General features: G+C 68.9%; 49 protein-coding genes, 2 tRNA genes, 1 other RNA gene, 1 pseudogene and 1 riboswitch (2 of these 54 cut by a window edge). Of the genes and pseudogenes, 23 read left to right on the top strand and 30 right to left on the bottom strand.

The window, feature by feature from the left end; all coding sequences use genetic code 11:
- A protein-coding gene (locus JS278_RS13560; protein WP_114045653.1) for an ABC transporter permease crosses the window boundary here: on the top strand, positions 1–1127 show its 3' portion. It extends 490 nt beyond the left edge of the window; only the last 1127 of its 1617 coding nucleotides appear in the window; its start codon lies off the left edge, out of view; its stop codon occupies positions 1125–1127.
- Here the strand turns inward: JS278_RS13560 and JS278_RS13555 are convergent.
- The 4 genes from JS278_RS13555 to JS278_RS13540 form a co-directional block, all read right to left on the bottom strand.
- Positions 1099–2481, bottom strand: coding sequence for an APC family permease (locus tag JS278_RS13555; protein WP_114045652.1), 1383 nt, complete (start codon positions 2479–2481; stop codon positions 1099–1101). The two genes, JS278_RS13560 and JS278_RS13555, sit on opposite strands and share 29 nt — an antisense overlap.
- 38 nt (positions 2482–2519) lie before the next feature.
- Positions 2520–3272, bottom strand: a complete 753-nt coding sequence (locus JS278_RS13550) for an endonuclease III domain-containing protein (RefSeq protein WP_114045651.1) — start codon at positions 3270–3272, stop codon at positions 2520–2522.
- A 170-nt stretch (positions 3273–3442) separates the two neighbouring features.
- Positions 3443–3530 (bottom strand) — tRNA-Ser (locus JS278_RS13545).
- 38 nt (positions 3531–3568) lie between these two features.
- Positions 3569–3931, bottom strand: coding sequence for an RNA-binding S4 domain-containing protein (locus JS278_RS13540; RefSeq protein ID WP_114045650.1), 363 nt, complete (start codon positions 3929–3931; stop codon positions 3569–3571).
- 111 nt (positions 3932–4042) lie between these two features.
- Between JS278_RS13540 and ffs the strand changes: the two genes are divergently transcribed.
- From ffs to JS278_RS13510, 6 genes are all read left to right on the top strand, one after another.
- Positions 4043–4139: signal recognition particle sRNA small type (gene ffs, locus JS278_RS13535), an RNA gene on the top strand.
- A 94-nt stretch (positions 4140–4233) separates the two neighbouring features.
- Positions 4234–4590, top strand: a complete 357-nt coding sequence (locus JS278_RS13530) for a hypothetical protein (RefSeq protein WP_114045649.1) — start codon at positions 4234–4236, stop codon at positions 4588–4590.
- Between the two features lie 243 nt (positions 4591–4833).
- A complete protein-coding gene (locus tag JS278_RS13525; RefSeq protein WP_425451513.1) occupies positions 4834–7668 on the top strand; it encodes a DNA polymerase III subunit gamma and tau in 2835 nt (944 codons plus the stop codon).
- A 113-nt stretch (positions 7669–7781) separates the two neighbouring features.
- Positions 7782–8111, top strand: coding sequence for a YbaB/EbfC family nucleoid-associated protein (locus JS278_RS13520; protein ID WP_114045648.1), 330 nt, complete (start codon positions 7782–7784; stop codon positions 8109–8111).
- A gap of 293 nt (positions 8112–8404) precedes the next feature.
- Entirely contained in the window at positions 8405–9025 is a 621-nt protein-coding gene (recR, locus tag JS278_RS13515) for a recombination mediator RecR (protein WP_114045647.1), read from the top strand.
- Between the two features lie 242 nt (positions 9026–9267).
- Positions 9268–9582, top strand: coding sequence for a thiamine-binding protein (locus JS278_RS13510; protein WP_114045646.1), 315 nt, complete (start codon positions 9268–9270; stop codon positions 9580–9582).
- 451 nt (positions 9583–10033) lie between these two features.
- Here the strand turns inward: JS278_RS13510 and JS278_RS13505 are convergent, their stop codons facing one another.
- From JS278_RS13505 to JS278_RS13495, 4 genes are all read right to left on the bottom strand, one after another.
- A complete protein-coding gene (locus tag JS278_RS13505) occupies positions 10034–11263 on the bottom strand; it encodes an MFS transporter (protein WP_114045645.1) in 1230 nt (409 codons plus the stop codon).
- A gap of 145 nt (positions 11264–11408) precedes the next feature.
- Positions 11409–11819, bottom strand: coding sequence for a hypothetical protein (locus JS278_RS16215; protein WP_220149979.1), 411 nt, complete (start codon positions 11817–11819; stop codon positions 11409–11411).
- Positions 11816–13273, bottom strand: a complete 1458-nt coding sequence (locus tag JS278_RS13500; RefSeq protein ID WP_220149978.1) for a glycoside hydrolase family 35 protein — start codon at positions 13271–13273, stop codon at positions 11816–11818. The genes JS278_RS16215 and JS278_RS13500 overlap by 4 nt, the downstream gene beginning before the upstream one ends.
- Positions 13274–13332: 59 nt before the next feature.
- Positions 13333–14937 (bottom strand): threonine/serine exporter family protein, encoded by a 1605-nt coding sequence (locus JS278_RS13495; RefSeq protein ID WP_147243220.1) that lies wholly within the window; start codon positions 14935–14937, stop codon positions 13333–13335.
- A gap of 153 nt (positions 14938–15090) precedes the next feature.
- Here JS278_RS13495 and JS278_RS13490 point away from each other — a divergent pair, with 153 nt between their 5' ends.
- Complete coding sequence (locus JS278_RS13490) at positions 15091–15894, top strand: HAD-IIB family hydrolase (protein ID WP_114045643.1); 804 nt, start codon at positions 15091–15093, stop codon at positions 15892–15894.
- Positions 15894–16712 (top strand): HAD family hydrolase, encoded by an 819-nt coding sequence (locus JS278_RS13485; RefSeq protein WP_114045642.1) that lies wholly within the window; start codon positions 15894–15896, stop codon positions 16710–16712. Before JS278_RS13490 ends, JS278_RS13485 begins: the two co-directional genes overlap by 1 nt.
- A gap of 121 nt (positions 16713–16833) precedes the next feature.
- On the opposite strand, the gene JS278_RS13480 is transcribed toward JS278_RS13485, so the two are convergent.
- Complete coding sequence (locus tag JS278_RS13480) at positions 16834–17223, bottom strand: type II toxin-antitoxin system VapC family toxin (protein WP_114045641.1); 390 nt, start codon at positions 17221–17223, stop codon at positions 16834–16836.
- The gene (locus JS278_RS13475) at positions 17220–17468 is read right to left on the bottom strand and encodes a type II toxin-antitoxin system Phd/YefM family antitoxin (RefSeq protein WP_114045640.1); all 249 of its coding nucleotides are present in this window, start codon (positions 17466–17468) and stop codon (positions 17220–17222) included. Before JS278_RS13475 ends, JS278_RS13480 begins: the two co-directional genes overlap by 4 nt.
- 468 nt (positions 17469–17936) lie before the next feature.
- On the opposite strand from JS278_RS13475, the gene ileS reads away from it, so the two are divergent.
- Entirely contained in the window at positions 17937–21281 is a 3345-nt protein-coding gene (gene ileS / locus JS278_RS13470) for an isoleucine--tRNA ligase (protein WP_114046342.1), read from the top strand.
- A gap of 873 nt (positions 21282–22154) precedes the next feature.
- On the opposite strand, the gene JS278_RS13465 is transcribed toward ileS, so the two are convergent.
- The 5 genes from JS278_RS13465 to JS278_RS13450 form a co-directional block, all read right to left on the bottom strand.
- Entirely contained in the window at positions 22155–22460 is a 306-nt protein-coding gene (locus JS278_RS13465) for a transcriptional regulator (protein ID WP_114045639.1), read from the bottom strand.
- Entirely contained in the window at positions 22453–22929 is a 477-nt protein-coding gene (locus JS278_RS15890) for a hypothetical protein (RefSeq protein WP_147243219.1), read from the bottom strand. Before JS278_RS15890 ends, JS278_RS13465 begins: the two co-directional genes overlap by 8 nt.
- A 297-nt stretch (positions 22930–23226) precedes the next feature.
- Entirely contained in the window at positions 23227–23544 is a 318-nt protein-coding gene (locus JS278_RS13460) for a GNAT family N-acetyltransferase (RefSeq protein WP_181833740.1), read from the bottom strand.
- Entirely contained in the window at positions 23537–24556 is a 1020-nt protein-coding gene (locus tag JS278_RS13455; RefSeq protein WP_114045637.1) for a Gfo/Idh/MocA family protein, read from the bottom strand. The genes JS278_RS13460 and JS278_RS13455 overlap by 8 nt, the downstream gene beginning before the upstream one ends.
- Positions 24557–24656: 100 nt before the next feature.
- The gene (locus tag JS278_RS13450; protein ID WP_114045636.1) at positions 24657–25148 is read right to left on the bottom strand and encodes a DUF1707 SHOCT-like domain-containing protein; all 492 of its coding nucleotides are present in this window, start codon (positions 25146–25148) and stop codon (positions 24657–24659) included.
- A 254-nt stretch (positions 25149–25402) separates the two neighbouring features.
- Here JS278_RS13450 and JS278_RS13445 point away from each other — a divergent pair, with 254 nt between their 5' ends.
- Both JS278_RS13445 and murJ read left to right on the top strand, forming a co-directional pair.
- Entirely contained in the window at positions 25403–26677 is a 1275-nt protein-coding gene (locus JS278_RS13445; protein WP_114045635.1) for an aspartate kinase, read from the top strand.
- A gap of 113 nt (positions 26678–26790) precedes the next feature.
- Entirely contained in the window at positions 26791–28695 is a 1905-nt protein-coding gene (gene murJ, locus JS278_RS13440) for a murein biosynthesis integral membrane protein MurJ (protein ID WP_425451512.1), read from the top strand.
- A gap of 211 nt (positions 28696–28906) precedes the next feature.
- Here the strand turns inward: murJ and JS278_RS13435 are convergent, their stop codons facing one another.
- The 3 genes from JS278_RS13435 to JS278_RS13425 all read right to left on the bottom strand — a co-directional run bounded on the left by JS278_RS13435 (position 28907) and on the right by JS278_RS13425 (position 33226).
- Positions 28907–30520 carry a polysaccharide deacetylase family protein gene (locus JS278_RS13435; protein WP_181833739.1) on the bottom strand — a complete coding sequence of 538 codons (1614 nt, stop codon included), beginning with the start codon at positions 30518–30520 and terminating at the stop codon, positions 28907–28909.
- 130 nt (positions 30521–30650) lie between these two features.
- On the bottom strand, positions 30651–31700 hold the full coding sequence (locus JS278_RS13430; protein WP_114045633.1) for a TerC family protein: 1050 nt from the start codon (positions 31698–31700) through the stop codon (positions 30651–30653).
- 254 nt (positions 31701–31954) lie between these two features.
- Complete coding sequence (locus JS278_RS13425; RefSeq protein WP_245935118.1) at positions 31955–33226, bottom strand: MFS transporter; 1272 nt, start codon at positions 33224–33226, stop codon at positions 31955–31957.
- A gap of 85 nt (positions 33227–33311) precedes the next feature.
- On the opposite strand from JS278_RS13425, the gene JS278_RS13420 reads away from it, so the two are divergent.
- Entirely contained in the window at positions 33312–34196 is an 885-nt protein-coding gene (locus JS278_RS13420) for a LysR family transcriptional regulator (RefSeq protein WP_147243218.1), read from the top strand.
- 45 nt (positions 34197–34241) lie between these two features.
- On the opposite strand, the gene JS278_RS13415 is transcribed toward JS278_RS13420, so the two are convergent.
- The 3 genes and pseudogenes from JS278_RS13415 to eno form a co-directional block, all read right to left on the bottom strand.
- Complete coding sequence (locus tag JS278_RS13415) at positions 34242–34751, bottom strand: universal stress protein (protein WP_114045631.1); 510 nt, start codon at positions 34749–34751, stop codon at positions 34242–34244.
- Between the two features lie 110 nt (positions 34752–34861).
- A pseudogene (locus JS278_RS13410) lies at positions 34862–36055 on the bottom strand (SLC13 family permease); the annotation flags it as partial.
- Between the two features lie 118 nt (positions 36056–36173).
- A complete protein-coding gene (eno, locus tag JS278_RS13405) occupies positions 36174–37442 on the bottom strand; it encodes a phosphopyruvate hydratase (RefSeq protein WP_114045629.1) in 1269 nt (422 codons plus the stop codon).
- Between the two features lie 45 nt (positions 37443–37487).
- Positions 37488–37569, bottom strand: a riboswitch (Fluoride riboswitch).
- 282 nt (positions 37570–37851) lie between these two features.
- Between eno and JS278_RS13400 the strand changes: the two genes are divergently transcribed.
- The 3 genes from JS278_RS13400 to JS278_RS13390 all read left to right on the top strand — a co-directional run bounded on the left by JS278_RS13400 (position 37852) and on the right by JS278_RS13390 (position 39256).
- A complete protein-coding gene (locus tag JS278_RS13400) occupies positions 37852–38409 on the top strand; it encodes a universal stress protein (protein WP_114045628.1) in 558 nt (185 codons plus the stop codon).
- A gap of 74 nt (positions 38410–38483) precedes the next feature.
- Positions 38484–38900 carry a fluoride efflux transporter FluC gene (locus JS278_RS13395; RefSeq protein WP_114045627.1) on the top strand — a complete coding sequence of 139 codons (417 nt, stop codon included), beginning with the start codon at positions 38484–38486 and terminating at the stop codon, positions 38898–38900.
- Positions 38897–39256: a fluoride efflux transporter FluC gene (locus JS278_RS13390; RefSeq protein ID WP_114045626.1), complete on the top strand. Its 360-nt coding sequence runs from the start codon at positions 38897–38899 to the stop codon at positions 39254–39256. The genes JS278_RS13395 and JS278_RS13390 overlap by 4 nt, the downstream gene beginning before the upstream one ends.
- Before the next feature lie 253 nt (positions 39257–39509).
- Here JS278_RS13390 and JS278_RS16620 read toward each other — a convergent pair whose 3' ends face one another.
- From JS278_RS16620 to JS278_RS13375, 3 genes are all read right to left on the bottom strand, one after another.
- Entirely contained in the window at positions 39510–41132 is a 1623-nt protein-coding gene (locus JS278_RS16620; protein WP_147243217.1) for a CHAP domain-containing protein, read from the bottom strand.
- 332 nt (positions 41133–41464) lie between these two features.
- Entirely contained in the window at positions 41465–42325 is an 861-nt protein-coding gene (locus tag JS278_RS13380) for an aldo/keto reductase (RefSeq protein ID WP_114045624.1), read from the bottom strand.
- A 123-nt stretch (positions 42326–42448) separates the two neighbouring features.
- Positions 42449–42531, bottom strand: a tRNA-Leu gene (locus tag JS278_RS13375).
- A 209-nt stretch (positions 42532–42740) separates the two neighbouring features.
- Here JS278_RS13375 and JS278_RS13370 point away from each other — a divergent pair.
- Positions 42741–43430: a hypothetical protein gene (locus tag JS278_RS13370; protein WP_114046340.1), complete on the top strand. Its 690-nt coding sequence runs from the start codon at positions 42741–42743 to the stop codon at positions 43428–43430.
- Between the two features lie 9 nt (positions 43431–43439).
- Here the strand turns inward: JS278_RS13370 and JS278_RS13365 are convergent, their stop codons facing one another.
- The 4 genes from JS278_RS13365 to JS278_RS13350 form a co-directional block, all read right to left on the bottom strand.
- On the bottom strand, positions 43440–44504 hold the full coding sequence (locus JS278_RS13365) for a cutinase family protein (protein WP_181833911.1): 1065 nt from the start codon (positions 44502–44504) through the stop codon (positions 43440–43442).
- A gap of 161 nt (positions 44505–44665) precedes the next feature.
- Positions 44666–45127, bottom strand: a complete 462-nt coding sequence (locus JS278_RS13360) for a YbhB/YbcL family Raf kinase inhibitor-like protein (protein ID WP_114045622.1) — start codon at positions 45125–45127, stop codon at positions 44666–44668.
- 41 nt (positions 45128–45168) lie between these two features.
- Positions 45169–45693 carry a 2'-5' RNA ligase family protein gene (locus tag JS278_RS13355; protein WP_114045621.1) on the bottom strand — a complete coding sequence of 175 codons (525 nt, stop codon included), beginning with the start codon at positions 45691–45693 and terminating at the stop codon, positions 45169–45171.
- A gap of 1 nt (position 45694) precedes the next feature.
- The gene (locus JS278_RS13350) at positions 45695–48289 is read right to left on the bottom strand and encodes a DEAD/DEAH box helicase (protein ID WP_114045620.1); all 2595 of its coding nucleotides are present in this window, start codon (positions 48287–48289) and stop codon (positions 45695–45697) included.
- An 86-nt stretch (positions 48290–48375) separates the two neighbouring features.
- On the opposite strand from JS278_RS13350, the gene JS278_RS13345 reads away from it, so the two are divergent.
- The 5 genes from JS278_RS13345 to JS278_RS13325 all read left to right on the top strand — a co-directional run bounded on the left by JS278_RS13345 (position 48376) and on the right by JS278_RS13325 (position 54367).
- On the top strand, positions 48376–49032 hold the full coding sequence (locus tag JS278_RS13345) for a bifunctional 4-hydroxy-2-oxoglutarate aldolase/2-dehydro-3-deoxy-phosphogluconate aldolase (RefSeq protein ID WP_114045619.1): 657 nt from the start codon (positions 48376–48378) through the stop codon (positions 49030–49032).
- Positions 49033–49120: 88 nt separating this feature from the next.
- A complete protein-coding gene (gene pgi, locus JS278_RS13340) occupies positions 49121–50803 on the top strand; it encodes a glucose-6-phosphate isomerase (protein ID WP_114045618.1) in 1683 nt (560 codons plus the stop codon).
- 32 nt (positions 50804–50835) lie between these two features.
- Entirely contained in the window at positions 50836–51507 is a 672-nt protein-coding gene (locus JS278_RS13335; protein WP_114045617.1) for a SanA/YdcF family protein, read from the top strand.
- A gap of 136 nt (positions 51508–51643) precedes the next feature.
- Positions 51644–52612 (top strand): glycine betaine ABC transporter substrate-binding protein, encoded by a 969-nt coding sequence (locus tag JS278_RS13330; RefSeq protein WP_114045616.1) that lies wholly within the window; start codon positions 51644–51646, stop codon positions 52610–52612.
- A 414-nt stretch (positions 52613–53026) separates the two neighbouring features.
- Entirely contained in the window at positions 53027–54367 is a 1341-nt protein-coding gene (locus JS278_RS13325; RefSeq protein ID WP_114045615.1) for an MFS transporter, read from the top strand.
- Between the two features lie 122 nt (positions 54368–54489).
- Here the strand turns inward: JS278_RS13325 and JS278_RS13320 are convergent, their stop codons facing one another.
- The gene (locus JS278_RS13320; protein ID WP_114045614.1) at positions 54490–55302 is read right to left on the bottom strand and encodes an aldo/keto reductase; all 813 of its coding nucleotides are present in this window, start codon (positions 55300–55302) and stop codon (positions 54490–54492) included.
- Between the two features lie 75 nt (positions 55303–55377).
- On the opposite strand from JS278_RS13320, the gene argS reads away from it, so the two are divergent.
- Positions 55378–57048 carry an arginine--tRNA ligase gene (argS, locus tag JS278_RS13315; RefSeq protein ID WP_114045613.1) on the top strand — a complete coding sequence of 557 codons (1671 nt, stop codon included), beginning with the start codon at positions 55378–55380 and terminating at the stop codon, positions 57046–57048.
- Positions 57049–57055: 7 nt separating this feature from the next.
- On the opposite strand, the gene ppgK is transcribed toward argS, so the two are convergent.
- Positions 57056–57318, bottom strand: the final stretch of a protein-coding gene (gene ppgK / locus JS278_RS13310) for a polyphosphate--glucose phosphotransferase (protein ID WP_114045612.1). 583 nt of this gene lie beyond the right edge of the window; only the last 263 of its 846 coding nucleotides appear in the window; its start codon lies off the right edge, out of view; it ends in the stop codon at positions 57056–57058.

Raw genomic sequence — 57318 nt, 5'->3', positions numbered from 1 at the left:
TCGGATCGGCGGCCTTCGGGGCGTCCTGCCTGGTCACCGGGCTGGCCTTCGGGGCGCTGGCGCTGTGCGCGGCCCAGCTGACCGGGCACTCGCGGTCGGCGAGCGGGATCGGAATGGCCGTGCTGGGGGCGCTCTTCCTGGCGCGGGCGGTCGGCGACGTCGACGACCCGTCGGGCGGCTCGTGGCTGTCCTGGCTCTCACCGATCGCCTGGGCCCAGCAGATCCGCGTCTTCGACGACCTGCGGCTGTGGCCCCTGGGGCTGGGGGCGGGGCTGGCCGTCGTCGCGCTGGTCGTGGCGGCGGTGTTGGCAGGTCGACGCGACCTGGGGGAGGGGCTGCTGCCTGGACGTCGTGGACGGGCGGCGGCGCCGGGGCGTCTGCGCTCCCCGGCGGGCATGGCGATGCGGCTGCTGTGGCCGTCGGCGGTGGCGTGGACCGTCTCCCTCCTGGTACTCGGTGCGGTGTTCGGCGGTCTGGCCGGCGCGATCGAGGATCTGGTCGCCGAGTCGCCGGACATCGCCCGCTGGCTCGGCGGGTCCAAGACACTGCTGGAGTCCTACGCGGGGCTGGTCGCCGCCTATCTCGCAGCAGCCGTGACGGCGCTGGCGGTTCAGATGGTGCTGAGACTGCGCGACGAGGAGATGACCGGTCGCATCGAGCACCAGATTGCGATGGGGGCGAGTCGCACTGGCGTGATGGGCGGCTGGCTGGGGGTGACGTCGGTCGGGCTGGTGCTGGCGCTGCTGGGCTCTGCGGTCGGGCTGGGCGCGGGAATGACCGCCGCGATGGAGGACCGGGCCTGGTTGTGGCGCCTCATCGGCGCGACCCTCGGATATCTGCCCGCGGTGCTCGCCGTCATGGCGCTGGCCGCCGCGCTGGTGGGGCTGGTGCCCCGAGCCTCGAGGGCCGGCTGGGCGATGGTCGGATGGACGGCGGTCGTCGTCTTCTTCGGGGAGCTCTTGGATATTCCTGACGCCGCGGCCGACATCTCGCCGGTGGCGCTGACGCGGATGGTTCCGGCCGAGGCGTCGTCCGTGGCTGTTCTGGGAGGGCTGTCAGCCTCCGCCGTGGTGCTGTCGGCTGTCGGGCTGTGGGGATTCAGACGGAGGAATCTGACGGGCGCCTGACCATCCGGAAGGTCAGGACCCCCAGGCCGACGACCAGCCAGATCGCGGCCACGGCGACGGCCGGGTGCGCCGCCAATGACAGCACGGCCAGGATGATGAGGGCCCCGATCACCGGGATCACGATGTGGGGGATCGGGTGAGAGGTGCGGCGACCGCGAACGAAGTAGCCGATCACCGCGGCGTGCAGGAACAGGAATCCGACCAGCGCCCCGACGGTGACCAGCGAGGAGAGCAACTCGAGACCGTCGGGGCGGACCGCCGCGGTGACGGAGATGACCAGCGTGAGAACGGCCGTCACCAGGACGGCGTTGCGCGGGGTCCGGGTGCGCGGATCGATCCTTGCCAGAGCGCTCGGAAGGGTACTGTCCCGGGCCATCCCGTAGATCAGCCGACTGGCCGCCGCCTGGGCCACCATGGCGGAGAAGACCGGCCCTATCGCCTTGACGACGGTGACCGTGGTGCCCAGCCAGGTGCCGATCTGGGAGCCGAGCAGTTGGTAGAAATCCGTGCCCTGATCTCCCGGGTGGGCGGCGAGATATGCCGGAGTCCTCGGCGACAGCAGGGCGGCGAGGTACGTCTGGGCCGCGAACAGCCCCCCGGCGAGCACGAGACAGACCACCAGGGCTCGGGAGACCTGCCTGCCCGATCCGGTGGTCTCCTCGGCGAAGCCGGCGATGCCGTCGAAACCGAGGAAGGACAGCACCGCGATCGAGACCGCTCCGATCACGCCGGCGAGGTCGAAGCCGCCCGAGCCGACCAGCGGGGACAGCCAGGGGCGCTGAGGTCCGTGATCCGCCAGCACGACGATCGCGGCGACGATGAAGACGGCCAGCATCGCGATCTCGATCCCGAGGACGATGAAGCTGATCGTGGTCGTCGTCCTGATCCCGGCGAGGTTCAGACCCGTCATGAGCAGGATGCTCGCCGCGGTGAACATCCAGGCCGGTACCGCGGGAATGAGGTGATGGGCGGCGATCCCGAGGATCAGCGACATCATCGACGGCATGAACAGATAGTCCAGGCCGAGCATCCACCCGGCGATGAACCCGGGCCGGCGTCCGAGGCCGGCCGAGGCGTAGGCGAAGACCGATCCGGCGAGCGGGACGGCCCGGGACATCCGGGCGTACGACCACGCTGTGAAGGCCACGGCCACGGTGGCGATGATGAAGACCAGGCTGATCGCCCCGTGACTGCGAGCATCCAGGACGCCGAAGGTGCCCATCGGCGAGGTGGGGCCGATGAACAGCAGTCCGTAGACGATGAGGGTGGGCAGGGTCAGGCTGCGTCGTAGTCCGGAGTCGGCCACCGGGCTCGCGCCGGCCCGCGACGGTGCTGCGAGCTGTTCACTGCTCATTCGATGCATTTTCCTCCGGGATCCGGGACGACTGCCCGTCATGCGCGGTCGGGCGCGTGGTGCTCCACCGGTCCCGAGGCGGACGGCTCCTTCAGCAGCAACCGGCGCCCGGCCAGCGGGCCGGCCGCCCATGCGGCATCGCTGGTGCAGTGGCGCTTCCCGTAGTCATCGACCAGCCCGTGGAACTCCTGCCATCCCGCCAGATCCAGATCCACGTGGCGGCTCACCAGGGACGAGAGCGCGTCGTAGCTGCGGGGAACCGGGGCGCCCAGCCGGGCCAGCAGCCGTCGTGAGTAGGTGTCGGCGACGAAGACTCCCCGGCCCAGTAGATACAGCATGATGACGTCGGCGGTCTCCGGGCCGATCCCCCGAAGAGCCCGCAGCTCCGTCCGAAGATCGCCGGTCGGGACGCCGGGCAGCACCGGGGCGGCGGCCAGCAGGGCCGAGGCCGCGACCGGGGCGCCGAGCCGCGGGCCCGTCTGGCCCAGGTGGGTGGTCCACCACCCGCACAGGCCGCGCAGGGCACGCTCCTTGGCGGTCTGGAATCCCGAGCTTCGGATGAGCGCGATGAGTTCCTCGGGGGTGGTGGCCAGCAGCTCGTCGGGGGAGAAGATGCCCGCGTCGCGCAGCGAGGCCAGTGAGCCCTCGACATTGCGCCAGTTCGTGTTCTGCACCAGGACGCAGCCGACCAGGATCTCGAAGGGGGAACTCACCGTCCACCAGGTGGTGCGGGGGCCCAGGTGATCGCGCAGGGCAGCGGGGAGGTCGCGCAGCTGGAGGGTCGAGGGCATCGTCCCGATGCTACGCGTGGGGTCCGCCCGCAGATGCTGGTGGCCGGGTGCGCATATCACTAGCTGGAGCGCGGGGATCCGCACATACCTTTCGGATCGAGGCCTCCAGCTAGTGATATGCGCACGGTATGACCATGAAGAAGCCCCTCGCCGTGATGACGAGGGGCTGGTGGCGGAGGATACGAGATTCGAACTCGTGAGGGCGTGAACCCAACCCGCTTTCCAAGCGAGCGCCATAGGCCTCTAGGCGAATCCTCCGCCGAAGAGAGTACCGGTTCGTCGCTGGAGACGCCAAATCAGCGGTTCTCGCGGCCGCGCAGCTGTTCGATGTCGCGGCGATCCTTCTTGGTCGGCCGGCCGGCTCCGCGGTCGCGACGGGCCATCGGTGCCGAGAGCCATTCGGGACGGGGCGCCGAGATGTCCTCGTAGGCGTCGACGGCGATCCTGGCGCCGACCCGCTTGCTGATCGGGTTCACCACTTTGAGCACCCGGTCCCAACCGGGAGTCTTGATGGTCACGAGGTCGCCCGGTCTGACCTCCTTGGCGGGCTTCACCGGGTCGTCGTTGAGGCGGATGTGACCGCCCTTGACGGCATTGGTGGCCAGCGATCGGGTCTTGAAGGCTCGTACCGACCACAGCCAGACATCGATCCTGGTCATCGGTCCTCCTTCGGGCGTCCACAACGGTGGGCCCGATTCTGCCACCGCCCCGCTCCGGGTGACGGCGGGTGTCGGCAGGAGCGGAGGGGTCGTCAGTTGATATATACTGCAGGTGGTTCCCCGTGCGGCGGCATCCGTCCGAACCCCCCCAGGACCGAGAGGTAGCAAGGGTAGGTCGGCTCTACCGGGTGCGCGGGGAGCCCTTTTTGCGTTCACGGCCTGCGCACCCGACTCCGCACGGTGCCCTCGGTGATGGGTTTGCGCGGACGCATAGCGTGGGCGTGACGTCTTCAGGAGATCCAATGACCGAAAGCCGCATCATCACCAGCAATCGGGCCGGGGTGATCTGGAGCGGGATCACGTGGGCCTGCGTCCTGCTCTTCCTTCCCGCGGGGCTTGCCTCGATGGCCATGCAGACCCTGCTCCCTGCGAACCTGGGGTATCCGCAGCTTGATGCGCCGGCGGGGATCCCGGTCTGGCTCAATCGGCTCGTGCTGGTCCTGGACATTCTCGTGTTCGCGATCCCGGCGGTGGTCGTGACCCTCAGCAACAAGAAGGCCAAGCGTCTCGGTCATCGGGTCAAAGGCGTGGTCGCGGGTTCCTGGGGAGTCTTCGGACTGGTCGCGGCGATCGCCCTGCTGCTGTGGTTCTTCGGGTGACTGGCGAGCGTGGAGGGGCTGTGCCGAGCACGGACGCGGACCTGACCGGGTTCGGGGAGGAAGCGAGCCCTGGCGAGCGTGGAGGGGTCGGCCCCTCCGCTGACAAAACTGTCGGCCGGGTCAACTAGGGTTCGGTCCGTGGACGAGGACTACGACCCGACGGCCGGCGAGCCGAGTGAGGACGATCGTCTCGACGACTACGTCCAGGACGGGCCCGACCTCTTCGGTGGCGAGTCCGGGCCGATTCCCGAACCGGACCCCGATGCCGAGCCCGTTCCCGCCGATGACGTCGACGACGGCATCGGTGAGGATGCCGACGCCGCGTACGGCGGCCCCGAGACCCCGATCGAGTCCGAGGGACTGGAGTCCGAGGAGGATGCCGAGCCCGGAGACCTTCCGCTTCCCCCGGTCGAGGAGACAGAGATCGAGGAGACAGAGCCGGAGCCCGAGGTGGACGTTCCCGGGCCGGAGCCGGCCGATGACGTCCCCGAACCGCCGCTGGCTCTCTACCGGCGTTACCGGCCCGAGACCTTCGACGAGGTCATCGGCCAGGAGCACGTCACCGAGCCGCTCAAGCGCGCCATCATCAACAACCGCGTCAATCACGCCTACCTGTTCTCCGGGCCGCGAGGCTGCGGCAAGACCACCAGCGCCCGGATCCTCGCCAGAGCACTCAACTGCGAGAAGGGACCGACGCCCACGCCGTGCGGTGTCTGCCAGTCCTGTCGCGATCTGGCCCGGGGAGGCTCCGGATCGATCGACGTCATCGAGATCGACGCGGCCTCCCACGGCGGCGTCGACGACGCCCGTGACCTGCGGGAGCGGGCCTTCTTCGCCCCGGTCGCCTCCCGCTACAAGATCTACATCATCGACGAGGCCCATATGGTCACCACGCAGGGCTTCAACGCCCTGCTGAAGCTCGTCGAGGAGCCCCCGCCGCACGTCAAATTCATCTTCGCGACCACCGAGCCCGAGAAGGTCATCGGGACCATCCGTTCGCGCACCCATCACTACCCGTTCCGGCTGGTGCCGCCGAAGACGCTGGTGACCTATCTGGAGCAGATCTGCCACCAGGAGGGCATCGCCGTCGATCATGCGGTGCTGCCCCTGGTGGTCCGCGCCGGCGGCGGATCGGTGCGCGACTCCCTGTCGGTGCTCGACCAGCTGCTGGGCGGGGCGCAGGCCGACGGCGTCTCCTACGAGCAGGCGGCGGCGCTGCTGGGGTACACCCCCGATGCGCTGCTCGACCAGATCGTCGACGCCTTCGCGGCGGGCGATGCCCACGAGGTCTTCGCCACCATCGACAAGGTGATCGAGGTCGGTCAGGATCCGCGGCGGTTCGCCGAGGATCTGCTGCGCCGGATGCGCGATCTGGTGATCCTGGCGGCGGTGCCGGACGCCTGCACGAGCGGGCTGATCGACGTCTCCCCCGAGCAGGCCACCCGGCTGTCCCATCAGGTCGCCGGGCTGGGGTCCGGGGAGCTCACCCGGGCCGCGGAGGTGCTGGCGACCGGGCTCACCCAGATGAGGGGGACGACGGCGCCGCGGCTCCACCTGGAGCTGATGTGCTCGCGGATTCTGCTGCCCGGGGCCGACGCCGGGGATCGCGGATACAGCGCTCGTCTGGATCGCCTGGAGCGCCGGATGGGGATGGATGATGGCGGGCCTGAAGGGGCTCCCGAGATTCCCGCACCTGGGCCGGAGGTTCAGGACGCGGTTGCCGCGCCGAACACTGAGCCGGTGGAGACGCCGCAGCCCCGGCAGTCCTTCCAGCAGCCCTCCCAAGGGGCTGGCGACCGGGCTGTCGCCGAACCCGCCACCGGACAGCCGTCCGCCGAACAGCCGTCCGGAATCACTGCGCCCTCCTCCCAGCCTTCCACCCAGTCCTCCGCCCCGCGGACGCGTCGTCGGCCACGGCCGAGCAGCCAGGACTATGCCCCCGGCGGGCGGTCTCCCGAACCCCGCCAGGAGCAGTCCCGAGGGGAGCAGCCCCCGCAGGAACAGCCGCAGCAGCGCCAGCCCCAGCAGGATCGGCGACAGGCTGCGGAGCGTCCGTCCGCGCCACGGCCCGACGCGGTCGCCGGTGCTCAGAGCGAGGGGGGGACGGCCCCGTCAGGGGGGGGCTCCTCGGGCCGGGGGCATGTCGATATCGCGATGGTGCGTCGGGCCTGGCCGCAGGTCCTCGACGCCGTCCGGGCGAAGCGGAAAGTGGCCGGGATGGTGCTGTCCCAGTACGCGCAGGTGATCGAGGTGCACGGGCGCACCGCGACCGTCGCCTTCGCCAACCCGGGCGCCCGTGAGATGTTCGAGAGCGGTCCGGGGCAGGCCATGCTCCACGACGCGGTGATGGACGTGCTGGGGGCCGATCTCACCTTCACCCCGGTGCTCGGTGGGGGGCAGGGGCCGACCGGTCCGGCTCAGCCTGGACCGTCCCGGCCCGATCCTGACCGGCCGGGTCCCCCCGGACCCGGAGGAGGATACGGGCCGGACAACGATCCCGGATACGGCCCGGGACCGGAGCCGGGCGACCCACAGGGAGAGCCCCCGGGCCCTTCTGAGCCCGGCCGCGAGCAGACCGATCGTGACCGGGCGGTGGACGTACCGGTCGGCCCTGACGGTGTTGTGCCGGGAGCTTTCGGCCCTGACGGTGTTGTGCCTGCTGGTGCGGTGCCGGGTCGGCCCGAGAATCCGGCCGGCCCGGTTCCCGGAGGCCCGGAGGCGGCGTCAACAGGTCGGGGGACTCCGCCCGCTGCGGTGACGCCACCGAGCGCACCGAGCCCGGCGAGCACATCGACCCCGCCCGAGCAGGAGGTGGGAGACCCGGTTACCGGGGGTGATGCCGGCGCGATTGACGAGGCGGCCCGCCGCGCCATGACCCACAGGTGGTCGGAGCGCGCCAAGGAGCGCATCCGCGCGATGTCCCACCACGTCGAGGAGCCGCCGTCTCCGGATGAGGTTCCGGAGGAGGCGGACTGGACGGACTCGGAGATCGTGGAGTCGCCCAGCCAGTCCCCGGCGCAGCTGATCATGGCGGAGCTGGGCGGAGTGGTGATCGACGACCCGCTCGTACAGCAGTAGACGCCCGGCCGGAGACCGGGCGGCTGGGATGCGTGCGGCCTGTCGGGTAGTTTCATTGGCATATTGGATGACGACGTCCCCGCGGTTCGCCCGGGGGCTGTGAGGGGAACCGCATGACCACTCCCGAGGGCGGCTTCGACATGAGCGGCTTCGATATGAACGGCCTGCTGGCCCAGGCTCAGGCGGTGCAGGCCCAGTTGGCGCAGGCCCAGCAGGAGCTCGCCGCCGCGACCTTCGACGGCAGTGCCGGTGGTGGCGTGGTGACGGCCACTGTGAACGGGTCGGGGGAGCTCCAGTCACTCAGCATCAAGCCCGAGGTCGTCGATCCGGAGGACGTCGAGACGCTGTCCGATCTCATCGTCGCCGCGGTGCGGGACGCCTCGGCGAAGGCCACGGCCAAGCAGGCCGATCTGGTTCCGAAGATTCCCGGCCTGGGATTCTGAGCGGTCGCGGGCCCGACCTGTCCGGGGAGGCGGCGAGCGCCTGCGGACCCGAGCCGCTGCGGCGGGCCGGCGACGCTGACCGGACCGATGACGGAACTCTCGCTCGGGAAGGCGGTGAGCGCCTGCGCGAGCATGGAGGGGCTGCGCTGAACACGGACGCGGACCTGACCGGGCTCGGGGAGGAAGCGAGCCCTGGCGAGCGTGGAGGGGTCGCTCCCTCCATTGACAGTATTGTCTGTGGGGCGCCGTAGCATTGCTGTGGTGGTCGGGGACGGCCATCGGAAGGAGCCCAGATGTACGACGGTCCGCTGCAAGACCTCATCGACGCCCTCTCCCGGCTGCCCGGGATCGGCCCGAAGGGGGCGCAGCGCATCGCGTTCCACATTCTCGACGCGTCGGACGAGGAGGTGGACGCCCTCGCCGACACCCTGCGCGAGGTCAAGGAGAAGGCGAAGTTCTGCTCGGTGTGCTTCAACGTATCGGCCGACGAGACCTGTCGTTACTGCCGTGACTCCCGGCGCGACCAGTCGGTGATCTGCGTCGTGGAGGAGTCCAAGGATGTCATCGCGGTGGAGCGCACCCGGGAGTTCCGGGGGCTGTATCACGTCCTCGGCGGGGCGATCTCCCCGCTGGACGGCAGGGGCCCGGCGGATCTTCACATCCGGGAACTGTGTACGCGGCTGGCCGACGGCGTCGTCACCGAGGTGATCCTGGCCACGAATCCGAATCTCGAGGGCGAGGCGACGGCGTCATACCTCTCCCGGCTGCTCTCTCCGATGGGGGTCAAGGTGTCACGGCTCGCGTCGGGTCTTCCGGTCGGCGGCGACCTGGAGTATGCCGACGAGGTGACTCTCGGCCGTGCCTTCGAGGGTCGGCGCTATGTCAGCTCGGAGCCCGACGCCCGCACCGCCTGAGGCAGCGGCGAGCCCTGACGGGTCTGGAGGATGGCGTCACTGAGCGGATGACCTCTCCGTCAGCCACTAGCAGGGACCTGTGCCCAAGCTTTGCTGTGTTTCGGCTTTGCGACAGCAACTCTGGATGCATCCTCGCGCTCGTGCTCGCTCCCTGCCAGAGCTGGAGACGCAAAGCGAACACATGGCAAAGCGAAGGCACAAGGTATCTCGGGGGTCGTCACCCGGTTGACTAGGATTGCCTCATGATCGCAGCATTCAGTCTGGTACCCAGTGGTGGACGGGCCTCCCGGGAGGACGGCGGTGTCGCCGAGGCGGTGGCCGCAGCTGTCGCGGTGATCCGCGAATCCGGTCTGCCGAACCGCACGAACTCGATGTTCACCGAGATCGAGGGCAGCTGGGAGGAGTGCATGGACGTCGTCAAGCAGGCCACCGAGGCGGTCGCCGCATACGGCACCCGGGTGTCCCTGGTGCTCAAGGCCGACATCCGTCCCGGGCGCACCGGTGAGATGACCGGCAAGCTGGAACGCCTCGAGGCCGAGATCGCCAAGAAGGCCTGACGGCCTCCGGCCACCCCGGCCCTGGCCCACACCCCCAACCCGCCAGAATCCACGCAGCGCCAGAGTGTGAACGTAGCGCCAGGAATTTCAGGCGCTGCGTTCACACTCTGGCGCTGCGTGCGGGATGTGGCATGAAAGGCCCTGAAGAAGGCCCTCGCCAGATGCGTCTGTCCGTCGAAGTCCGACCCAGCTCTGCCCCCAGTCCGCTACCGGCGACACTGTCACCTCGCCACCGACAACCCCGTCCAGTCCCGCAGCTCAGTGACGTGCCACCCTGTCAGTGAGTTTTCACTTCGGCAGCGGTATACCGCTGCCGAAGTGAAAACTCACTGCCGAAGTCGAATCGGACGCCGGGCTCAGGGGATCGGGGTATCAGGGGGCGGCAGGCGTCAAGGCGGTTTCAGCGTCTCTGGCGGTCTCCTGGTCAGGGTTCCATAGGGTCCGGGCAGGTTCAGGCGGTCTCCGGGTCAGGGGTTCGACGTCGTCCCCCGGCCCTGACCAGGGGCACCAGGGCCAGCATGACGAGCGCCCCGGCGGGCAGGCTGAGCAGCGCCCAGCGCAGGCTGACGGCGTCGCCCAGAGCCCCGATCCCGATGGGGAAGAGCATGAAGCCGAGACGCATCACCCAGGTGGCGACGGTCAGGCCCACCCCGGCGCGCACCCCCGGTAGGCTGTCGGCGACGTCCATCGCCAGCGGGATGATGGTGGCCACGCCCCAGCCGGCCGCAGCGAATCCGATGAGAGTGGACGTCGTGCTCGGCCAGGCGATCGCCGCCGACATCCCGACCAGGCAGACCACCGAGCCCTGGGCCACCGCGAGCGGCTGTCCGAACCGGTTGACGATGCCGTCCCCGACGAGCCTCCCGGCGGTCTCGGCGATCATCAGGATGGTGAATCCCATTCCGGCGATGAACGGGGTCGGGTCGAACTGGGCGTCCATGTAGAGCGGGGCCCAGGTGGAACCGCCGATCTCGATGCCGCCGGCCACCGCCCCCAGCAGTCCCAGACCGATGATGAGAAGCCAGGTGGGGGCCGGGACCCTGCCGTGGTTCCCGCGACCGCCGGCGTCGGGACGCCCGGTTCCGGTGTCGCGGCCTGGGAGCATGAGCGACCAGGACAGGGCGCACACCAGGGCGAGCGCCACCAGGGTGATGCTCGCCTGCAGGTTGATGTCGACCTTCCACTGGGCCATCGCCGACCCGATGAATCCGCCGAGCACCGCGCCCACCGACCACCAGCCGTGGAAGGTGTTGATGATGGAGCGCCGGTACATCTCCTGGACCCGCAGCGCCTGGTAGTTCATCGCGGTGTCGGTGACGGCGTCGAAGGCGCTCATGGCGATCATCGCCACGAAGATCCACCCCACATGGGGCGCGTTGGCCATCACCAGCAGGCCGGCTGTGGAGAGGATCTGCGGCCAGGCCGCCACATTCCGCGATCCCAGCCGGGCCATCAGTCGGGCGGTTGCCAGACCCAGGGCCAGCCCGCCGACGGGCCCCAGACCGATCGCCAGCCCCCAGATCGTCTGGGAGGCCCCCAGATCCGCCTTGATCTCGGGGTAGCGCGGGATCAACGAGGCGAAGGTGAGGCCGTTGGTGGCGAAGAGCAGCAAGGTGCCCATCCGGGCTCTCACCGCCTGGCGGGGTGGGGTGAAACGGGTGGGGGAGGCGGCGGAGGTCACAGCGGACCAGCCTACGGCCTCATCGCGGGCCCGGGCATCGCCGGGTGACGGCAAGAACTCGTTCCAGAAGTCCTCGAATGATGTCGACGACGCCGGATCAGGGGTTCTGGAACCAGAATTTGTCGCCCGTGGTCGGAGAGCGGCTTCAGAACTGTTCGATGTACTCCTCCGCAGACCCCAGATCGGGCCGCTCCCGCAGCTCCAGAGTCGCACCCAGATGCTCGGTCTCCAGGATCGTGACGGTGTTCTCGCCGGCCTGCAGCAGGGGTGCCGGGCAGTACAGGCTGCGCTGGGGGCCGCCCTCGTCGTACCGCCCCAGCAGGAAGTCGTTGATCCAGCAGTAGCCCCGGCCGGAGCCGGGCAACAGGATATGGGTGTCGGCGGGCTCCTCGACGTGGAAGGACGCCGTGGCGAAGCCGGCCCCAGTCCCGGCTCCGGTCCCGGTCCCGGCTCCGGCCGGATCCGCCACGCCGCCGCCGGAGGCTACCGCCCGAGCCAGTTCTCGTCGACCCCAGTCCTGCAGCGGCACCGCCCAGTTCCGCCAGCCGTGGATCATCCTGCGATCCACCAGCACCGGCCCCAGCAGGCCCTTCGGCGCTCCCAGCAGGGGGCCGTAGTTGATCCGACCGTAGGCCCGACCACCAGGTGGAGGTCGACCCGGGCGCCGTGCCCCTCGACGGTGATCTCCCCGGGCCCCTCCAGGGAGCCGACCCGTTGCCCGTCGACGAAGAGCGTGGCGCGATCCGCCAGGTCGGTCAGGCGCAGGGGCACCCGGCCGTGGGGCAGTACGGGGCGGCTGAGATGCACCGAGATCCCCGCGTTCAGTCGTAGCTGCTCGAAGGAGGCCGGCGCCGGGGTCCGGGCGGTCGGCATCCCGGTGACCAGCAGGCCGCCGAGCAGGTCCGAGGCGGCCAGCAGCGGTGCGGAGGTCTCGGGCAGGAACCGTGGGGTCCGGGAGCGCACCGGCCCGGTGGCGCCGAGCGCCTCCCGGAAGGCGTCGAACTTCGGCGTCAGCCTCCCGTCCTCGCCGATCGGGGCGTCGGAGTCGTAGCTGGTCACCGTGGGCTGGATGCGCCCGTGATCCTCGTTGGAGCCGGCCCACAGGCCGAAGTTCGTGCCTCCATGGGCCATGTAGATGCTCACCGAACCGGCGTCGAGGATCTCCGAGAGGGCGGCCGACGCCGAGGCGGCGTCGCGCACGTGATGCTTCTCGCCCCAGTGGTCGAACCATCCGCCCCAGAACTCCGCGGCCAGGAAGGGCTCGCCGGGCCGGCGCGAGCGTTGCAGTTCGCGGGCGGCGGCGGCCCCGGAACCCAGTGTCACGGCGGCCAGCGTGCCGTCGAGGGTGCCGCCGTCGAGCATCAGTTCGGTGGGTCCGTCGGCGGTGTACAGGAGTTCGTTGATGCCACGCTCGATCAGGACGGTGCGCAGCCAGGTGAGATAGCCGGCGTCGTCGCCGTAGGAGCCGTACTCGTTCTCCACCTGGACGGCGACCACCGGTCCGCCCTGGGACGCCTGCAGGGCGGCGATGCGGGGGATGAGTTCGTCGAACCAGCGGGCCACCGGTCCGGTGAAGCCCGGGTCGCTGCTGCGCAGCGCCAGGCGGCGCCGGCCGACGCCGTTCTCGGCGGCGGTGCGGCGGGTGAACCAGCTCGGCAGGCCACCGTTCGTCCACTCGGCGCAGATATAGGGGCCGGGGCGCACGATGACGTCGAGACCCTCCTGGCCTGCCAGCGAGATGAACTCCTCGACGTCGCGCCAGCCGCCGAAGTCGGCCGGACGGCCCTCGTCGGGCTGGTGGAAGTTCCAGGCGATGTAGGTGTCGACGGTGTTGAGCCCCATGTCGACGAGCCGGCGGATCCGGTCGCGCCACTGGCCGGGGTGGACGCGGAAGTAGTGCATCGCGCCGGAGAGGATCCGGTGGGGCGCGCCTCCACGAGTGAGCGCGCCGTCGTCGGTGATGCGCAGCAGGGCGCCATCTGCCCTCGTGGGGGCGGGGTCTTCGGCCATGACTGAAGGATAGGGGATCGGCCGTGCCCGCCGGGCCGGACCGCAGCGCGTTGACCTGTCTACGCTGGTGCGCCGGGCTGGCCGCGGTGCTGTCGATGACGGTGGTCGTCCGGATCGTCGTCCCGGCCGCCGGACCCGTCCTGCGCCGCCGGGACTGAGGCGGTTTCGGGTGCGGGGCGCGGGGTCCGGCGGCGGTGACGCCGGGGCACCCAGTCGCGCGGCACCGCCGAGCCGCGGAACCAGGACGCCATCACCGCGCGCCGGGTGCGGTGGTCGGCCGGGATCGCGATCGGTCGGGCGGCCAGCGCTCCGAGGCTCGATCCGGCCGCCAGCGCCACGCCGACGAGCAGGGACTGGGCCAGTACCTGGGTGCCGTCGTCGGGGGCGGGAATGCCCAGCTGCCCGGCCATCACCATGTACAGGCCGCGGTAGAGCATCATGCCGGGCATCAACGGGACGACGGCGATTGTCACCAGCGCCACCTGGGGCACCCGCCAGCGCTTGGCCGCCGAGGCCGACACCAGGCCGATGAGGCAGGCGCCGAAGCCCGAGGCGATGACCATCGAGTCGGTGAGCCGCATCCCGACGAGGTAGCCGGCCCAGCCGAGAGCTCCCAGGAGCCCGGTGACCCCCAGGGTGCGGGGTCCGGAGTGCGAGGTGGCCCCGAAGGCGATCGAGGCGATGGCGGAGGCGACGATCTGCACCCATGGGGCGCTGGTCCACACCAGAGTGGGCGAGATGTATCCGGGGACACCGAGCTTGAGCCCGAGCCACAGTGTGGTCATCACCCCGAAGGCGATGCCTCCGGTCTGCATGATGACCTCGAGGAAGCGCCCGGAGCTGGTGACGTAGTAGCCGTCCAGCGCGTCCTGGGCGGCGGCCACCGCCCCGGTGCCCGCCAGCAGGGAGATCATCCCGGCGGCCACCACCAGCGAGGGCGACAGGTCCAGTCTCATCCCGGTGGCGGTGCGCAGCAGCATCATGCCGAGTGCGACGGCGGTCGGGATGGCGCCGCCGACGGCCTGCACGAAGAAGTTGGCCACCCGACGCCGGGCCAGACCCTGGACGGCGACGTCGACCAGGCAGGTGGCCAGGAAGGCGATGAGGACGTCGAGCACCGATGCGCCGTAGAGGGCAGCCATGGCGGCGCCCATCACGCCCATGTTCACCGTGACGAACCACTTCTTGTACAGCCTGGGGGCGGTCATCAGGTCGTTGAGCCGCTCCCGGGCCCCGGCCGGCTCGCCTCGCCGGTGGCTGACGTCGTCGACCAGCTGCTCGAGACGGCCCAGGCGCTGGTAGTCGGCGGTGCGGGTGCGGACCACCCGCAGTGCCGTGATGGGGTCGTCGTCCAGAGAGCGGTGCTGGGTGACGATGACCGAGGTGTTGGTGATGTCGACGTGGACGTTGATGCCGTAGGCGTCGGCGATCCGCAGCCCCATGGCGATGGCCTCGGCCGACGAGGCGCCCACCGAGACCGCCATCACGGTGATCCGCATGATGAGGTCGAAGACCTCCCGGGCCTGGGCGGCGGCCATCTCGTCCTCGCGCACCGAGGCGAGGTCGCGGCTGGGGGAGAGGGGGTGGCCGTCGCGCAAATACCTGTTCAGGGGCCCTCGCCATCCCCGCCCGCTGCGCGGCGTCCCGCCCCGTTGCCCCGACACCGCCGCCACCCCTTCCGATCTCCCCGCGCGCCGCGTCCTACGGCGTCCGGGAGGTATCACCACGTCATTCCAGCACGACACTTCAGCACATCCGGACCGGCCCTCCAAACCGGTTCGGCGCGCCGTCACCGAGGGGCCCGATAGGCTGTCGGCGTGCTCATCGCCACCGACCTCGACGGGACCCTCGTCCGCCACGACAACACCATCTCACCGCGTGCCCGTGCTGCGATCGCCGCGGCCGAGGAGGCGGGGGTGCCGGTGGTGCCGGTGACCGGGCGTCAGTTCGGAGGGCTGAGCGACATCCTGGGTGCCTTCTCCCGCTACGCCCTGGTCAACAACGGATCGATGGGCGTCGACCTGGCCGACGGAGCGCGGACGATGTTCTGCGAGACCACCCCGGCCGCCACCGTCGCCGCATTCGTCGATGCCGTCCGGGGGTACTCCCCGAACGCCTCCTTCGCCTCGGTGCGCGAGGAGGGCCGGGTCTTCGCATACACCGACGGCTACCTTGAACTCACCCGCCCGGACGAGCTGATCAAGGACCCGGCCGACTACCGGCGGGTCGAGGTCGCCGAGATCGGTGCGCACGACTGCATGAAGCTCATGGTGCGCAGCGCGGAACTGCCGCTGGAGGAGTTCGTCGCGCGCACCCTGGCGCTGACGGTTCCCGGGGCCCACACCTCCTGGTCTGGCTTCCCGATGGTCGAGATGTGCGCCGAGGGGCTCACCAAGGCGACCGGCCTGGGCCGTCTCACCGGCCTCCTGGGGATGACCAGCGCCGACGTCGTGGCCCTGGGGGACGGCGGCAACGACGTCGAGATGCTGAGCTGGGCCGGGCGCTCCTTCGCGATGGCCGACGGCCAGCAGGTGGCCAAGGACGCAGCCACCGATATCGCCCCGTCGGCCGCCGAGGACGGCTTCGCCCGGGTCGTCGAATCCCTTCTGGAGTCCCTCTGATGTTCATCGCCACCGATCTCGACGGCACCCTGCTCACCCCGTCCGGAACCATCTCGGCGCGGTCGGCGGCGGCCATCGCCGCGGCCGAGGAGGCCGGTGTGCCGGTGGTGCCGGTGACCGCCCGCCAGCTCTACGGCCTCGACGAGCTGCGCGACCGGCTGGGGCGCTGGGCGCTGTGCAGCAATGGCGCGGTGTGCTGGGATCTGCATGCCGAGACGGTGCTCTTCCACCTGGAGACCAGCGCCGAGGTGGCCTCGGCCTTCGCCCGGGAACTGCTGGACGTCGAGCCGCGGACCCGTTTCGCCTCCATCCAGCGCGACGGCGCCTACTTCGCCTCCCAGGCCGGGTACGCCGATCTGTGCGTCTTCACCGATCATCACCGCGACCCCGCCGACATGCCCCGTCTCGGCCTCGACGAGGTGGTCGGGGCGCCCACCCTCAAGCTGGTGGCCCGCCACCCGGGCCTGTCGGTCCACGAGCTGGCCGCGGTGGCCCGTCGGCTGCCCAGCGCCGGGCGGGTGCATATCACGAGCTCCGGGGCCGGGATGCTGGAGATCAGCGCCGCCGGGGTCACGAAGTCCGCCGGGCTGCAGATACTGGCCGACCGCCTCGGCATGACCAGCGCCGATGCGGTGGCTTTCGGGGACGGGGACAACGACGTCGAGATGCTCCGGTGGGCGGGCCGGTCGTGGGCGGTGGCCAACGCGGTGCCGGCCGCCCGGGAGGCTGCCGGGAGCATCGCCCGGCCGAACACCGAGGACGGGGTGGCGCAGGTCATCGAGCAGTTGCTGGCCGAACGGGACGAGACGGTCGCCTGAGGGCCGTGCGCGCCTGAGGGTCGCGCGCGAAATTCCCGCTCAACGGGGGTTTTCGGCTCCACGGAGACGGAAAAGGCCGTTGAGCGGTGAATCCGGGGCCTGAGACTGGGGCCAAGCGTCCTCATCGGGGGGCCGAGACGGCCAGGCCGACGTCCCGGGCGGCCTCGACCATTCGCCTGTCGTAGCTGATCAGATTGTCCACGCCGATCTGCATGGCGACAGCCAGATGGATGGCGTCCAATGACCTGAGGTGAGTGCCCGGCAGCAGTCCGGCCTGGGCGAAGACCACCGCCGACGGCGTGTAGAGGTCGATCCGGTCGAGCAGCTCGGTGACGTGACGCTGAGTGAGTGCCGGGATCCGGTGGGCCGCTCGTCGCATCTCGGTCTCCAGGAGTGTGCAGGACGCCAGTGCGGGACGGTCCGCGTCGATTTCGGCGATGAGCGCCCGTGACTCGGCCTCGTCGACGACGAGTTTGAGGGCCGCCGAGATGTCGAGATACCAGGTGCTCATCGCTCCTCGCGAAGCTCGTCGAGGATCTTCCCGGTCGGCACCGGAGAACTCACCAGCTCGTCGGTGGAGAACACCGCGGGACGCCGCGCCGGGCGGTGAGGCAGGGGTTCATCGGTCTGCCGCAGCGGTGCGATCCTGGCGGTGGGCACGCCTCGGCGGGTGATGATGAATTCCTGGCCGTTTTCCACCTCGCGCAGCACCCGGCCGCTCTCGTTGCGCAGTTCGCGTTGACTGATCGTCGTCATGCTACAAATGTAGCTCTTGCGTAGCGTCTGCGATCGGTCCAGTCGGAGGATCGGTGCAGTTGGGGGATTCTGCTCCCAACACGCCGTCCCACAGCCCTGGCGAGCGCCACGACGGCGTGTTGGGAGCGGAATCCCCCGGGGCCGGTGCGGCTGATTGACGCCGGCGGGCGGCCGGAGCGCAGGTGGACACGAGGACACGCCAATTGAAAGACGTCGTAGAATCTCCTGCGTCGCACGGCGCAGATGGGGCCATCACCTCGGAGCCGTCGGAAGAACGGGCACGCCCCTGGGAACAATCCGCATGGGCACAGGGCCTCACTAGAACCGGCAGCGGCGTCAAGGAAGCGGCATCGGGTCCCGTCACAGGGGCGTCCAGATGCAATGAGGGTGGTACCGCGGGTGGCCCGGAGACGTTCCGGCGGCTCGTCCCTCGTCGAGAGCACGACGACGAAGGACGCGACCATCGCGATGAGCGACGCCACCAGCGCACAGCAGAACCCCGACACTGATCATCCGGGGACCTACCATGCCGTCCCGCCGCAGATCGATCTGCCGGCGATGGAGCACGAGATCATCGACCTGTGGCACCAGAACCGCACCTTCGAGAAGTCCCTGGAGCAGACCTCCGACGGCGAGCCGTGGACCTTCTTCGAGGGTCCCCCGACCGCCAACGGCCAGCCCGGCACCCACCACATCGAGGCGCGGGTGTTCAAGGACGTCTTCCCCCGTTTCAAGTCCATGCAGGGCTATCGGGTGGACCGCAAGGCCGGCTGGGACTGCCACGGCCTGCCCGTCGAGCTCGCCGTCGAGCGGGAGCTCGGGTTCTCCGGCAAGCCGGACATCGAGAAGTACGGCGTCGAACCCTTCAACGCCAGGTGCCGCGAGTCGGTGACCCGCCACGTCGACGCCTTCGCCGAGCTCACCGAGCGGATGGGCTACTGGGTGAACATGGACGAGGCCTACTGGACGATGCACCCCCAGTACGTCGAATCGGTGTGGTGGGGCCTCAAGCAGGTCTTCGACAAGGGCCTGCTCGGCGAGGACTACCGCGTCGCCCCGTACTGCCCGCGCTGCGGCACCACCCTGTCCGATCACGAGCTGGCCCAGGGCTACCAGGACGATCGCGACCCCTCCATCTACGTGCAGTTCCCGATCACCTCGGGTCCGCTGGCCGGTCGGGCGAAGCTGCTGGTGTGGACCACCACCCCGTGGACCCTGGTCTCCAACACCGCTGTGGCCGTCCATCCCGACGTCACCTACGTCGTCGCCCATCGCAACCCCGCCCCCCAGACCGACGACGCCTCAGAGACCACCGCCGAGGCCGGTCCGGGAGAGGATATCGTCATCGCCGATCCTCTCTTCGACGCCGTGCTGGGCGACGAGTGGTCGCGCACCGGGGAGACCTTCCAGGGCACCGAGATGGAGTTCTGGACCTATGAGCGCCCCTACGACTGGGTGAAATGGCCGGCCATCGAGCACCGCACACTCGACGGACGCGAAACCCCCGCCGACGCGAACTTCGTCATCCTGGCCGATTACGTCACCGTCGAGGACGGCACCGGCCTGGTGCATCAGGCTCCTGCCTTCGGCGCCGACGACTTCGCCACCTGCCGCGCCTACGGGCTGCCGCTGGTGAACCCGGTGCGCCCCGACGGCACCTTCGAGGCCGACCTGCCGATCGTCGGCGGGGTCTTCTTCAAGACCGCCGACAAGGCGCTCTGCGAGGACCTCGAGAAGCGCGGCATCCTGTGGCGCCTGGAGATGCACTGGCACTCCTACCCGCACTGCTGGCGCTGCGACACTCCGCTCATCTACTACGCCCAGCCCTCCTGGTACATCCGCACCACGCAGATCAAGGAGCAGCTGCTGGCCCAGAACGAGGCCACCACCTGGTACCCGGAGACCATCAAGCACGGCCGCTACGGCGACTGGCTGGAGAACAACATCGACTGGGCGGTCTCGCGCACCCGCTACTGGGGGACGCCGCTGCCGCTGTGGCGCAATGACGACGACCGCGACGACGTCATCTGCGTCGGCTCGCTCGCGGAGCTGTCGGGGTACGTCGGCCGGGATCTCTCGGATCTGGATCCGCACCGGCCCTTCATCGACGAGATCACCTTCGAGAGGAACGGCCACACCTACCACCGGGTTCCCGAGGTGGCCGACGCCTGGCTGGACTCAGGTTCGATGCCCTTCGCGCAGTGGGGCTACCCGCACGTGCCGGGTTCGGAGGAGAAGTTCCTGGCCCATTACCCGGCCGACTTCATCTGCGAGGCCATCGACCAGACCCGGGGCTGGTTCTACACGCTGATGGCGGTCGGCACCCTGGTCTTCGACCAGTCGTCCTACAAGAACGTGCTCTGCCTGGGCCACATCCTGGCGGCCGACGGCCGCAAGATGAGCAAGCATCTGGGCAATATCCTGCTGCCCATCCCGCTGATGGACAAGCACGGGGCCGACGCCGTGCGCTGGTTCATGGCCGCCGACGGCTCCCCGTGGAGCGCCCGGCGGGTGGGTGACGACACCATCCAGGAGACGGTCCGCAAGGTGCTGCTGACCTACTGGAACACCGTCTCCTTCCACGCCCTGTACGCGAATGCGAACCGGTGGGTTCCGTGCCAAGCGGGGGGGACGACCCCCCCGAGCCCCCTCGGCGAACAGGTCGGTGGGGGTCCGGATATCGCTGCGGTGGCCACCGCTGCGCCCCCTGTGGCACAGCGACACGTGCTGGATCGGTGGCTGACGTCGGCGACGAATGTGCTGGTCCGCGACGTCACCGCCTCCCTCAGCGATTTCAACACCCAGCGCGCCGGGGCTCTGATCCAGGAGTTCATCGACGAGCTGTCGAACTGGTACGTCCGCCGGTCCCGCCGCCGCTTCTGGGACGGGGATCCCAGCGCCCTGTGGACCCTCCACGAGACGCTGAACGTGCTCACCCGGCTGATGGCTCCGATGGTCCCGTTCATCACCGAGCGGGTCTGGCAGGACCTCTTCGTCCCCACCGATCCCAAGGCCCCCGAGTCGGTGCACCTGGCGGCCTGGCCGGTGGCCGACGAGTCGGTCATCGACGAGGATCTGGACCACGCGATGGATCTGGCCCGCCGCGTCGTCGAGCTGGGACGCGGGGCCCGCGCCGAGGCGAAGATGAAGGTGCGCCAGCCACTGAGCCGGGCCCTCATCGCCGGTTCGGCTCTGGCCAAGCTGGACGAGCCGCTGCAGGCCGAGATCCGCGCCGAGCTCAACATCGGCGCACTTGAGGCCTTCGGCTCCTCCGGCGACCTCGTCGACCACTCCGCCAAGGGCAACTTCCGTTCCCTGGGCAAGCGGTTCGGCAAGGCGACCCCGAAGGTGGCTGCTGCGGTGGCGGCCTGTGATGCCTCCATGCTGGCCGCCGAACTGGCCGCGGGCCACGAGGTGACTCTCGAGGTGCCCGAGGCCGAGGGTGGGAAGGCCACCATCGGCGCCGCCGACGTCATCATCTCCGAGAGGCCCCGGGAGGGCTGGAGCGTGGTCAACGAGCAGGGCGAGACCGTGGCCCTGGATCTGGAGATCACCCCCGAGCTGGCCAGGGCGGGGCTGGCACGTGAGGCGGTGCGGTTCATCCAGGACACCCGCAAGCACGTCGGTCTGGAGGTCTCCGACCGGATCTCGCTGACCTGGCATGCTACCGGCGACCTGGCCGGGGCGATCCGCGACCACGCTGGCGAGATCGCCGAGGAGGTGCTGGCCACCTCGATGGGGGAGGGGACCCCCGACGACGGCTGGGCCGCCGAGCCCGATCTGGGCCTGTCGATCAGCGTCGTCAAGGCCTGAGCGAGGAATCTGCTCCCAACACGCCGTCGGGCAGCCCCCACGGGAGCCACGACGGCGTGTTGGGAGTGTCTGCTTCTCATCTCCCCGGGAATGACGTGGCCGGGTGTAGGGCGTGAGTGGCAATAGTGGCTTGGTGACCAGATGGGCTGGATATGAGGGCTGACCAAAAGTTGGGTCTTGCCCCCGTGACTATGGCCAATCGGCCAGATCTTGCCGAATCCGCTTGACGAGATCAGGGGGGGGAATAGGTAACCTCCGGGGACAAGAGGTCCGATCCGAGTCCTCTGAATAGGAGGGATGACAATGATGTACGGAAAGAAGCGTTTGAGGATCAGGGCGTGTGCGATTGCGGTCGCTTCGATTATCGAGGGTGGAGCGCTCGTGGCAACTCCAGCGGTCGCCGCTCCTAGGCCAGCCGCAAGTCACGTCCAAGTCACACCAGATACCGGATCAGCACCCGATGGCGCCGCCGCTGCTGCGAGTGGTTGTGATTTCATGGCAGCCGAGTCGGGGAATGCGCACGTGCTCATCGATGGAGGGATGAGCTCAGGGTGTGGCTGGGTTGTCCTGACTCATGCCGAGCAGGTTGCGCTCCATAACATGGGGCCGCTGACTGCGTCCGCGGCCGGGTCCTACATTGGTGCAAGAATCGGTGGCGCTGGCGGTGCTGCGATCGGAACGCTCGTCGGTGGAGTGGCCGCGAAAGCGATCAATGATGTGGGGGTCTGCCCCAATAATCAGCAGTTGAGGATCGCTGCAAGAAATTCGGGGAGTGGAAACTCGTATAAATGTGAAGCTGTCGGATCATGAGGCTTGGCGTCTGACGCTCACGAGGCGGACGACTCTAAGCCCATGTGGCTGACGCTGCGGTTCCTATGACCATTGGTCGGCAATCTGTCGGAGGGCCCTGATATGTGAATCGAAGGCTTTGCGACCCGCCGGGGTCAGCGTCAGCCACATGATCCTGCGGCTGTCGGCGCGTTCTTTGTTGGCGACCTTTGAGGCGGATACATAGCCAACTCTAATGAGCGACTTGATGTGTTTCGAAAGTGTCGCGTCTGACACTTGCAGTGTATCCCTAAGGGCACTGAACTGCGCCTGATCTACCCGTCTCAGAAGCCCGCAGACTCGAAAGTTCATCAGCTGATGGATGATTGGATTGATGTCCGCATCATCCATGTTTGATCTTCCGTGCTATAGCGTACTCGACGGCGATAAACATGCCGATTGTCACTACTAGAGTCGCGATGCACAGCCATAGAATAGTCCATGTTTTCTCGTGGCTCGCGGCTTCCATGGCCAACGTGAGAATCCAACCAAAAGCGGCTCCGTAGATAACGACTGCCGTTGTTCCGATAGCGCCAAGTCGCCTCGCACGAATACCTATGCGATCGTCAACTAGATAAACGAGCACTGAGAGAAGCGCGAGCGGGAGAAGTGCAGAACAAATGGTCTCAGTCATCGAGTCGTAGCCATGCATCTTGTTAAGAGCGGACTCCGCGACCCAGAAAGCCATCACAAGCGCGACTGAACATCGTATGGGCCACGGTGTGCTGACATCGTCTGCGAACTTCCTGCGATCGGATACGAGATTGGTCAGGTGTTGGGTGGCCTCGGCAGGGCTTGGCTCTTGTTCTTGTATGTCCATGCAGGGGAGCCTAGCACTGGCTTGCCAGGATGGAAAGTAACTTACGGGCTTTCTGAGCCAGCGTGCTTCGTCGCACGGGACACCAGGACTGTTGCCATGCTGAATGAGGTGCTAGAGACAGAGCATCTGGACGAACTCGATACCCTTGGTGCGTAGACGTCATCATCTCCGTGCGAGGATCACCGAGTGAGGCTCGAGCGCGAGGAATCTACTCCCAACACGCCGTCGGGCAGCCCGGACGGGCGCCGCAACGGCATGTTGGGAGCAGATGTATCCCTATCCCTACTTCGCGAAGCCCTACTTCACCAGGTCGGCGTAGCCGGGATGGTCCTGGATCCAGGACGTCACATAGGGCGATACCGGGATCACCTGGTAGCCGTCGTCGCGCAGCAGGTCCAGGGTGGCCTTGAGCAGCACCGAGCGCATTCCCGATCCGAATCGGGGGTGCACATAGGCGGCCGGCAGCTTCACGACCCCTGGCTCGACCTGTTCCAGGGCGATGCCGGCGGCCTCGGACTCGGCCACCGTGAGAACGAATTCGCCGGTCCGGTCGCCGTTGACGGCCGTGGCCGAGCGATCCCACCGGACCCTCAGATCGTGGTGGAGATCAACCATGGGGAAGTTCCTCGTCGTCATGGTGGGTGACCCCCACCTGTTCAAGTACGGACTGCATCACCCGCGACACCTCCAGGGTGTCGTCCAGCGGCATGATGGTGCTCTCGGTGCGGCCGTCGCGCAGGCACTGGCCCACCTCGATGAGTTCATGGGAGTAGCCGCGGCCCGACTGCGGGGCCTCGTGGACCTGCGGGATGACGCCGCGGCGGTGCACCACGATGCGGCTGGGGTGGTGGAATCGCGGCTCCACCTCGATCCATCCGTGGGTGCCGTGGATGGCCATTCGCCCCGGCCCGTCGGCCCGCAGCGAGACGGCCAGGGTGGCGGTGCGCTCCCCGCGGTGCTCCAGCAGCATCGCCACGTCGGCGTCGACGCCGTTGGGGAAGAGGCTTCCCGCCGCCGTCACCCTGGTAGGGCTGCCGAGCCGGCCGACCGCGAAGTTGATGGCGTAGACGCCCAGATCCAGGGTGGCGCCGCCGCCGAGCTCGGGGTTGAAGAGACGGTCCTCGGGGTCGAAATCCCGCAGCGCGAAGAGATCCCCCTGGACCGACGTCACCTCGCCGATCTCGCCGGCCGCCACCGCCAGATCCATCTCCCGGATCACCGGCAGGAAGCGGCTCCAGATCCCCTCCATCGCGAACAGCCCCTTGGCCCGGGCGGCCTCGACGATCTCACTGGCACCGGCATGGGTGGCGGCGAAGGACTTCTCCACCAGAATCGCCTTGCCGGCCGCGAGGGCCGCCAGCGCGATCGGCTTGTGCTGGGGGTGCGGGGTGGCGACGTAGACGACGTCGACGTCGGGGTCCTCGAGCATCTCCGCGTAGGAGGCGTAGGCCCTCGGCCGAGGATGATCGGGCAGGGTCGAGAATGCCAGGTCGGCGAACGACTCCGCGTGCTCCCGGGTGCGCGAAGCCACCGCCGCCACATGCGCGTCGGGTACATGGATGAAGTCGGGCAGGACGGTCCGGGCGATCCGCCCGGTTCCCGCGATGCCCCATCCGATCGGAGCCATGGCAGAACTCTAGGCTCCCTGGCCCCGCCCGTCCGGTAGTCGCGGGAACTTGTCGAAGCGATATGTCCGATCACTCCGGCGGTCGCCGTTCACGAGGCTGCTAGCGGGTTCGGGGAGGCTCCTGCCCGTCGCCGTCGTCACCATTCCCGATCTCGCCGCGACGCTGCCTGGAACCCGGGCCCCGCTCGAGCCGACGCCGGCGGCCGCGGTCCTCGCCGACCAGTGCGGGGACGAGGAATATCGGGATGAAGATGATCCACCACCACTGCCATCCGGTGGCGAAGTTGATGATGAGCGCCGCCGGCCAGGCGATCGCGCTGAGGATCTCGACCAGCCGGTGGTAGCGGCCTTCGCCGGCGGCCACCTCCTTGGCCGACGACGCCTTCTCCATACTCATCCGGGCCGCCGGGGCGTCTGCGGGAAGGTCGTCGAAGAGCGGCGCGAGATCGCCGCGGGTGCGGGCCGACAGTGCCGCCGCCATCCGCTCGTCGAACTCCTCGGGGGTCAGCCGTCCGGCGACGTGGTGATCGCGCAGCGCCTCCACCGCGGCGTCACGCTCCGCGTCGCCGATGCGCTGCTCACTGGGATCCATGACCACCAGAGTAGGACGGCCGAGACCATTCAAGGGGTCGTCCCGCCCCTACTTGCGACGAAGAGGCCAGCGACGCGGACCGCAGCACCGTCAGAGCCGCCGCTACGGGGTTCGAAGGGGTCGTCCCGCCCCTACGTGCGACGAAGAGGCCAGCGACGCGGACCGCAGCACCGTCAGAGCCGCCGCTACGGGGTTCGAAGGGGTCGTCCCTTTCGCTCGGTTAGACTGCAGTGTCCGCATTCACGGGAGGGTTGATGACGCGCGTCGTCCAGAAGTTCGGTGGGTCCTCGGTGGCCGACGCCGGCTCCATCAAGCGGGTGGCCAAGAGGATCGCCGCCACCAGGCAGGCCGGGAACGAGGTGGTCATCGTCATCTCGGCGATGGGCGATTCCACCGACGACCTGATGGACCTGGCCCTCCAGGTCTCCCCTCAGCCCGCCCCCCGAGAACTCGACATGCTGCTCACCACCGGTGAGCGGCAGTCGGCGTCGCTGCTGGCGATGGCATTGTCCGATCTGGGCGTGCCGGCCCGCAGCTACACCGGATCGCAGGCCGGCGTCATCACCACCGCCGCGCACGGCAACGCCCGCATCATCGACATCACCCCCGGCCGGGTCGAGAAGTCCCTGGACGCCGGCAACGTGGTCATCGTGTGCGGATTCCAGGGGGTCTCGCAGACCACCAAGGACGTCACCACCCTGGGCCGCGGCGCCTCCGACACCACCGCCGTCGCGCTGGCGAGCGCACTGGGTGCCGAGTACTGCGAGATCTACTCCGACGTCGACGGCGTCTTCACCGCCGATCCGCGGATCGTGCCCGGAGCACGGCGGATTCCCGAGATCAGTTACGAGGAGATGCTGGAGATGGCCGCCTGCGGCGCCAAGATCCTGCATCTGCGGTGCGTCGAGTACGCCCGCCGCGAGGATGTGCCCGTCCACGTCCGCTCCTCCTTCTCCGACAGGCCCGGCACCTGGGTCAGAGACCTTGCAGACATCACGAAGGGATCAGCTGTGGAAGAGGCCATCATCTCCGGGGTCGCCCACGACCGCTCCGAGGCGAAGATCACTGTCGCCGGCATTCCGGACGCCATCGGCCGGGCCGCGCAGATCTTCCAGATCATCGCGGACGCCGACATCAACATCGACATGATCGTCCAGAACGCGTCGCGGGTGATGAACGGCCGCACCGATCTGTCCTTCACCCTGCCGATGTCCGACGGCCGCACCGCGGTGAAGGCCCTCAACAGCGCCCGGGAGTCCATCGGCTTCGAGCAGCTCCTCTACGACGACCAGGTCGGCAAGGTGTCGGTGATCGGGGTCGGTATGCGTTCCCACCCCGGCGTCACCTCCACCTATTTCAACGCACTGGCCGGGGCCGGCATCAATCTTCAGATGATCTCCACTTCGGAGATCCGCATCTCGGTCGTGGTCGCCGCCGACCAGGTCGATCAGGCGGTGCGGGTGGCCCACACCGCCTTCGGGTTGGATGCCGAGGGCGAAGCCGTCGTCTACGGGGGGACGGGCCGCTGACTCCCCGCAGAGGGGCGGGCGCCAACCCGCCCGGCGACGATCGGGCGCCCCGGCGGACCAATGACGGTCCGCCGGGGGCCGGGCAGCCTCATGCCACGAGCGACGTCTACGACCTGCTGACGGTCCCCGAGGAGCCGCGCAGTTCCACCGGATTCTTCGATGTCTACGACTCCCTGGACATCGACGCCACGATGCTGCGCTCCGATCTGGCGGCGCGCATCCACGCCATGGAGCGGGCCGAGGACGAGGAGCGCCGGGCCCGGCTGCGACGCGAGGCCGCTCGCGGCCCCAGGCGCGCCGCCTCCCCGGAGTCGGCCGAGACGGGGATGGGCCTCCCGGCTCTCGGGGCACCGGTCCCCGCCGACGGTACCGAGGCCGCCGCCGGGGCCCTGCCCGGCGAGGCCGCCAGGAGCGAGGCCGAGCAGACGGCGTCGCTCAAGCGGGAGAGCTCGATCATGGCCGCCGGGACTCTCATCTCGCGCGTCCTGGGCCTGGTGCGCAGCTCCCTGCTCACCACCGCCATGCTGGGCACCTCGCTGGCCCTCGACACCTTCCAGGCCGCCAACACGCTGCCGAATGTCATCTTCAACCTGCTGTCCGCGGGCGTCCTCAACGCCATCCTCATTCCGCAGATCGTCAAGGCGATGAAGCGCAAGGACGGCGGTCGGGAGTTCGTCGACCGGCTTCTGACGGTCTCCTTCGCCGCGGTGCTGCTCATCACGGTGCTCGCCACCCTCACCTCGCCCTGGTTGCTGCACATCTACTTCTCGGGCTCGGGCCCGGCCCGGACACTGACCACCTTCTTCGGTTTCATCTGCATGCCGCAGATCCTCTTCTACGGCCTCTACGCGATCCTCGGGCAGGTCCTCAATGCACGGGGGCAGTTCGCCGCCTTCATGTGGAGCCCGGTGCTGGCCAACGTCATCCAGATCAGCGGACTGGTGTGGTTCCTCGTCCAGTTCGGGGCCCACGGCGACCCGGCGACCTGGACCGCGTCCATGGTGTGGGTGGTCGCCGGGACCACCACTGCGGGCATTGCGGTCCAGGGTCTGTTCCTCATCATCCCGCTGTGGCGCGGCGGATTCCGCTGGCGTCCCCGGTGGGGGATCCGGGGCTACGGCCTGGGCGCCGCGGCCCGGTTGACGGTATGGACCTTCTCGGCCCTGCTCATCGCCCAGATGGTGGGTATCGCCACCAAGAAGATGCTGTCGTGGGTGCGGGTGCACCATCCCGAGGTGTCCTCGATCAGCGCCTACGACAACGCCTTCCTCATCTTCATGCTGCCCCACGGGCTCATCACGGTGTCGATCCTCACCGCCCTCTTTCCGCGGATGAGTTCGGCCCACGCCGACGGCGACACCGACGGGCTGCGGTCCCTGGTGCGCAGGGGGCTGACGTCGCCGGCGGTGGCGGTGATCCCGTGCTCGATCGCGATGGTGGTGCTGGCCCGGCCCGGCGTCCAGACGATCTGGAGTCTGCAGTCGGACCAGGTGATGCCGCTGGCCGGGGCTGTGGCGATCATGGGGATCGGGCTGCTGCCCTTCGGGATCTCGACCCTCCAGCAGCGCTACTGCTTCGCCCGCGAGGACGGCCGGCAGAATCTCATCATGCAGGCCATCCTGTCGGGCACCCAGCTGGTGCTGGTGAGCCTGGTCTTCGTGGTGCCGGCCGGCGGTGCGCTGTGGACCGTGGCGGCCGCGCAGACCGTCGGCAATGCCGTGGTCTCGGTGGTCTGGATCGTGGCGGCCTCACGTCAGATGAACGGCCTGGGCATGAGGTCGGTGGCCCTCAGCTGGCTGCGGCTGCTCGCGGCCTCGGTCATCAGCGGGGTCCCGACCGCCGTCGCCGTGTGGGCGATGGGACTGCTCGGCGAGGGCCGACTGATGAGCCTGCTCACCCTGGCGGTCGGCGGTTGCCTCTTCGTCGGCGTCTTCCTGGCGGCGGCGAAGCTGCTGAAGATCGACGAGGTCGGCAGCCTGCTCGACCCGATCCTGCGACGTCTGCACCTGGCGAGATAGAAGCGGGAGGCCCGATCCGAGGATCGGGCCTCCCGCGGCCCGCCACCGCCGGGGGAGGGGGTGGCATTGTTGGGCCCTTCGCGGGATCTGGGGGGAGTTCCCGCGGTGCTTCTCAGCGTAGACGCTCAATGATTAACGGGTCAATCGTGTCAGCCGCACGTGAACAGATGACCATCCGGCCAGGGAGGACGCCCGTCCACATCTCGCGATGTCATCCCTTGCACAGGTAGCCGTCCTGCACCAGTGAGGTTCCTCGGCAGTAGCCGTGACCGGTGCGGAAGCCTCCTGTGTTCAGCGTCATCTCCGAGACGGTGACGAGTTTGTACCCCTCGGCGGTGAGCTTCTCGATGATCGGCTCCGCGGCCGCGACGGTGAAGTCGTGGATGTCGTGCATCAGGATGATCGGCTCGGTGTAGACCGAGACGTCGCTGAACACCTTCGCCTCGGTGGCGCTGGTGCTCTTCGTCTTCCAGTCCTCGGTGTCCACGCTCCAGTTGACGATGGCCAGGTTGTCGGCGCTGGCCACCGCGTCGGCGGACTCGTTGTGGGAGCCGTAGGGCGGGCGCAGCAGGAGGGGCGAGCGCCCGATGAGCTTCTTGATCCGGGTGTTGTTGCCGGTGATCTCCTGGGCGAGGCGCTCGGAGCCCAGCGAGGCGAGATCCGGATGGGTGACGGTGTGGGAGCCGATCTCGTAACCGGAGGCGGCGACCAGCACCGTGGTCTTCGGGTAGGTGTCGATCGAGTTGCCCATCTCGAAGAAGGTCGCGGCACCCTTGTGCTTCGCCAGCGCCGCGAGCACCGTGCCCGTCTCGGGTCCCGGACCGTCGTCATAGGTGAGGGCCACCGCCTTGTGGACCACGCAGTCGATGCCGATGGCGGTGCTCGGATGCTCGGGGCCCGACGAAGCGGCCGATGCGGAGGCGGACGGGCTCGCCGACGCGGTGGCGACCGGTGCCGTCGAGTCGCCGGGCAGCGGGCGCACATTCGGTGATGCGGCGGCCTTGGGATGGTTCTGGCCCGGCGTCCACCAGGTCCTGGTCGCGGTCGGGGTGCCGGTGAAGGTGCTCGGATGGGTGGAGGCTCCCTCCGCCATCGTGCCGAAGTCCGACAGCAGCGGGGAGGCCACCTTCTTCGTGACCCTCACCTGGGTCGGGTCCGCTTTCACCGCGCCGGGCGGGAAATCGACGACCAGGCCGCCTGAGGTGTCGAAGGAGATGGCCGGTCCCGTGCCGTAGGGGGCCGGGGTGTCCTGGAGGGCCTTGAGGGCCTTGGCCTTGTCGAGGCCCGCGTCGGCGGCGGCCTGTCCGACGGCCTTGGCGAAGGCGGCCCAGCCCGGCCAGGAGATGAGGGCGGACGGGGAGAAGGTCTGGGAGAGCTGGGCGTCGTACCACAGCGACGTGAGGGCCGTCGTCGCCTTTCCCGCGGTCGTCGTGGTCGACGTGACGAGCACCCCGATGACGTCGGTCGAGGCGGCGAGGTAGCTGGTGGAGATCTCGACCGCGGTGGCCTTGTCCCAGGCGGCCTGGCGCAGGGTGCGTTCGCGCACCACCTCCAGGGCCTGGGTGAGGTTGCGGGCCTTGGGGATCTGAGGCACCGCGGCGCTGACCTTGCGTGGTTCCGAGGCCTTCAGACTGGTGGCGATCGCGCCCGTGATGAGGCCCGGATCGGCCTTCGTCATGGCCGCCGGGGCCGGCGTCCCGTTCGATCCCTTCTTCCCCCCGCCGGATCCTCCGGGGCCGCCGGAGGATCCGTTGCAGGCCGACAGCGAGAGGGCGGCGAGCACACCAGTACTCGCCCCGATGAAGCCACGACGCGTCACGTTCACGGCACACAGATTACGTTGCGGAGGTCTACAAGCAGAACACGGCCCGTCCGAGCATCGGGAAGCCGTCCGTCCCGTCCCGATGAGCGGGACGGGACGGGTCGCCGCGCCGTACAGCGCGTCGGGGAGAGTGTCAGGACGGTGAGCTGACGCCCTGCGCGGCGTCGCTGGAGGAGGCGGCGCCGGCGTCCGCATCGTCATCCCCGGCCCCGTCGTGAGGGCGCGAGCGGCGCGTACTGATCAGCGAGGTGATGACGGTGACGATCAGCACGCCGAGGATCACCAGCAGCGACAGGTTCGTGGAGACCTCGGGGACGTGCAGGGGATCGCCGCCATTGATGAAGGGGATCCGGTTCTCGTGCAGAGCGTGGAGGATCAGCTTGACCCCGATGAAGCCGAGGATCACCGACAGGCCGATGGACAGGTGGACCAGACGGTCGAGCAGCCCGTCGAGCAGGAAGTACAGCTGGCGCAGCCCGAGCAGGGAGAAGGCAGTGGCGGTGAAGACGATGTAGGCGTTCTGGGTGAGGCCGAAGATCGCCGGGATCGAGTCGACCGCGAAGAGCACGTCGGTGCCGGCGATCGCCACCATCACCAGCATCATCGGGGTCATGGCCCGGCGGCCCTGGTGCATCGTCGTCATCCGGTCGCCGTCGTAGTAGTCGGTGGAGTGGATGAAACGCCGGGCCAGGCGCACCATGACGTTGTCGCCGGCCTCCGGATCCTCGTCCTTGTTGTGGCCCTTGACCATGCTCGCGGCGGTCAGGAGCAGGATGATGCCGAAGAGGTAGAAGACCCAGGAGAAGGAGTTCACCAGAGCGGCGCCGGCCAGGATGAGCCCGGTGCGGGCGATGAGGGAGAAGATGACGCCGAACATCAGCACCTTCTGCTGATTGGCCCGCGGTACCGCGAAGCTGGTCATGATGACCAGGAAGAGGAAGAGGTTGTCGACGCTGAGGGCTTTCTCCGTGACGTAGCCGGCGAAGTACTCCTTGCCGAGCTCCGCGCCGCCGAGGAACCAGACCCCGGCGCCGAATATCAGCGCCACCGCCACGAAGATCGCGGACCAGACGCCCGCCTCCTTGAGAGTCGGAGCATGAGCTTTGCGGACATGGGCCATGAAATCGACGGCCAACAGGGCGAGCAGGCCGACAATGGTCAGCGTCCAGACGATCGGGCTCAACGGAGACTCCTCAGGAGGGTGCGCGGGCGCAGTACCTCGATGAGACGTAGCCGGGCCGAGATCGGTTCCATTCCCTCAACAGGAGGAACGACCCCCTGCGCTCGCCAGGGCACGCTGACCCCTCACCGAGAATGTAGGTGTCTGCCGTGGGGTCTGTGAGCCGGTTCGGTACCGCTCGGAATTCCCGCTCAACGGCCCTTTTCGTCCCGACAGAGCCGAAAACCCCTCTTGAGCGGGAATCCGGGACCCGCAGGTCAGGCGCGCGCCTCACGGGCCGAGTGGGCCACCATGGCCGCCAGAGCGCATCCGACAAGGATGAGGAGGACGAGCCACATCACCAGGCCGGACCAGCCGAAGGTGTGCATCACATGCCCTGACAGGTAGCCGAGGATCGAGGAGCCCAGGTAGTAGCAGGCCAGATAGGTGCCCGACGCCTCGCCGCGCGCCATCGGGGCCAGGGCGCCGACCCACCCCGAGGCCACGGAGTGGACGGTGAAGAAGCCGTAGGTGAACAGCGCCACACCGGGCAGCGCCAGCCAGAGCAGGCCCGACGCCGCCAGCGGCATTCCGATCACGGCCATCGCGGCACCGATGAGCATCGCCGTGCCGCGTCCGCGCTGGGCGCTGAGGTGGCCGGCACGGGCGGAGGCCAGCGTCCCGAACAGGTACAGGAGGAAGATCAGGCCGATGAGGGACGGGGGCAGGCCGAAGCGGGCCGTGAGGCGATAGCCGAGGAAGTCGTAGAGGGAGACGAAGACCCCCATGAAGATGAATCCGATGCCGAACAGTCCGGCGAGCCGATGATCGGCCCACTGGCGGGCCATGGTGCGCAGCTCGGGTCCCAGTCGCAGGGCCTTGGGACGAAACCGCCTCTCGGCCGGCATGAGGGTCACCATCGCCACCGTGCAGGCCAGCGCGAAGGCCATATCGATGCCCAGTGCCGGGCGCCATCCGGCGAACTGCAGCACCCCCGAGGGGATGAGCCGGCCCAGCAGCCCGCCCACCGTGTTGCCCGCGACGTACAGGCCCATCGCCCTGGGCAGGCATCGGGGATGGATCTCCTGGCTGAGCCAGGCCATCGCGGTGGCGGGGACGCCCGCCACGAGCAGGCCCTGGAGAGCACGTCCGGCGACCAGCCAGCCCAGGCTGGGGGAGAGCGGGAGCAGCAGCCCGACGATCACCGCCGCCATCGCGGAGATGGTCATGAGCCGTCCGCGCCCGAAGTGCTCCGAGAGCACCGAGACCGGCAGGATGGCGATCGCCAGGACGCCGGTGGCGGCGCTGACTGTCAGCGAGGCCTGTGCCGGGGTCGCTCCCATCTGGGCGGTGAGGGTCGGCATGAGGGCCTGGGTGCAGTACAGGGCGTTGAAGGAGGCGAGGCCGGCGGCCAGCAGGGCCAGCGAGGCCCTGGCGTATCCCGGCCTGCCGCTGACCAGTCCGCCCGGATCCTCGGCGGTCGTGTCCCCTGAGGAGGGGACACCGGTGGCCGGTCTGAGGGTGGACGGAGGTGCGGTGGTCGTCGTCACTCCTTAACAGTGAACCGTAGTCTGCACGAATGGAAGTGCATATGAACGCTCATTCTGATGCACTATCTGCATTAGCCTGGTGGCTGTGCTGTCAGACGATCTGTCCTGGTTCCTGATCCTCGCCGAGAGTGAACACATCGGGGAGGCGGCCGCCGAGCTGCGCATGCCGCAGTCCACCCTGTCGCGGTGGCTGGGACGCCTGGAGCGGCGCCTCGGCACCACCCTGTTCGATCGTCACGGCCGATCGCTGGCGCTCAACACCCGCGGAGCCGCGCTGGGGCGGCGGCTGCGCGCCGCCGTCACCCAGCTGGACCTGGGGGAGAGCGAGGTCCGACGGCTGCTGGATCCCGAGACCGGACTGGTGCGCTTCGATTTCATGCACTCGTTGGGGACCTGGCTGGCGCCGCGCCTCATCCACGGCTTCGTCGACGACCATCCCCGCGCCGACATCCACCTGCACCAGGGCACCGGCCGTGATCTCATCGCCCGGATCCGCGACGACGAGGCCGATGTCGCACTGTGTTCGCCCCGCCCCGACCATGACGATCTCAGATGGCTGGAGGTGCTGCGCCAGCCCCTGGCCCTGTGCCTGCCCTCCGACCACAGGTTGGCCCGGCTCAGCCGGATACGGCTTGCCGACGTCGCAGCCGAACCGTTCATCTCCACTCCCGGCGGCTTCAACTCCCGTGACCTTCTGGAGGAGGTGGCGGCCGACGAGGGCGTCGAGGTGAACGTCGCCTTCGAGTCCGACGAACTGTCCACCGTCGCTGGACTGGTGGTCTCCGGCGTCGGCGTCGCCCTGCTGCCCGCCGACGATCCGTACCTCCAGCTGCCGGGGACCGTGTTCATCCCCCTGGCCACCTCCCGCAGCCGCGAGGTGGGGCTGATCTGGCGCGCCGGCCAGGAGCCGGCGTCGACCCCCGGTCTCTTCCTCGACAGCGCGAGGGCCGTGCTCAGTTCTGGGAGATAGGCAGCGATCTCTCCTGACCTCCCCGATGCGCCGCTGCGCCCACGCCTATGCGTCGCTGCGCCCGCGGGGCTGACGCTGCCTGGCGTCGTCGGGGGGAGGCGGGATGGTGCTCAGGCCGGGTGCCTGGCCGGGCCAGACCAGCTCGACGGTGCAGGGGGCGTGGTCGATGACGAATCTCGTGTGCGCTCCCAGGCTCGGCGGGCCCAGTCGGCTCCGATCCCCGTCGCGGGCCATCACCAGGTGGTCGGCATCGGCGGCGGCCTCGGTGATCACCCGTTCGGTCGGCCCGATGAGGACCGTGGTGCCGACGTCGTCGCCCAGCTTCCCCGCCGCCTGCGCCAGCACATCGCGGGCCATCTCCTGGACCAGTCCGGAGTCCTGGGCGTCGACGTCGCGGTGTCGGCGCCCCAGCAGGCCGCCGAGGCGCCCGGCCGGGAAATCGGCGTAGGCGTCGGCGGCGGCGACCAGCGTGATCTCATCGTCCCCGTGGTGGTCGAGGAGGGCATCGACGACCGCCGGCCAGGTGGCGGGGGCGATCCAGGCGAGGACTCTCATGGTCAACTCACTCCCATCAGTGAAGCGGCAGCGCTCAGGGCCATTGTGCACAGCACCAGGCAGGCGGGAACAGTGATGAGGCCCAGCCTGGTGAATTCCCCGGTGTCGGTGCGGTGATCGTGGGCTGCCACGATGCGGCGCCAGAGCAGGGTCGCCAGGGAGCCGACATAGGTGAGGTTCGGGCCGACGTTGACCCCGATGAGTACTGCCAGCACGGCCACCGGCCCGATCGGGGCCACCAGGGGCAGCATCACCAGCACGGCCGGCAGATTGTTGACCAGATTGGCCAGCACGGCGGCGATCAGGGCCAGGATCAGCAGGCTGGCCAGGCTCTGGCCCCCCGGGATGACCGCACGCATCGCTGCGGCGACGCCGTGATCGACGACGGCCGCGACGATGATGGACAGACTCAGCACGAAGAGCAGGAAGAACGGGTTGGCGGCCGCACCGAGATCCTTCAGCTCGGCGCTCCGGGAGGTCCTGCCGCGAATGAGACGTTTCGCGCCGATCACCGCGACGCCGGCCAGAGCCGCCCAGAAGGGTTCGGCCCCCAGTACCGACAGCACGACGAAACCGGCCAGCGTCAACCCGAGCACCACCAGGGAGAAGACCGGGACCGCCGTGCCGGCGTCATCCCCAGAGCCCTGCGACGAGCCCCGGCCCGCCGGGACTGAGCCCGAGGAGACCGACAGCTCCGTGGCGAAATAGCGGCGGTGCGCGACGTATTCGACGCCGATCGCGACCAGCCAGGGGCCGACCATCAGCGCCGCGAACCTGGGGAAGGAGATCCCCGCCGCGCTCAGTGCCAGCAGATTGGTGAGGTTGGAGACCGGCAGCAGCAGGGAGGCCGAGTTGGACAGGTGCGCGGTGCCGTAGATGAAAGGTTTGGGACGCGCGCCGACCTTCGCGGCGGTGGTGAAGATCACCGGAGTCAGCAGCACGATGGTGGCGTCCAGGCTCAGCAGGGCGGTGGTCGTCGAGGCGACGAGGAAGACCAGCCCCAGCAGTCGCACCGGGCTGTCCCGGGAACCCCTGGCCATCAGCCGGCCGGCGGCGTCGAACATCCCCTCGGCCCGGCACAGGCTGGCCAGCATGAGCACCCCGGCCAGGAAGAGCACGGTCGGCAGCATCCGGGTCACCTGGGACCAGGCCTCCGTCCAGCTGATGGCGCCCACCAGGCACAGCAGGAGCGCTCCCGGCACCGCCGGCACCGCCTCGGGAAGATCCTTCGGACGAACGACCGCGAACACCAGGACCACGAGGAGCACGGTCCCGGCGATCGCTTCTGCCGGCCAGGAGGTCATTGCCTCACCCTAGCCGTGCGGGCGGTCCGGGCTGAGTCCTGCCACGTCGGCGTCGCCGGACGGATATCGCCGTCGGCGGCCCTCAGATGGCAGAACTCGTCGGGGAACGGCCCGGGAATCAGTCGGGGAGGCCGTAGGGCAGCTCCGGATGGGCGGCGGAGATCTCGATGAGCCGGTTGTACTTGGCCACCCGCTCTCCTCGGGCCGGCGCCCCGGCCTTGATGTGCCCGCATCCGGTGGCGACTGCCAGGTCGGCGATGAAGGTGTCGGGAGTCTCTCCCGAGCGGTGCGACATGAACTGCCGGTATCCCGCATCCGCGCAGACCCGCATGGCCTCGAGGGTCTCGGAGACCGAGCCGATCTGGTTGAGCTTGATCAGCGAGGCGCTGGCCACGCCCTTCTCGATGCCCTGCCCGATGATGGCCGGATTGGTGCAGAAGATGTCGTCGCCGACCAGCTCGATCCGGTCTCCCAGCCGACCGGTGAGACGGGCCCAGCCGTCCCAGTCGTCCTCCGCCAGCCCGTCCTCCAGCAGCCAGACCGGGTAGCTGTCGACGATGGCCTGGTAGCGGTCGATCATCTGATCGGAGGTGAAGTGCTCCCCGGCCACCACGTACGTGCCGTCGTCGGCGCGGAACTCCGAGGAGGCCGGGTCCATGGCGATCGCCACACCGTCGCGGCCCGGCGTGTAGCCGGCCGCGCGGATGGCCGCCACGATGACGTCGAGCACCTCCTCGGGCTGGGCGATGTCGGGGGCGAAGCCGCCCTCGTCGCCCAGACCGACCGGGTGGCCGGCGTCGGCCAGCTGCGATCTGAGAGCCCCGTAGATCTCAGAGCCCGCCCGGACCGCCTCGGCCATCGTCGGGGCTCCCAGCGGGCAGATCATGAACTCCTGGAAGTCCAGCGGATTGGCGGCGTGGACCCCGCCGTTGAGAACGTTGAAGCACGGCACGGGCATGCGCGGCGTCTGGGAGCCGACGGACGGCAGGAACTCGAACAGCTCCTGCCCGGCGGATGTCGCCAGGGCGCGGGCGAAGGCCATCGAGACCCCCAGGATCGCGTTGGCGCCGAGCCCGGACTTGTGCTCGGTGCCGTCCAGGGCGATGAGGGCCCGGTCCAGCGTCTCGAGCGAGTCGAACGGCCGCCCGATGATCTCCCGGGCGATGGGGCCGGTGACGTTGGCGACGGCCGTCCGGACGCCCAGGCCCCGGTACCGGGACTGGTCGCCGTCGCGCAGTTCCACGGCCTCGCGGGTGCCGGTCGAGGCTCCGGAGGGCACCTGGGCCTGTGCGCGGGTGCCGTCGTCCAGGGTCAGGACGACCTTGACCGTCGGGCGGCTCCGGGAGTCAAGGATCTCCAGGGCGTTCAGGGTGGTGATGGTGGGCATCGTGTGCTCCTTGGCTGACGTGCACGGCGTCTCCCGCACGTGCCATGACGTGCAGGGACCATCAGCCGGACGGCGGTTCGGGGCCATCTGACATCGGTCCCAGGCGGGTTCCATCGCCACGTCCGACAGTAGCAGGCGCAGGCATGCGCAGGTGTGAGGAACAGAGCCGGCCGTGGACGGTGGAAGGAGGATCCGTTGGTCTCGTATACGCTGGCGCAAGGATCGCGACGGGAGGAACAGGCCCGCGCGAGACCTGGGCGATGGACCCCGCCCGGGACCGGAGGTGAGCATCCCGGCCCCGAACCGCCGTACGGCTGATGGGCCCTGTCTCGTGAAGGGCTGTGGCGTCCATGCTTGTCGCAGTCCTCGGTGAGGCGGGCGCATCCTGCCCGCGGAAGGTGGGTCTCGCATGGCAGAGCGGTCCGTCCCGCAGCCGGGACTTGAGCGGCTGGTCGATTTCAGGTCCGGGCCGGTGATCGCCGGGTTCTCCCCGGGCCAGCATCCGCTGGTGGCGGTGACGGCGGCGAGGCTGGCGGAGTCGCTGGGTGGCGACGTCGTCCATCTGGCCTTCGTCGACACGAACCGCTACACCGTCGAGGAGTTCGGCGACGGAACGGTCCGTCACGCCCCGATCGACCCCGACGCCGAGGCCCGGGACTGGCGTTCCATCCGTGAAGAGCTGGAGGATCAGGCCGCGGCGGTGTTCGCCGATTCGGGCGTGGGGATCGACTGGAGACTGTGGTATCTGGCCGGTCGTCCGGACCGCTCCCTGACCCACCTGGCACGGGCCCTGGACGCCTCGGTGTTCGTCGTCGGATCGCGCTCCCACAAGCCTGGACGCCGGTTCCGGGAGTTGGCGGAGGGGTCGGTGTCCAACCACCTGGCCCACCATCAGCACCGGCCGGTGCTCACCGTGCCCATCGAGGTCGTCGACTGGAAGGACGCCCGTACACCGTGGAGACCGTGAATACCGGGAGATCCGTGAGAAGAGGGGCGGGGCGAGGCCGTGGACGCCGCCATGGTCGGCGCAGTACGGCCTCGATGTGGGCTCTGGCGCTGCTGGTGGGGGCGGGGGGATGCCTCGGCACCCTTGTCAGGGCGCTTCTGGAAGGGGCCTTCGGGGCCGGGCACGGCCACTTCCCGGCGATGACCCTGGCGATCAACCTGGTCGGATCCGCGGTGCTCGGCCTGCTGCTGGAGGGGCTGGCCCGGACCGGTGAGGACGCCGGGATCCGCAAGGCCGTCCGGCTCGGCGTCGGAACCGGTGTGATCGGCGGGTTCACCACCTACTCGACCTTCGCCGTGGAGACCGACCGGCTGCTGGGAGGCGGTTCGCCCGTGCTCGGTCTCGTCTACGCCGTGGTCTCCGTATCCGCAGGGCTGGTGTGCGCCGCCGCCGGGATCCTCTGCGCCCGCGGGATCTTCAAGACGCGACCGATGGAGGGGGAGGGCCGATGATCTGGCTGGTCGTTGCGCTGGCCGGGGGAGTGGGGGCCGCCAGCCGCTTCCTGATGGACACCGTGATCGCACGGCACAATCGTCTCAACACACCGTTGGGGACGATCGTCATCAACGTGACCGCGTGCTTCATCCTGGGCGTGGCGACGGGCCTGGGGCTGGACCACACGATGACGGCGTCATGGACGGCGGTCATCGGCACCGGGTTCTGCGGGGGCTACTCGACCTTCAGCACGGCGTCAGTAGAAGGGGCGCGGCTGTTCCTGTCGGGTCGGGCCCGGGCGGGCCTGGTGCATGCGGGCGGGATGCTCGTGCTGGGCACTGCGGCGGCCGGCCTGGGGATGCTCATCGGGTGACGTCGGCCGGCTGCTCGTCCTCTGCACTGTAGTGGCCGCCGCCTTCGGCATGCTCCTGGGGTGACGTCGGCCGCCGCCCTCCGCGAACCCGGTCGGCCGAGGACCCGGGGCAGTCGGCCACCTGTGTGTTTGCTTTGCGCCTCCAATACCGGCGTTGGCCCTCCTGCTAGAGGGCCAACGCCGGTATTGGAGGCGCAAAGCGAACACACAGAACGCCAGACCCCTGCCTCAGGAGCTCAGAAGCCTCAGGAACTCAGAAGTGGATGAATCCGACGAACCCCTGGGAGCCTCCGGCGCTCCAGTTCACCCTGGTGCGGGTGTCGAAGCCGCTGGACACCAGGTAGTTGTACTCGGCGACGTCGATCGTCCCGTCGCCGTGTACCGCGGTGACCCAGGCGACGTGCCCGGCGGAGCCGCTGGTGCGCCAGGCGACCGAACCCACCGACGGGCTGGTGTCCACCCGCACGCCGATCTGGCGGGCGGCGTATCCCCAGTTCACGGCGTTCCCGAAATGTACCCCGTTGGTGTAGTTCTGGAAGTTCGACCAGGAGGTGGTGGTGCGGACCTTCCAGGCGGCGTACGAGACGCACTGGCCCCAGTAGAAGCCCCATGGGTCGACGCCGTTGTAGTTGGCGACGGCGGAGTAGGAGCCCGCGGTGTAGGAGGACCTCTTGGCTCTCGAGCTCGACGAACTCGACTTCTTGGAGGAGCTGGACTTCTTGGTGCTGGTGTTCTTGCGGCGCTCGGAGCTGGCCGCCGCCCTGGCGGCCTTGTTGGAGGCGGCGACGGCCTTCTGGCGCGCCGCCTTCTCCTTGGCGGCGGCCTTCGCGGCAGCAGCTCGGGCAGCGGCCTTCTGGGCCGCGGTCCTCGCCGCGGCGGCCTTCCGAGCCTTCTCCTGGGCGGCCTTCTGAGCCTCGAGCTTCGCCGCCCTCGCGGCGGCGGCCTTCTGGGCGGCGGCTGCCTTGGCGGCCCGTTCCTCGGCGGCCTTGCGGGCGGCCTCCGCCTTCTGCCTGGCCGCCTTCTCGGCGGCCTCTGCCTTCTGCCTGGCCGCCTTCTCGGCGGCTGCCTTGGCGGCCCGTTCCTCGGCGGCCTTGCGGGCGGCCTCGGCCTTGGCCTCGGCGATCTGCCGGGTGGTGGTGTCGATCTGGGTCTGGATCGTCGTGGTGGCGTCCTGGTCGGCCTCCAGCTGGGCCTGGGCGTTCTCGGCCGCTGCGGTGTTGAGGGCGACGGTCGCTGCGACGGCATCCGCGGCGTCGGACGCCTCCGCCTCAATGCTGGTGGTGGTGCGCAGGTGGTCGGCGGACTCCTTCTTGCGCTGGGCCGCCTGCTTGGTGGCGGCGGCCTGTGTCTTCTGGGCGGTCTGGAGGCGGGTGACCAGGCGTGAGACCTTGTCGACCTGATCGTGGCTGACGTTGACCGCCACCCGCGACCACTGGGCCCGCTGGGCCATGGTGGCGGCGTCGGTGTTGGTGGTGATGAGGGCCAGGCTCTGGAGTGGGCTGGACTGCTGGACGAGTCGGTTCATCGACGTCGTGTAATGCCGTCTCTCGGTGGCCAGGCGGGTCTTGCCGTCGGCGACGTCCTTGTCGGCCTTCGCCAGTGCGTTCTGGGCGGTCTTCAGCCGGGTGCCGAGGAGCTGGTCCCGGGATCTGGCGGCATCGGCGTCGGCGGTCGCCTGGCTGAGCAGCTGCTGCTGGGTGGCGAGCCGGGTCTGTGAGGTGGTGAGGTCCACCTGGCTGCTGGCGGCCTCGTCCCTGCTGTTCCGCAGGGAGGCCTTGGACACATCCAGCGCCTGTTGCAGGCGCTGCTGCTTCTCGTCGAGAGTCTCGGCTCTGGCGGTGCTGGTCGCCGCGCCTCCTGCGATCAGGGCGAGCACGACCGATCCACCGATGGCCCGGCGAAGGCGACGCGACAATGGCTGGCTGCTGCGGGGAAGACGCATTGTCGACCTTTCTGTTCGCCGCGGCGCATGAGCCACGACCTGGCTATTCCTAATGGCTTTGCCGATGCTACGGCTTCGTTTGAGAAGACTCAGGAGAGACTTCTGAATGTGCCGCTGACTAGGCGACATAACCCTAAACCTCACGTGAGACTTGAGGGTTCAGAGATTGAGTGAACCAAATGTGAACAGCAAGAACTTCCCTTCATGAAGGCATGAAAAACCGCCCGGTCCAGACGACCGGGCGGTTCTTGTGGGTCCGATGTGCCTCAGCCGAGGAGGGCGAGCTCCTCATCGGTCAGGTCCAGATCGGCGGCCTTGAGGGAGTCCAGGATGGTGGCGCTGCGGTGCGATCCGGGGATCGGGATCACATGGGGTGCCTTGGCCAGCTCCCATGCCAGGATCACCTGCGCGCGGGAGATGCCGCGGGCGTCGGCCACCTGCTGGAAGGGGGCGAACTTCGGCTCGTCGAGGGGTTTGCGGTAACCGCCCAACGGGCTCCAGGCCACGAAGGCCAGGCCCAGCTCACCGGTGACGTCGATCTCCGGCTCGGAGCTGCGGAAACCGGGGGAGAACTGGTTCTGGACCGCGACCAGCCGGTCGCCGAGGATCCGGTGCGCGAGCCGGATCTGCTCCTCGTTGGCGTTGGAGATGCCGACGACCCTGGCGAATCCCTCGTCGAGCAGGTCGGCCAGCGCGCCGATCACCTTCTCGTAGGGGACGTCGGGGGAGGGGCGGTGGGAGTACAGCAGATCGATAGTGTCGACGCCCAGCGCTCGGGCGGACTCGTGGGCGTTCTGCTTGAGGTGGTCGGGCTCGTCGTCGACGCCCCAGGTGGGCTCGCCGTCGGTGAAGTTGCGGTAGTGGCCCACCTTGGTGGCGATGGTGATCTCCGACCGGTCGCCGTCCCAGCTGGCCAGGGCCTCCGCGGCAAGTCCCTCGCCGTACTGCGGCTCCTCGCCCGAAGGGTAGTAGGCCCAGGCGGTGTCGATATGGGTGACGCCGGCATCCAGGGCGGCGTGGATGACGTCGATGGCGGTGGCGCGGTCGGGACGTCCCTCGATCGACAGCGGCATATTGCCGTAGGAGATGGCGCTGGCCTTGTAGGGGCCGAGATTGCGGTACTTCAACGGATCCTCCTGACGTCGTGGGTCTCGTCGTCGAGCCTACGCGCGGGCCCGCCCGAGGATGACCGTAGAAATGAGAAACCCCGCTGACGGGTGTTCATCCTCGTCAGCGGGGTTTCGCTGCTGTGCGCGAGAGAGGAGTTGAACCTCCACGTCCCAAGGGACACTGGCACCTGAAGCCAGCGCGTCTGCCATTCCGCCACTCGCGCATCGGACCCGCCGGGCGAATCCAACCCGGAAAAAATAGCACAACCGGAGCGGTCGTGAAAAATCGGGACCGCATGAGGCGCCCGTCGACGCCGACCGGGCCCCGGAGCCCCCGCGTCGGGCGCCCGAGACCTCCGAGCACGCCCCTGACGACGGGACACACCGCCGCGCCCGGTCGTCGCGCGAGGCTGCCGCGTGGGACAGTGTGTCGGTGATCCATCTGCTCATCGGGGCTCTGGCGCTCGGCATCGCGGGGTTCGACCCGCTCGGCTCCGTCGCGCTGGTGGCGGCCCTGGGGTTGGGGGCCGGACGCCGGGGGGTCGTCTCCCTCGGGGCCGCCGCGGTGCTCACCTCCGAGGTCTTCGCTCTGGCAGGTCCGCTCGGGTTGGCGGCCCTGGGCCGTGAAGCCGGCATCCACCCGCCCCATGTGCCGCATCCCGTCTGGCTCGTGGCGGTCGCGCTGGTCGGTGCTGCTCTGGTGATCTGGGCACTGGTCTATCCGCGTCTCCAGACCCGCAAGGAGGAGCCCGGCCGGGCCCGGCCACGGTCCGGGGCGGTCCCGGCGCTGGCTCTCAGTGGCCTGATCGTCGGGCTGTCCTCGTTGGCCGATCCCGCCTTCTGGGCGATGGTGGTCCACGCCGCGAGATGGCCGAGGGCCAGCTGGGCCGCCCTGGAGGCGTCGATCTGGGTGGTGTGCAGCCACAGCCTGCTCATCGTCCTGGTGGTCGGATACCTGGCGGCCGGCCCGGCCCGGGTGGGCCGTCTCGTCGACGATGTGATGAACCGGCACGCCCTGGCCGTGCGGCGCACCGTCGCGGTCGTCGCCGGTCTCTTCGGAGCACTGCTGCTGACCGACGCCGGGGTGGCGGTCGCCACCGGATCCTGGCTGTTCACCCTGTGAGAGCGAGTCTCAGGATCTGGCGAGAGACTTGCGCCGGCATCGTCCCTTCAGCGTCGCCGCCCCGAAGCCCAGCGCCACTCCGACGACGCCCGCGCCCACCGCGACCCCGATCTGCAGCGGTCCCCAGCGACCCACCGCGACCCGCACCTGCTGGCCCCGGGGCACCGGATGGCCCTTGGACGCGGCCCGGGCGACGGCGTTCATCCTGTTCGCGGTGGCGTTGAGCGAGGACTTCATGACCGCCGGGGTGTAGACGGCGTGCGCACTGCTGGCCTTGCGGAGCTCCTCCTCCCAGGTGCTCTGCACCGAGAGGATGCGCGTCATCGCCGGGGCGGCGTCGCAGACCGGATCACCGCTCTGGCAGATTGAATAGGTGGCGGGATAGGCGCCCGCCGGCACCACGGCCTTCGCCCGGTTCATGGCGCTGCGCAGCTCGATGAGGTTCTGGTCGCCGTTGTGGAGATCGATGGTGGCCTGGATGAGCTCCTTGACCTGCTCGTCGCGGCTGCCCCCGACAGCAGCCGCGTGGGCGCGCAGGTCGTAGAGCAGGGCGGCCAGTCCGACGGCGGTGAGCGGGGCGCTGCCCGAGAGCTCCTGAACGTTCTGCCCCGGGTAGTGCGACGGGTTCCCGGCCAGGATCGCCCCGGCCAGACGGGCGCTCACATCGGTCTGGGCGAGGGCCGATGTGATGGCCTGGGCGCCCTGGGAGTAGCCGGCGAGCACCACCCATTCGGAGGGGCAGCGCTTCCCCTGCGAGCGAAGCAGTGAGGCGAGTCTGGTGGCGCCGATGTCGGCCGAGTCGAAGTACTTGGTGGAGGGCATCTTCTCGTCGAAGAGTAGGGCGCTCAGCGAGTCGTCCTTGAGGGTGTGAGGGTCGACGGCCGGGTAGTCCAGCCACACCTGACGCACCGATCCGCGGCCGGCCCAGCGCGCGGCCAGGCCGTCGCGCACCCCGGTGATGGTCTTCCCGTAGGGCTTCTCCTCGCCCGATCCGCGCACCCCGATGAAGAGCACCGAGGCGCAGGGCTGGGTGGACGCCTTCCCCGACGCCACCGGATCGGCCTTCCAGCCCACTCCCGGCCCGCGCAGGTTCTGAGCCTCGGGAGTCGGGGAGGCCGCCGTCGCGATCGGGGCGCCGGAGAGCATCAGCAGCAGTGCCACGATCAGTGCCGGGAGGGCGCGTACGGATCCGCGGCGTCGGGGAGGTGTCATGACCCCAGTCTGTCAGGGCCGCGTCAGTCGACCTGATAGGTGCCGGTCACGCCGGCCCGTGCCACTTCGGAGGTGTGGATGGCGAACCTCACCTGGACGTTGGCGGCGTCGTCGTCGACAGGCAGGTGCTCGACGGGCATGGCATGGACGGTGTGGATGTAGCGGTGGGAGGGGCCGGGGGGCGGGAAGGGACCGGAGTAGCCCTTCTCCTGCGCATCATTGACCCACTGCCGCACCCCCTCGGGCAGTGGTCCGCCCTCAGGTATCCCGGTGACGTCGGCCGGGATGTCGGCGAGGATCCAGTGCCAGAATCCCGATCCGGTGGGGGCGTCGGGATCGTAGATGGTGATGGCGTACGACTTGGTGCCGACCGGTCCCCGGGTCCACGAGAGCTCGGGGATCACATTGGCGCCGCCCACATTGGGGTGGGCGTAACGGCTGTCGATCGGCTGGCCGTCGGCGATGGAGGTACTGGTGAGTTCCACGACGAATCATCCTTTCCACGAGTCCTCCCATCATGCCCACTTCAGGGGATGATCGCGAGATCATGGCGCAGGCCCGTCCCGGAGTCGATGATGGCGGCGCCTGTCGCGGTGGCGTCCAAAGGCAGGACGTCGTGGGCCAGGGAGGTCATCCTGGCCAGTTGGGCGGCTCTCACGTGGGTGGCCAGGCCGGTGTGCGGCACCCAGCGTCCTGGCAGGTAGTAGTGGTGCAGGTCGGCGCCGGTGCTCGTCAGCGCGGACACCATCCTCTTCTGACGGTCCAGCAGGTCGGTGCACGGCGCGGCGATCAGCGCAGCCCTGCCGCGGTGGAAGTGCCCCACGGTGTCGAAGTGAAGCGGGATCGGGGTGCTGGCCGGCAGTGACGCCACGGCCTCGATCACCCGGTCGATGTCCCAGCTCCGCAGCACGGCGTAGGACAGGTGCGGCAGGTGCTTCTCATGGGTGTGGGTGAGCAGGGTGGAGACGCCGATCGACTCCAGCCGTCCCCACAGGGCCCTCAGCGCGCGGTCGGTCCGCTGATCGAAGAGCAGGCACACCGACAGGGACATCTCAATCCAGCCTTGAGAACGCGCGGGTGCGCAGCACCAGGTCGTCGGCCTCGTCGCACTCGTCCAGATCGACGGTGGCGGTGATCGACCAGTCGTGATTGCCCGCGGGATCGTCGATGATCTGGCGCACCAGCCTGATTCGGGAGTCCCGGCGTCCCGACTCGTTCTCGATCACCAGCATCGCCGGAGCGCGGGCGTCTGGCCCGTCGTTGATCTCCTCGTGCTCGTCCCAGTAGGAGCCCAGCGCCTCCTCCCAGTCACGGGCCTTCATCGGTGATCCCTCGGGTTCCAGAGCGGCCAGCCCCTCGAAGTCGTCGTCGGCGGCCAGGATCACCTTGCGGAACATCGCATTGCGCAGCGCCACCCGGAAGGCCCGCTGGTTGGAGGTGAAGGTGTGGGCCGGGCGCACCTCCTCGGGCTCGTCGGCCTCCTCGGGATGGGTGAGCGCCTCCCACTCGTCGATGAGTGACGAGTCGGTGGTCCGGATCACCTCGCCCAGCCAGGAGATGAGATCACTCAGCTCCTCAGTGCGCTCGGCCTCCGGCACGGTCTGTCGCAGCGCCCGGTAGGCGTCGGTGAGGTAGCGCAGCACCAGCCCCTCGGAGCGCTGCACCTTGTAGAAGGCGCAGAACTCCCCGAAGGTCATGGCCCGCTCGTACATGTCGCGGACGATCGACTTCGGCGACAGGGCGTCGGCGGGCACCCAGGGGTGGGACGGTGCAAAGATCTCGAAGAGCGCGTCGAGGGTCTCGCCCAGCGGCCGGGGCCATTCGACATCCTCGACGGCGGCCATCCGGTCCTCGTAGTCGTAGCCCTCGGCCTTCAGCTCGCCGATGGCCTCTCCGCGGGCCAGCCGCTGCTGGGCGTAGAGGATGGTCATCGGGTTGTCGAGGGTCGCCTCGATCACCGAGACGACGTCCAGGGCGTGGGTGGCCGATTCCGGATCGAGGGTCTCGATGGCCTCGGCGGCGAAGGCGGAGAGCGGCTGATTGAGGGCGAAGTCCTCCTGGAGGTCCTCGTTCATGGCGTAGCGCCGCCCGCCCGGCGTCGGCTCGTCCAGACGATGCACCACCCCGGAGCGCAGCAGGGCCCGGCCCAGCTGGACGGCCCGGCGGTAGAGACGCTTGCGCTCGGCCGGACTGGAGGTGGCGGCGTCGACCAGGTGTCGGACGGCGACGACGGTGTCCTCGTCGCGCGACAGAAGATTGAGCAGCATGGCGTCGGTGATCCGCATCCGGGCGTGCAGCGTCTCGGGGGTCGAGGCGATGAGCCTCTTGAAGGTCTCCTCGTCGTAGTTGATGAATCCCTCGGGGGCCTTCTGCTTCTTGACCTTGCGCTGCTTCTTGGGATCATCCCCGGCCTTGGCGAGGGCCTTCGCGTTGGCGACGACGTGCTCGGGGGCCTCGGCTACCACGTACCCGACGGAGTCGAAGCCGGCGCGCCCGGCCCGGCCCGCAATCTGGTGGAACTCGCGGGACTTGAGCACTCTCATCCGGCGCCCGTCGAACTTGGTGAGGGCGATGAACATCACGGTGCGGATCGGCACGTTGATGCCCACGCCGAGGGTGTCGGTGCCGCAGATCACCTTGAGACGCCCCTGCTGGGCCAGGGTCTCCACCAGCCGGCGGTACTTGGGCAGCATCCCGGCGTGATGGACGCCGATCCCCGAGGTGATGAATTTGCGCACCGTGGAGCCGAACCCCTTGGAGAACCGGAAGTCGGCGATCTCGGCGGCGATCCCGTGACGTTCCTCGGTGCTCACCAGCTTCATCGAGGTCAGCGACTGGGCGCGTTCCAGGGCCGCCTTCTGAGAGGGGTGGACGATGTAGACCGGGGCCTTCTGCTCCTCAACGAGCTGCTCGACGGTGTCGTGGTCGGACTCGATCGACCACTCGTAGATCAGCGGCACCGGCCGGGTGACCCCGGCGATGACGGTGGTCGGGCGCCCGGTGGCCGACGTGAGGTCCTCGGCGAGTTGAGAGACGTCGCCCAGGGTGGCGCTCATGATGACCTGCTGGGCCTGGGGCAGCTCCGAGAGCGGCACCTGCCAGGCCCAGCCGCGATCTGGGTCGCCGATGAAGTGGAACTCGTCCATCACGACCTGGTCGACGGCGGCGCGGCGGCCCTCGCGCAGCGCGATGTTGGCGAGGATCTCGGCGGTGCAGCAGATGATCGGGGCGTCGGCGTTCACCGAGGCGTCCCCGGTGACCATGCCGACCCGGGCGGCGCCGAATATCCCGCACAGGTCGAAGAACTTCTCGCTGACCAGGGCCTTGATGGGTGCGGTGTAGTAGGAGCGACCCCCTCCGGCCACGCAGGCGAAGTGCGCGACCGCGGCGATGAGGGACTTTCCCGAGCCGGTCGGGGTGGTGACGATGACGTGGGACCCGGTGAGGATCTCCAGGATCGCCTCCTCCTGGTGGTCGTACATCGTCAGGCCGTCGCGGGACACCGCCCTCTCGATGTGATCCAGGGCCATGTCCGGGTCGATCGGCCGGGCGCCGGGGGAGTCCCAGCCGGCGGGCCTGCGTCCCCGGTCGGCCTCGACGGGCGGGCGGCCGTCCAGCATGTCGTCCAGTGCCTCGGCCAGTCGCACGGTGTCTCCTCACATTGCGGTAACGGGCCCACGGTATCCGACGGGCTCAGTTGGGGGGCGCGTCCCCGGGTGGGCATGATGTGACCATGAGTTCGCTGCCGGCATCCGATTCGCGACGCCTTCCACTTCCAGCACGGATGCTGTCCAGTCAGGTCGTGGCGGTCCTGCCCGACGAGCCGGTCGCCACCATGATGGCCCCGGTCGAGGTGATGCTCCAGGAGGGCATCCAGGTGTTCAGTCTGCCCGCCGGCGATCTCGAGCGGCTCATCGCACTGCGCACCGTCTTCGGGGCCCGCGGCAGCTTCGGCGTCCACGGCCCCGTCGACCCCGGGAGCGTCGACGATCTCATCGCGGCCGGCATCGAGTTCGCCCTGCCACTCGGCCCCGGCGCGGCTGTGCTGGCCGCCCTGCGCGAGGCCGGTGTCCCCGCCGCTCCCGATGCCCTGACGCCCACCGAGATCCGTGCGGTCTGGGCCGCCGGCGCGGACGCCGTCCAGGTGGTTCCCGCCGACATCGGCTCGGCCACCTACGGCCCCGCCCTTGCAGAACTGGTCCCCGGCGTTCCCTGCCTGCCGCGCGGCGGCGTCGGCAGCTACGCGCTGCGCAAGTGGATCTCGGCGGGGGCGCCGGCGGCCTGCCTGGACGAGATCCTGGTGGGCGACGCCTGTACCGACGCCGCCCTGCCGGCCCTGCGCGAGCGCTGCCGATCGGTGCTGGCGGTCATCGCCGACGAGAGGGCCTGAACCGCCGGGCGTCACCCCCAATGCCGTACCGGGCAGTACTGCGCCATTACCCTCCCGGATGTGCTCGCGGGTTGTCTAGGCTGTGGTCATGACGACACCGGTTGATGCCACCTCCACCCCCGCATGGGACAAGCTCGCCCAGCTCCAGCCCACCATCGTCGACGGGCCGCACGTGCTGCGCCGCTGGTTCGACGCCGATCCCGGTCGCGCGCAGCGCTACACCTTCGAGGCCGCCGACCTCCACGTCGACCTGTCCAAGAACCTCCTCACCGATGAGGTGCGCGACGCTCTGCTCGAGCTGGCCGATCAGGTCCGCATCCCTGCCCGCCGCGACGCCATGTACTCCGGTGAGCACATCAACGTCACCGAGGACCGCGCCGTCCTGCACACCGCGCTGCGCCGTCCGGCCGGCGACTCACTGACCGTCGACGGGCAGGACGCCGTGGCCGACGTCCACGAGGTGCTCGAGCGGATCTACGACTTCGCCCGCCAGGTGCGCTCCGGCGAGTGGAAGGGTGCCACCGGCAAGCCGATCCGCACCATCGTCAATATCGGCATCGGCGGCTCGGATCTGGGCCCGGTGATGGCCTACGAGGCCCTCAGGCCCTACGTCCAGGACGGCCTGGAGTGCCGTTTCATCTCCAACATCGATCCCACCGACGCCGCCGTCAAGACCGCGGATCTCGATCCCGAGACCACCCTGGTGATCGTCGCCTCCAAGACCTTCACCACTCTGGAGACCCTCACCAACGCCCGCTGCGTGCGCACCTGGCTGCTCGACGGACTGGTCGCGGCCGGCGCCGTCGAGGACACCGAGGAGGCTCGCAACGCTGCGGTGGCCAAGCACTTCGTCGCCGTCTCCACCGCCCTGGACCGGGTGGCCGCGTTCGGCATCGACCCGGCAAACGCCTTCGGGTTCTGGTCCTGGGTGGGCGGGCGCTACTCCGTCGACTCGGCGGTCGGCACGGCCCTGGCGGTGGCCATCGGCCCCGAGGGGTTCGCCGACTTCCTGTCGGGTTTCCACGCCATCGACGAGCACTTCGCCACCGCCGCGCCCGAGCAGAACGTGCCCCTGCTGATGGGGCTGCTCAACATCTGGTACGTCAACTTCTGGAACGCCCACTCCCACGCCGTGCTGCCCTACTCGCAGTACATGCACCGCTTCCCGGCCTACCTGCAGCAGCTCACCATGGAGTCCAACGGCAAGTCGGTGCGCTGGGACGGCACCCCCGTCACCTGCCAGACCGGAGAGATCTTCTGGGGCGAGCCCGGCACCAACGGCCAGCACGCCTTCTACCAGCTGATCCACCAGGGCACCCGGGTGATCCCCGCCGACTTCATCGCGGTGGCCAATCCGACCCATCCCACCAAGGACGGCGGCACCGACGTCCACGAACTCTTCCTGTCGAACTTCTTCGCCCAGACCGCGGCCCTGGCCTTCGGCAAGACCGCAGCCGAGGTCGAGGCCGAGGGGACCCCGGCGAATATCGTCCCCGCCCGGGTCTTCTCCGGTGACCGCCCGACCACCTCGATCCTGGCCGACGAGCTCTCCCCGAAGATCCTCGGCGAGCTCATCGCCCTCTACGAGCACATCACCTTCGTCGAGGGCACGGTGTGGGGCATCGACTCCTTCGACCAGTGGGGTGTGGAGCTGGGCAAGAAACTCGCCCTGGAGATCGCCCCCGCGGTCTCCGGTGACGACGCCGCGCTGGCCTCCCAGGACTCCTCCACCCAGGGGCTGGTGAGCTGGTACCGGGCAAGGCGTTCCTGATCCGGCGGACGCCGGGCCCGTAGACTCGGGCCATGACAACTCGCAGGCGTTTCCGGTGGTTGAGGCGCACGATCATCGGGGGCGTCGGCCTGGCCGTCCTGGCCCTGGGCGGCCCCTGGGCGTTGGCCGAGGGCCTGTCGCTGGGGCGCGTCCACACCGTGGAGCAGACGCCGTCCCGCGACGTCGCGATCGTCTTCGGGGCGGCTGTGCTGCCCGACGGCACCCCCTCGAACTACCTGCGCGGTCGCCTCGACGTCGCCGCCGATCTGTATGAGAGCGGGAGGGTGCGGGCCATCCTGGTCTCCGGCGACAACAGCACGCACAACTACAACGAGCCCGACAACATGAAGCGCTACCTCGTCGACAGCCGCGGCGTCCCCACCGCGAAAGTGGTCACCGACTACGCCGGCTTCGACACCTACGACACCTGTGTGCGCGCCCGCAGGATCTTCGGCGTCACCTCGGCCGCCCTGGTCACCCAGGACTACCACCTGACCAGGGCGCTGGCGACCTGCCGGATGACCGGAGGCATGAACGTCGTCGGCTCCCCCGACACCTCGCGCGCCCACGACAGGACCTGGTGGTACGGATGGTCCCGCGAGTTCGGGGCCCGGTTGAAGATGATCTATGACGTCGTCACCCGCCGCACCCCGACCCTCGGGGTCCAGGAGGACGGCATCCGCAACGCCCTCGGGGCCCGCTGAGGAACCTGGCGGGCCCAGGGGTCCCGGGCCAAGAATCCTCCCGGACCATTCGTGGGGAGCCGGCATCCGCGTTACCGTGAACCGGGTACCGAGTATGGCCGTCGAGCCATCGTGTCGGCAGGAAGGCGGGGCCACGATGCCCTTCACCACCCGTACCAGACGCGCCGCGCCGGCGCTCATCTGCGCACTGCTTCTCCTGGTGTCGGCCTGCGGGGCCAGCAATTCGCAGTCCGAGTCCTCGGGCGCCGGTTCCGGCAAGGGGGAGGCGATCACCATCGGCCAGTTCTCCTGGACGGCCGCCGCAGTCCAGACCGAGATCCTCAAGCTCGTCGCCGAGCAGCATCCCGAACTGGGCGTCGGATCCGTGGAGTCCAAGCAGCTCGACCCCGCTCCCGGCTGGATCGGCATGCAGCGCGGCGACATCGACGTGATGCCCGAGGTGAACCTGCCCAACCAGCAGCCCTTCGTCGACAAGGCGAAGAAGGAGGCGAGCCTGGTGAGCAAGACCTACGGCGGGGCCACCCAGGGCTGGTTCGTGCCGAAATATCTGGTGAGCAAGGGCGGTGCCGCCGACGGCCTGACCAGCGTCGACCAGCTCAAGGACAAGAAGTGGGCCGACGCCGTCGGCAGTCAGCTCTACGACGCCGACGCCGGCTGGGTCACCACCAAGCAGAATGACAAGCGCATCAAGGCCTTCAACCTGGCGATCACCCACAAGCCCTCCAGCGAGGCCGCGGTGCTCGCCCAGATCCAGCGCGCCTACCAGCGCAAGGAGCCGGTGCTGGTGTACCTCTACCACCCGCACTGGGTGTTCCAGAAGTACGACCTGGTGCAGCTCAAGGAGCCCGAACCCTACCGATCCGGCTGTTTCGAGGGTTCCGGCGATGACTGCGCCATCCCGACTCTGAGCGCCCACGTCGGAGCCCGCAAGGATCTGAAGGATAGGGCGCCGAAGTACTACGCGATGCTCCAGAAGTTCTCCATCAGCCTCACCGATGTCGAGAAGCTGCTGGCCCGTCAGCAGAACTCCGACGCCTCGCCCGAGCAGATCGCCAAGGACTGGGTGGCCGCCAACCAGTCGACCATCGACTCCTGGATCAAGTAGCCGACGGCCGCAGTCGCGACGGGCCCCGCCAGCGAGGCGGTGCCCGTCCTGGCGCTCGCGTGTGTGAGCGTTCGATCATGTCTGACGCGCAAGACGCCGATGCGCGATCTTGCACAAGTGTGCATGGCAGGGTTCTCGGAGGCATGGCATTGAGCGAATGAGCGTAACGTCGCCGCTGTCGTGCCGGCCGACGGAGACCTTCTGGTGGCCTCCGGACCGGGCGCATCGGGCCCGTCGAGTCCGACGACATGCCGGAGGGGAGGCGTTCGATCACGCTTGGCATCGCTGCCTGCGCCGGCTGCGGGGGACACGCCGCTCAAGTGAACATCGAACCCCGGTACACCCTCCGTCGACGCCGCCGGACCCCGGGCATCACAGAAATGTGTCACCGCGACCGCGGTGGAGAGGGTTGACATGAGCACTCAGACGAGCGGAGGAGGCTCCTCGACGGGCCTCCTCGAACGACAAGGGATCGCCAGGCACCTGTTGTGGGGCTTCATCGCGGTGATCCTGTTCCAGACCGGCAACGGCATGGAGCTGGGCTTCTACTCAGGCTTCCTGCAGGATCGCGGCATCACCTCCGGCCAGGTGGCCGCCATGACGATGGCCTATGGCATCGTCATCGCCATCGCCTCCTGGTTCTCCGGATCGCTGGCCGACGCCTGGGGTCCCCGCCGGGTCATGATGATGGGCTTCGGAGCCTGGCTGATCTTCGAGCTGGTCTTCCTGTGGGGAGGTGTGACCACCGGCTCCTACGCCGTGATGGTGATCGGCTACGCACTGCGCGGCTTCGGATACCCATTGTTCTGCTACGGCTTCCTGGCCTGGGTCACGATGGACACCCCGGAGGAGCACCTGGGCCGGGGCGTCGGCTGGTTCTGGTTCGCCCAGTCCTTGGGCATGGGGGCGCTGGGCGCCTACATTCCCAGCTGGTTCCTCATCCCGGCCTTCGGCGAGATGGGCACCCTGTGGACGTCCTTCATCTTCGTCATCATCGGTGGGCTGCTGGCTCTGTTCCTGGTGCGTCGGCCCAAGGAGCTGCAGACGGCGGCCGAGACCGGCTCGAGGCCGTCGGCGGGCGAGACCATGAGCGGTCTCGTCAAGGGCATCACCATTCTCGGTGAGCATCCGAAGACCGCTGTCGGCGGCGTCGTCCGTATCATCAACCAGGCCGCCTTCTACGGCATCCCGGTCTTCTTCGCTCCGTGGATCGTCAGCACGGTGGGGATGGATCAGGGCAAGTGGCTGACCATCTGGGGCACGCTGAACCTGGCCAATGTGTTCGCCAACCTGGTCTTCGGCTACGTCGGCGACGCCTTCGGACGGGTCCGCACCGTCGCCTGGTTCGGCGGGCTGGGATGCGGCATCGCCGTCTTCCTCATGTGGTGGTTCCCGAGCATGTGGGGCGCCAACTTCGCCGCGGAGCTCATCGCCGGGATCCTCTTCGGCATCGGCCTTGCGGCCTACGTGCCGCTGTCGGCGATCATGCCGCTGCTCGCCCCGGAGCGTAAGGGCTCGGCGGTGGCCATCCTCAACCTCGGCGCCGGCCTGTCCAACTTCGCCGGCCCCGCACTGGCTCCGCTGGCCGGCCCGCTCGGCGTCGGCGGGCTGATGATCATCTATGCCGCGCTCCACATCGTCGGCGGCGGTATGACCTATGCGCTGAACCCGAGCAAGGGGGACGGGAACCAACCGGGTGCCGGAACCGGCACTCCGGAAGCGGCTCCGGCAGGTCCCGACTCCGCCTCCAGTTGATCGCGGGCCGACCCCGGTCGGCCGCACACACGACTCCGCCCCGTCTCCACCGGATATCCGGTGGAGACGGGGCGGAACCATGTATCACCGTCCTGGCGCTGGCCGCGGACGGGCGAGGCGGTTCACTCGGTCTCGGGATTACCACCCAGCCGGGTCCCCGTGTCGACGGCGCTGATGGCGGCCACCTGATCGTCGGAGAGCTCGAAGTCGAAGACGTCGAAGTTGGAGGTGATCCGCGACGGCGTCACCGACTTCGGAATGACGACGGTGCCGAGCTGCAGGTGCCAGCGGATGATCACCTGGGCCGGGGTTTTGCCCAGCTCTTCGGCGATTCCGGCGATGACCGGGTGCTCGAGGTCCTTCGACTGGCCGAGCGGGCTCCAGGCCTCGGGGCGGATGCCGGCCGCCAGCAGCGACTCACGCAGAGAATGCTGCCCGAAGGTCGGATGCATCTCGATCTGGTCGATGGCCGGGACGGCGCCGTTGAGGGCGTCCAGATGCTCCTGATTGAAGTTGGAGACGCCGATGGAGCGGGTGAGGCCCTCGGCCTTGAACTCCTGCATGGCGTCCCACGCCTCGACGTAGAGGCCCGGGAATTTCGTGGCGGGCCAGTGGATGAGGTACAGGTCGACGTGGTCCAGACCCAGCTTGGCGAGGCTGGTCTCGATGGCCCTTCGGGCATCCCCCTTCGCGTGCTTGTCGTTCCACAGCTTGGTGGTGACGAAGAGCTCCTCGCGCGGGATGCCGGAGGCGGCCAGGGCGCGTCCGACGCCGTCCTCATTGCCGTAGACGGCGGCAGTGTCGATGTGCCGGTAGCCGGCCGCCAGTGCGGTGGCGACCGAGGTCTCGGCGACGTCGTCGGGCACCTGCCAGGTGCCGAAGCCGAGCTGGGGGATCGTTGTGCCGTCATTGAGAGTGATGTTCGGGACTGCCATGCATGACCTCCAAGTGGTTTTTCCTCCACCCTAGGACGCGCGACCCACCCCGACCCTGCGGATAGGATCACCTCCATGTCGTCTCTGCCTTCTCAACTCGCAGCGCGGATCGAATCTGTCACCGGGATCGATCCGGAGCTGCGCCCGGCCACCAAGCCCCAGTTCGGCCACTTCCAGTCCAATGTGGCGCTGCGCCTGGCCAAATCGCAGGGACGTCCGCCGCGCCAGATCGCCACCGACATCGTGGCGAAGCTGAAGGCCGACGACCTGGTGGAGACCCCCGACATCGCCGGCCCCGGGTTCATCAACTTCCGGCTGCGTTCCGACGTGCTGGCCGGCGTCGCATCCGCCCTTGTCACCGATCCTCACGCCGGCATCGTCCAGGCGGAGACCCCGCAGCGGGTCGTCATCGACTACTCGGCCCCCAACGTCGCCAAGCAGATGCACGTCGGGCACCTGCGCTCCACCATCATCGGCGACTGCTTCAACAGGGTGCTCACCGCCCAGGGCCACACCGTGATCCCGCAGAACCACATCGGCGACTGGGGCACCCAGTTCGGCATGCTGGTGCAGTACATCGTCGAGCACGACGTCGACGTCTCCGCCCTGGATCTGCCCGCCGCCGAGCAGCTGTACAAGGACTCCAAGAGGCAGTTCGACGCCGACGCCGAGTTCGCCGACCGGGCCCGGCGCCGCGTGGTGGCCCTGCAGTCCGGCGACGAGGAGACCCTGGCCACCTGGCGGGCCCTCATCGCGGTCTCGCTGGCGGGGTTCAACGCCACCTACGCCCGGCTGGGCATCAAGCTTACCGATGATGATCTGGCGGGGGAGTCCACCTACAACGACGACCTTCCGAAGGTGGTCGACGAGCTGAAGGCCGACGGCCTGGCCGTGGAGGACGCCGGGGCGCTGTGCGTCTTCGTCGAGGGCGAGGACGCCCCGATGATCGTGCAGAAGAAGGACGGCGGCTTCGGCTACGACGCCACCGACCTGGCTGCGATCCGCCGCCGGGTCGGCCGGCTGGACGCCGACCGCATCATCTACGTCACCGATGTGCGCCAGCACCACCACTTCGACATGGTGTTCAAGGTGGCCCGGCTGGCCGGCTTCCTGCCCGACGACGTCACGGCCGAGCACGTCGGCTACGGCATGGTGTTGGGCCCCGACGGCCACCCCTTCAAGACCCGCGAGGGCGGCACCGTCTCGCTGAACAGTCTGCTGGACGAGGCCGAGGAGCATGCCGCGCCGAATATCGCGCTGGCGGCGATCAAGTACGCCGACCTGTCGAACGGGCTGCAGAAGGACTACGTCTTCGACGCCGAGCGGATGGTGCAGACCACCGGGGACACGGGGCCGTATCTGCAGTACGCGCACGCCCGCGTCTCCCAGATTCTGCGGAAGGCCGCCGCGCAGTCCGATCCCGGCATCGATCCGCAGGCCGATCTGTCGGGGATGGACTGGGGGACGGTCACGGTGTTGGATCAGCCGGCCGAGCAGCAGCTGGCCCTGCTGCTGTCGCGGTTCGGCGAGGTCGTCGAGACGGTGGCCGCCGACCTCACCCCGCACAAGCTGTGCACCTACCTCTACGATCTGGCAGGCGCCTACTCCAGCTTCTACGAGCAGTGCCCCGTGCTGAAATCCGAGGGACAGGTGAGGGCCTCCCGGTTGGCGCTGTGCGCGGCGACCCGTCGGGTCATCGGCACGGGGCTGGAGCTTCTGGGGATCGACGCCCCCGATCGGATGTGAGTCGCGGCTACTTGCCCGACTTCTTCTCGGACTTCTTCTCCTCCGCGATCGCCTTCTCGGCGGCCTTCTTCGTCTTCTCCTTGGTCACGGTGTCGGGGTGGGAGAGGCGCCAGTCGGCCTGGAAGGCGGCGCCGATGATGCCGGCGCGGTTGAACAGGGTGGCCGGGACGATCGGGGTCTCCAGCTTGAGGTACTTGAAGAACTTCTCGTGGTCCTTGCTCACCCCGCCTCCGACCACGAACAGGTCCGGGGTGAAGAGCATCTCGACGA

This window comes from Acidipropionibacterium virtanenii, from assembly GCF_003325455.1.
GTDB lineage: Bacteria > Actinomycetota > Actinomycetes > Propionibacteriales > Propionibacteriaceae > Acidipropionibacterium > Acidipropionibacterium virtanenii.
Note: the sequence above shows the minus strand (reverse complement) of the source record. Positions and strands in the feature narration are given on the sequence as shown.

Excerpts from the sequence above, each read along its gene's own strand:
- JS278_RS13555 (WP_114045652.1), bottom strand. The coding sequence starts at position 2,481 with ATGAGCAGTGAACAGCTCGCAGCACCGTCGCGGGCCGGCGCGAGCCCG.
- JS278_RS13550 (WP_114045651.1), bottom strand. The coding sequence starts at position 3,272 with ATGCCCTCGACCCTCCAGCTGCGCGACCTCCCCGCTGCCCTGCGCGAT.
- JS278_RS13540 (WP_114045650.1), bottom strand. The coding sequence starts at position 3,931 with ATGACCAGGATCGATGTCTGGCTGTGGTCGGTACGAGCCTTCAAGACC.
- JS278_RS13530 (WP_114045649.1), top strand. The coding sequence starts at position 4,234 with ATGACCGAAAGCCGCATCATCACCAGCAATCGGGCCGGGGTGATCTGG.
- JS278_RS13520 (WP_114045648.1), top strand. The coding sequence starts at position 7,782 with ATGACCACTCCCGAGGGCGGCTTCGACATGAGCGGCTTCGATATGAAC.
- recR (WP_114045647.1), top strand. The coding sequence starts at position 8,405 with ATGTACGACGGTCCGCTGCAAGACCTCATCGACGCCCTCTCCCGGCTG.
- JS278_RS13510 (WP_114045646.1), top strand. The coding sequence starts at position 9,268 with ATGATCGCAGCATTCAGTCTGGTACCCAGTGGTGGACGGGCCTCCCGG.
- JS278_RS16215 (WP_220149979.1), bottom strand. The coding sequence starts at position 11,819 with ATGATCCACGGCTGGCGGAACTGGGCGGTGCCGCTGCAGGACTGGGGT.
- JS278_RS13500 (WP_220149978.1), bottom strand. The coding sequence starts at position 13,273 with ATGGCCGAAGACCCCGCCCCCACGAGGGCAGATGGCGCCCTGCTGCGC.
- JS278_RS13485 (WP_114045642.1), top strand. The coding sequence starts at position 15,894 with ATGTTCATCGCCACCGATCTCGACGGCACCCTGCTCACCCCGTCCGGA.
- JS278_RS13480 (WP_114045641.1), bottom strand. The coding sequence starts at position 17,223 with ATGAGCACCTGGTATCTCGACATCTCGGCGGCCCTCAAACTCGTCGTC.
- JS278_RS13475 (WP_114045640.1), bottom strand. The coding sequence starts at position 17,468 with ATGACGACGATCAGTCAACGCGAACTGCGCAACGAGAGCGGCCGGGTG.
- ileS (WP_114046342.1), top strand. The coding sequence starts at position 17,937 with ATGAGCGACGCCACCAGCGCACAGCAGAACCCCGACACTGATCATCCG.
- JS278_RS13465 (WP_114045639.1), bottom strand. The coding sequence starts at position 22,460 with ATGGATGATGCGGACATCAATCCAATCATCCATCAGCTGATGAACTTT.
- JS278_RS15890 (WP_147243219.1), bottom strand. The coding sequence starts at position 22,929 with ATGGACATACAAGAACAAGAGCCAAGCCCTGCCGAGGCCACCCAACAC.
- JS278_RS13460 (WP_181833740.1), bottom strand. The coding sequence starts at position 23,544 with ATGGTTGATCTCCACCACGATCTGAGGGTCCGGTGGGATCGCTCGGCC.
- JS278_RS13455 (WP_114045637.1), bottom strand. The coding sequence starts at position 24,556 with ATGGCTCCGATCGGATGGGGCATCGCGGGAACCGGGCGGATCGCCCGG.
- JS278_RS13450 (WP_114045636.1), bottom strand. The coding sequence starts at position 25,148 with ATGGATCCCAGTGAGCAGCGCATCGGCGACGCGGAGCGTGACGCCGCG.
- JS278_RS13445 (WP_114045635.1), top strand. The coding sequence starts at position 25,403 with ATGACGCGCGTCGTCCAGAAGTTCGGTGGGTCCTCGGTGGCCGACGCC.
- JS278_RS13415 (WP_114045631.1), bottom strand. The coding sequence starts at position 34,751 with ATGAGAGTCCTCGCCTGGATCGCCCCCGCCACCTGGCCGGCGGTCGTC.
- eno (WP_114045629.1), bottom strand. The coding sequence starts at position 37,442 with ATGCCCACCATCACCACCCTGAACGCCCTGGAGATCCTTGACTCCCGG.
- JS278_RS13400 (WP_114045628.1), top strand. The coding sequence starts at position 37,852 with ATGGCAGAGCGGTCCGTCCCGCAGCCGGGACTTGAGCGGCTGGTCGAT.
- JS278_RS13395 (WP_114045627.1), top strand. The coding sequence starts at position 38,484 with ATGTGGGCTCTGGCGCTGCTGGTGGGGGCGGGGGGATGCCTCGGCACC.
- JS278_RS13390 (WP_114045626.1), top strand. The coding sequence starts at position 38,897 with ATGATCTGGCTGGTCGTTGCGCTGGCCGGGGGAGTGGGGGCCGCCAGC.
- JS278_RS13355 (WP_114045621.1), bottom strand. The coding sequence starts at position 45,693 with ATGTCCCTGTCGGTGTGCCTGCTCTTCGATCAGCGGACCGACCGCGCG.
- JS278_RS13345 (WP_114045619.1), top strand. The coding sequence starts at position 48,376 with ATGAGTTCGCTGCCGGCATCCGATTCGCGACGCCTTCCACTTCCAGCA.
- pgi (WP_114045618.1), top strand. The coding sequence starts at position 49,121 with ATGACGACACCGGTTGATGCCACCTCCACCCCCGCATGGGACAAGCTC.
- JS278_RS13335 (WP_114045617.1), top strand. The coding sequence starts at position 50,836 with ATGACAACTCGCAGGCGTTTCCGGTGGTTGAGGCGCACGATCATCGGG.
- JS278_RS13330 (WP_114045616.1), top strand. The coding sequence starts at position 51,644 with ATGCCCTTCACCACCCGTACCAGACGCGCCGCGCCGGCGCTCATCTGC.
- JS278_RS13325 (WP_114045615.1), top strand. The coding sequence starts at position 53,027 with ATGAGCACTCAGACGAGCGGAGGAGGCTCCTCGACGGGCCTCCTCGAA.
- JS278_RS13320 (WP_114045614.1), bottom strand. The coding sequence starts at position 55,302 with ATGGCAGTCCCGAACATCACTCTCAATGACGGCACAACGATCCCCCAG.
- argS (WP_114045613.1), top strand. The coding sequence starts at position 55,378 with ATGTCGTCTCTGCCTTCTCAACTCGCAGCGCGGATCGAATCTGTCACC.